48 protein-coding genes, 1 tRNA gene and 1 pseudogene (2 of these 50 cut by a window edge) are annotated in these 57,671 nt (G+C 43.2%); 30 read left to right on the top strand and 20 right to left on the bottom strand.

The window, feature by feature from the left end:
- Positions 1-851: the 5' portion of an amidase family protein gene (locus tag PAENI_RS19185; protein WP_188114618.1), read on the bottom strand. Its footprint begins 772 nt before the window's first position; only the first 851 of its 1,623 coding nucleotides appear in the window; the start codon lies at positions 849-851; its stop codon lies off the left edge, out of view.
- A 188-nt stretch (positions 852-1,039) separates the two neighbouring features.
- Between PAENI_RS19185 and PAENI_RS19180 the strand changes: the two genes are divergently transcribed.
- The 5 genes from PAENI_RS19180 (at position 1,040) to PAENI_RS19160 (ending at position 7,478) form a co-directional block, all read left to right on the top strand.
- Positions 1,040-3,124, top strand: a complete 2,085-nt coding sequence (locus PAENI_RS19180; RefSeq protein ID WP_149646360.1) for a methyl-accepting chemotaxis protein — start codon at positions 1,040-1,042, stop codon at positions 3,122-3,124.
- Between the two features lie 156 nt (positions 3,125-3,280).
- On the top strand, positions 3,281-3,772 hold the full coding sequence (locus tag PAENI_RS19175; protein WP_149646359.1) for an RNA polymerase sigma factor: 492 nt from the start codon (positions 3,281-3,283) through the stop codon (positions 3,770-3,772).
- Complete coding sequence (locus tag PAENI_RS19170) at positions 3,772-4,446, top strand: zf-HC2 domain-containing protein (protein ID WP_223178974.1); 675 nt, start codon at positions 3,772-3,774, stop codon at positions 4,444-4,446. The genes PAENI_RS19175 and PAENI_RS19170 overlap by 1 nt, the downstream gene beginning before the upstream one ends.
- Positions 4,447-4,810: 364 nt before the next feature.
- Positions 4,811-6,130: an aminoacetone oxidase family FAD-binding enzyme gene (locus tag PAENI_RS19165; protein WP_149646357.1), complete on the top strand. Its 1,320-nt coding sequence runs from the start codon at positions 4,811-4,813 to the stop codon at positions 6,128-6,130.
- 31 nt (positions 6,131-6,161) lie between these two features.
- Positions 6,162-7,478 carry a BaiN/RdsA family NAD(P)/FAD-dependent oxidoreductase gene (locus PAENI_RS19160; RefSeq protein WP_149646356.1) on the top strand — a complete coding sequence of 439 codons (1,317 nt, stop codon included), beginning with the start codon at positions 6,162-6,164 and terminating at the stop codon, positions 7,476-7,478.
- A gap of 138 nt (positions 7,479-7,616) precedes the next feature.
- Here the strand turns inward: PAENI_RS19160 and PAENI_RS19155 are convergent, their stop codons facing one another.
- On the bottom strand, positions 7,617-8,606 hold the full coding sequence (locus tag PAENI_RS19155) for a zinc-binding dehydrogenase (RefSeq protein WP_149646355.1): 990 nt from the start codon (positions 8,604-8,606) through the stop codon (positions 7,617-7,619).
- Positions 8,607-8,734: 128 nt separating this feature from the next.
- Between PAENI_RS19155 and PAENI_RS19150 the strand changes: the two genes are divergently transcribed.
- Together PAENI_RS19150 and PAENI_RS19145 are read left to right on the top strand one after the other, a co-directional pair.
- Entirely contained in the window at positions 8,735-9,592 is an 858-nt protein-coding gene (locus PAENI_RS19150; protein WP_149646354.1) for a LysR family transcriptional regulator, read from the top strand.
- A gap of 87 nt (positions 9,593-9,679) precedes the next feature.
- Positions 9,680-10,933 carry a mechanosensitive ion channel family protein gene (locus PAENI_RS19145; protein ID WP_149646383.1) on the top strand — a complete coding sequence of 418 codons (1,254 nt, stop codon included), beginning with the start codon at positions 9,680-9,682 and terminating at the stop codon, positions 10,931-10,933.
- A 142-nt stretch (positions 10,934-11,075) separates the two neighbouring features.
- On the opposite strand, the gene PAENI_RS31900 is transcribed toward PAENI_RS19145, so the two are convergent.
- Positions 11,076-11,252: a hypothetical protein gene (locus PAENI_RS31900; RefSeq protein ID WP_179085866.1), complete on the bottom strand. Its 177-nt coding sequence runs from the start codon at positions 11,250-11,252 to the stop codon at positions 11,076-11,078.
- A 336-nt stretch (positions 11,253-11,588) separates the two neighbouring features.
- On the opposite strand from PAENI_RS31900, the gene PAENI_RS19140 reads away from it, so the two are divergent.
- The 5 genes from PAENI_RS19140 (at position 11,589) to PAENI_RS19120 (ending at position 18,395) form a co-directional block, all read left to right on the top strand.
- The gene (locus PAENI_RS19140) at positions 11,589-13,712 is read left to right on the top strand and encodes a pectate lyase family protein (protein ID WP_149646353.1); all 2,124 of its coding nucleotides are present in this window, start codon (positions 11,589-11,591) and stop codon (positions 13,710-13,712) included.
- Positions 13,713-13,953: 241 nt separating this feature from the next.
- Entirely contained in the window at positions 13,954-14,880 is a 927-nt protein-coding gene (locus PAENI_RS19135) for an alpha/beta hydrolase (RefSeq protein WP_149646352.1), read from the top strand.
- A gap of 230 nt (positions 14,881-15,110) precedes the next feature.
- Entirely contained in the window at positions 15,111-15,794 is a 684-nt protein-coding gene (locus tag PAENI_RS19130) for a Crp/Fnr family transcriptional regulator (protein ID WP_042184055.1), read from the top strand.
- Between the two features lie 144 nt (positions 15,795-15,938).
- Positions 15,939-16,562 (top strand): DUF5312 domain-containing protein, encoded by a 624-nt coding sequence (locus tag PAENI_RS19125; protein WP_262495651.1) that lies wholly within the window; start codon positions 15,939-15,941, stop codon positions 16,560-16,562.
- A 12-nt stretch (positions 16,563-16,574) separates the two neighbouring features.
- Positions 16,575-18,395, top strand: coding sequence for a cyclic nucleotide-binding domain-containing protein (locus tag PAENI_RS19120; protein WP_149646350.1), 1,821 nt, complete (start codon positions 16,575-16,577; stop codon positions 18,393-18,395).
- Here the strand turns inward: PAENI_RS19120 and PAENI_RS19115 are convergent.
- A pseudogene (locus PAENI_RS19115) lies at positions 18,388-18,700 on the bottom strand (hypothetical protein); the annotation flags it as partial. The gene PAENI_RS19120 and the pseudogene PAENI_RS19115 sit on opposite strands and share 8 nt — an antisense overlap.
- A gap of 17 nt (positions 18,701-18,717) precedes the next feature.
- The gene (locus tag PAENI_RS19110) at positions 18,718-19,143 is read right to left on the bottom strand and encodes a MarR family winged helix-turn-helix transcriptional regulator (RefSeq protein ID WP_410477477.1); all 426 of its coding nucleotides are present in this window, start codon (positions 19,141-19,143) and stop codon (positions 18,718-18,720) included.
- 308 nt (positions 19,144-19,451) lie between these two features.
- Between PAENI_RS19110 and PAENI_RS19105 the strand changes: the two genes are divergently transcribed.
- The 3 genes from PAENI_RS19105 to PAENI_RS19095 all read left to right on the top strand — a co-directional run bounded on the left by PAENI_RS19105 (position 19,452) and on the right by PAENI_RS19095 (position 22,702).
- Positions 19,452-20,840, top strand: coding sequence for an MFS transporter (locus tag PAENI_RS19105; RefSeq protein ID WP_149646348.1), 1,389 nt, complete (start codon positions 19,452-19,454; stop codon positions 20,838-20,840).
- A gap of 213 nt (positions 20,841-21,053) precedes the next feature.
- Positions 21,054-21,941 (top strand): DMT family transporter, encoded by an 888-nt coding sequence (locus PAENI_RS19100; RefSeq protein WP_149646347.1) that lies wholly within the window; start codon positions 21,054-21,056, stop codon positions 21,939-21,941.
- A gap of 104 nt (positions 21,942-22,045) precedes the next feature.
- Positions 22,046-22,702 (top strand): 2OG-Fe(II) oxygenase, encoded by a 657-nt coding sequence (locus tag PAENI_RS19095; protein ID WP_371915751.1) that lies wholly within the window; start codon positions 22,046-22,048, stop codon positions 22,700-22,702.
- Between the two features lie 82 nt (positions 22,703-22,784).
- Here PAENI_RS19095 and PAENI_RS19090 read toward each other — a convergent pair whose 3' ends face one another.
- Complete coding sequence (locus tag PAENI_RS19090; protein WP_149646346.1) at positions 22,785-23,393, bottom strand: zf-HC2 domain-containing protein; 609 nt, start codon at positions 23,391-23,393, stop codon at positions 22,785-22,787.
- On the bottom strand, positions 23,390-23,872 hold the full coding sequence (locus PAENI_RS19085) for an RNA polymerase sigma factor (protein WP_042184069.1): 483 nt from the start codon (positions 23,870-23,872) through the stop codon (positions 23,390-23,392). Before PAENI_RS19085 ends, PAENI_RS19090 begins: the two co-directional genes overlap by 4 nt.
- Positions 23,873-24,068: 196 nt before the next feature.
- On the opposite strand from PAENI_RS19085, the gene PAENI_RS19080 reads away from it, so the two are divergent.
- Complete coding sequence (locus tag PAENI_RS19080; protein WP_076299956.1) at positions 24,069-24,410, top strand: nitrous oxide-stimulated promoter family protein; 342 nt, start codon at positions 24,069-24,071, stop codon at positions 24,408-24,410.
- 52 nt (positions 24,411-24,462) lie between these two features.
- Here the strand turns inward: PAENI_RS19080 and PAENI_RS19075 are convergent, their stop codons facing one another.
- Together PAENI_RS19075 and guaD are read right to left on the bottom strand one after the other, a co-directional pair.
- Complete coding sequence (locus PAENI_RS19075) at positions 24,463-25,815, bottom strand: uracil-xanthine permease family protein (protein ID WP_042184073.1); 1,353 nt, start codon at positions 25,813-25,815, stop codon at positions 24,463-24,465.
- A gap of 38 nt (positions 25,816-25,853) precedes the next feature.
- Positions 25,854-27,218 (bottom strand): guanine deaminase, encoded by a 1,365-nt coding sequence (gene guaD / locus PAENI_RS19070; RefSeq protein WP_149646345.1) that lies wholly within the window; start codon positions 27,216-27,218, stop codon positions 25,854-25,856.
- Between the two features lie 234 nt (positions 27,219-27,452).
- On the opposite strand from guaD, the gene PAENI_RS19065 reads away from it, so the two are divergent.
- The 7 genes from PAENI_RS19065 (at position 27,453) to PAENI_RS19035 (ending at position 35,971) form a co-directional block, all read left to right on the top strand.
- On the top strand, positions 27,453-27,641 hold the full coding sequence (locus tag PAENI_RS19065; RefSeq protein ID WP_042184077.1) for a hypothetical protein: 189 nt from the start codon (positions 27,453-27,455) through the stop codon (positions 27,639-27,641).
- A gap of 238 nt (positions 27,642-27,879) precedes the next feature.
- Positions 27,880-30,261 (top strand): phosphoketolase family protein, encoded by a 2,382-nt coding sequence (locus tag PAENI_RS19060; RefSeq protein WP_223178973.1) that lies wholly within the window; start codon positions 27,880-27,882, stop codon positions 30,259-30,261.
- A gap of 494 nt (positions 30,262-30,755) precedes the next feature.
- A complete protein-coding gene (locus PAENI_RS19055; RefSeq protein WP_076286680.1) occupies positions 30,756-31,202 on the top strand; it encodes a GNAT family N-acetyltransferase in 447 nt (148 codons plus the stop codon).
- Position 31,203: 1 nt separating this feature from the next.
- Positions 31,204-32,124, top strand: a complete 921-nt coding sequence (gene rihC / locus PAENI_RS19050; RefSeq protein ID WP_076299953.1) for a ribonucleoside hydrolase RihC — start codon at positions 31,204-31,206, stop codon at positions 32,122-32,124.
- Positions 32,125-32,157: 33 nt separating this feature from the next.
- On the top strand, positions 32,158-33,573 hold the full coding sequence (gene dcuC, locus PAENI_RS19045; RefSeq protein ID WP_076286678.1) for a C4-dicarboxylate transporter DcuC: 1,416 nt from the start codon (positions 32,158-32,160) through the stop codon (positions 33,571-33,573).
- Positions 33,574-33,762: 189 nt separating this feature from the next.
- Positions 33,763-35,085 (top strand): MFS transporter, encoded by a 1,323-nt coding sequence (locus tag PAENI_RS19040; RefSeq protein WP_149646344.1) that lies wholly within the window; start codon positions 33,763-33,765, stop codon positions 35,083-35,085.
- Positions 35,057-35,971, top strand: a complete 915-nt coding sequence (locus tag PAENI_RS19035; RefSeq protein WP_149646343.1) for a polysaccharide deacetylase family protein — start codon at positions 35,057-35,059, stop codon at positions 35,969-35,971. Before PAENI_RS19040 ends, PAENI_RS19035 begins: the two co-directional genes overlap by 29 nt.
- Positions 35,972-36,007: 36 nt before the next feature.
- Here PAENI_RS19035 and PAENI_RS19030 read toward each other — a convergent pair whose 3' ends face one another.
- The gene (locus PAENI_RS19030) at positions 36,008-36,427 is read right to left on the bottom strand and encodes an LSm family protein (RefSeq protein ID WP_076286675.1); all 420 of its coding nucleotides are present in this window, start codon (positions 36,425-36,427) and stop codon (positions 36,008-36,010) included.
- 292 nt (positions 36,428-36,719) lie between these two features.
- On the opposite strand from PAENI_RS19030, the gene PAENI_RS19025 reads away from it, so the two are divergent.
- The 4 genes from PAENI_RS19025 to PAENI_RS19010 all read left to right on the top strand — a co-directional run bounded on the left by PAENI_RS19025 (position 36,720) and on the right by PAENI_RS19010 (position 43,429).
- The gene (locus PAENI_RS19025; RefSeq protein WP_149646342.1) at positions 36,720-37,097 is read left to right on the top strand and encodes a hypothetical protein; all 378 of its coding nucleotides are present in this window, start codon (positions 36,720-36,722) and stop codon (positions 37,095-37,097) included.
- A 263-nt stretch (positions 37,098-37,360) separates the two neighbouring features.
- On the top strand, positions 37,361-41,692 hold the full coding sequence (locus PAENI_RS19020) for a bifunctional 2',3'-cyclic-nucleotide 2'-phosphodiesterase/3'-nucleotidase (protein WP_149646341.1): 4,332 nt from the start codon (positions 37,361-37,363) through the stop codon (positions 41,690-41,692).
- A gap of 138 nt (positions 41,693-41,830) precedes the next feature.
- Positions 41,831-41,914, top strand: a tRNA-Leu gene (locus PAENI_RS19015).
- Positions 41,915-42,034: 120 nt separating this feature from the next.
- Positions 42,035-43,429 (top strand): MATE family efflux transporter, encoded by a 1,395-nt coding sequence (locus tag PAENI_RS19010; RefSeq protein ID WP_149646340.1) that lies wholly within the window; start codon positions 42,035-42,037, stop codon positions 43,427-43,429.
- A 54-nt stretch (positions 43,430-43,483) separates the two neighbouring features.
- Here PAENI_RS19010 and PAENI_RS19005 read toward each other — a convergent pair whose 3' ends face one another.
- The 4 genes from PAENI_RS19005 to PAENI_RS18995 form a co-directional block, all read right to left on the bottom strand.
- Positions 43,484-44,824, bottom strand: coding sequence for an FAD-dependent oxidoreductase (locus PAENI_RS19005; RefSeq protein WP_149646339.1), 1,341 nt, complete (start codon positions 44,822-44,824; stop codon positions 43,484-43,486).
- 41 nt (positions 44,825-44,865) lie between these two features.
- The gene (locus PAENI_RS32275; protein ID WP_223178972.1) at positions 44,866-45,060 is read right to left on the bottom strand and encodes a hypothetical protein; all 195 of its coding nucleotides are present in this window, start codon (positions 45,058-45,060) and stop codon (positions 44,866-44,868) included.
- Between the two features lie 100 nt (positions 45,061-45,160).
- Positions 45,161-46,528, bottom strand: coding sequence for a sensor histidine kinase (locus tag PAENI_RS19000; protein WP_149646338.1), 1,368 nt, complete (start codon positions 46,526-46,528; stop codon positions 45,161-45,163).
- Positions 46,506-47,246, bottom strand: a complete 741-nt coding sequence (locus PAENI_RS18995; RefSeq protein ID WP_149646337.1) for a response regulator transcription factor — start codon at positions 47,244-47,246, stop codon at positions 46,506-46,508. The genes PAENI_RS19000 and PAENI_RS18995 overlap by 23 nt, the downstream gene beginning before the upstream one ends.
- Before the next feature lie 158 nt (positions 47,247-47,404).
- Between PAENI_RS18995 and PAENI_RS18990 the strand changes: the two genes are divergently transcribed.
- Positions 47,405-48,064, top strand: coding sequence for a hypothetical protein (locus PAENI_RS18990; protein WP_149646336.1), 660 nt, complete (start codon positions 47,405-47,407; stop codon positions 48,062-48,064).
- Between the two features lie 94 nt (positions 48,065-48,158).
- On the opposite strand, the gene PAENI_RS18985 is transcribed toward PAENI_RS18990, so the two are convergent.
- Complete coding sequence (locus PAENI_RS18985; protein ID WP_149646335.1) at positions 48,159-49,097, bottom strand: DMT family transporter; 939 nt, start codon at positions 49,095-49,097, stop codon at positions 48,159-48,161.
- Between the two features lie 140 nt (positions 49,098-49,237).
- Between PAENI_RS18985 and PAENI_RS18980 the strand changes: the two genes are divergently transcribed.
- Both PAENI_RS18980 and PAENI_RS18975 read left to right on the top strand, forming a co-directional pair.
- Positions 49,238-50,581, top strand: a complete 1,344-nt coding sequence (locus tag PAENI_RS18980) for an aminotransferase-like domain-containing protein (protein ID WP_149646380.1) — start codon at positions 49,238-49,240, stop codon at positions 50,579-50,581.
- A 230-nt stretch (positions 50,582-50,811) separates the two neighbouring features.
- Complete coding sequence (locus PAENI_RS18975; RefSeq protein WP_149646334.1) at positions 50,812-52,290, top strand: alpha/beta hydrolase family protein; 1,479 nt, start codon at positions 50,812-50,814, stop codon at positions 52,288-52,290.
- Here the strand turns inward: PAENI_RS18975 and PAENI_RS18970 are convergent.
- From PAENI_RS18970 to PAENI_RS18950, 5 genes are all read right to left on the bottom strand, one after another.
- Positions 52,272-53,246, bottom strand: a complete 975-nt coding sequence (locus PAENI_RS18970; RefSeq protein ID WP_262495650.1) for a MerR family transcriptional regulator — start codon at positions 53,244-53,246, stop codon at positions 52,272-52,274. The two genes, PAENI_RS18975 and PAENI_RS18970, sit on opposite strands and share 19 nt — an antisense overlap.
- A 224-nt stretch (positions 53,247-53,470) precedes the next feature.
- Positions 53,471-54,568 (bottom strand): polysaccharide deacetylase family protein, encoded by a 1,098-nt coding sequence (locus PAENI_RS18965; protein ID WP_149646333.1) that lies wholly within the window; start codon positions 54,566-54,568, stop codon positions 53,471-53,473.
- 21 nt (positions 54,569-54,589) lie between these two features.
- Positions 54,590-55,894 (bottom strand): 6-phospho-beta-glucosidase, encoded by a 1,305-nt coding sequence (locus tag PAENI_RS18960; RefSeq protein WP_371915750.1) that lies wholly within the window; start codon positions 55,892-55,894, stop codon positions 54,590-54,592.
- Entirely contained in the window at positions 55,884-56,897 is a 1,014-nt protein-coding gene (locus PAENI_RS18955) for an N-acetylglucosamine kinase (RefSeq protein WP_149646332.1), read from the bottom strand. The genes PAENI_RS18960 and PAENI_RS18955 overlap by 11 nt, the downstream gene beginning before the upstream one ends.
- 30 nt (positions 56,898-56,927) lie before the next feature.
- Positions 56,928-57,671, bottom strand: the 3' portion of a protein-coding gene (locus tag PAENI_RS18950; protein WP_149646331.1) for a LacI family DNA-binding transcriptional regulator. It continues 246 nt past the right edge of the window; the window shows 744 of its 990 coding nt (coding positions 247-990); its start codon lies off the right edge, out of view — the gene reads right to left on this strand; its stop codon occupies positions 56,928-56,930.

Below are 57,671 nucleotides of genomic sequence, written 5' to 3'. Positions count from 1 at the left end.
TAGCGGTTCGCGGATTTAGTCGCATAATCTGCTTTGTCTGTTCCAGCCATCGCAGTAAGCACTAAGCTAGCGTCTTCGACACTACGTGCCAAAGGACCAGTTACGTCCAAAGAAAGGGAAGAAGGGACAACGCCGCTGCGACTAGTCAATCCCATAGTTGGTCTGATACCTACTAGCCCGGTAACATTGGCTGGACCTCTGACAGAACCGGAAGTATCCGTTCCAAGTCCAAATACGGCAAAGTTAGCCGCTACCGCTGCTGCACTACCGCTGCTGGAACCGGAAGCATCACGGTTCAGATTGTAAGGATTAATTGTCAAACCGCCCATGGAGCTATAGCCCAGTCTGCCATAGGAAGCGGCGAGCTCGGACATGTTTGTTTTAGCAATTACAATGGCTCCGGCATCGATAAGTTTCTGTACGGTGAATGAATTCTTAGTAGGGTTTTCATTCTTCAGAGCTACAGCCCCAGCTGTGGTCGGCATGCCAACCACATCATAGTTATCCTTTACGACAAAAGGAATGCCGTGAAGCTTGCTTCTTGGTCCTTTCGATTTTCGCTCGGTATCGAGCGCCTTTGCTGTTTCAAGAGCTTGGTTGTTAACCGTAATAATAGAATTTATAACAGGGCCTTGTTTATCAAAGGCTTCAATACGTTTCAGATAGTATTCCACAAGCTCTTCCGATGTAATTTGCTTTGTGTCCAGTGCTTTTGTGACTTCATCGATGCTTTTCTCAAACGGATCAAACGTACTTTTTGCTATTTCGGCATTTGCATGATTCCATGGCGAAATCGAGAAAACTAGCAAAATAACTAGTAAAGCTTTGAAGTTTATATATTTTTTTCTCAAGTGTCTTGCCTCCTGATGTCTTTTTTTAATTAGTTCTTAATGCTCATTTTCTCTCCCTGTAATAGTTATCGTCATTTCTTCTGAATAACTGAATGGAATTCGACAATATATAACAAAAGCCATTCTTTTACCGATAGTTATGTATAGACAAAATTCATGTTTACATAACAAGATGGAGGAGAAACAACTTGAGAAAGAAACTACAGTGGAATCTAAAGCTTCAACTATTGGTTACGATGGTGGTCCTGGTATTGCTGTCGACATTATCGATGGGACTCGGGATCAACCGGCAAGTTAAGGAGGATATGACCGAGGATTTCTACGATGCAACTCGAAAGGAAATCAAACAAGTTAGCAGTGCTATAGACTTGTACTTTACTACCGTGAATGAATCGGTTGAATACTTTGCAAAGAGCTCACTCGTCAAGAAGATCGACAGTTCCATCACCTCTTATGTGGATGTAGTAGGAGCAGATGGAACTCTTCAGATGACTCCAGCTAAAAATGGAGGTATAGAAGCTAAGATTTATAACTTTTTCTTGGAATATTCTAAGACACATCTGAATGTGCCTTATATCTATTTGGGAACAAAGGATGGCGGATACATACAATGGCCGGATGGTACTTCCACCGATAAATTTGAACCGAGATCAAGAGCCTGGTACACCCAGGCGGTTGAGAATCCCGACAAAATCGTACGCTCGGGTGCTTACGCTGCTTTTACCACAGGTACACCGATCGTCAGCTCTTCGGTTACCATTAAGGATGACGCAGGTAACATCGTTGGTGTCCAAGGTGTAGATGTAAGTTTGGACTTTCTAACCGATACCATCAATAACATGAAGATCGGTAAAGCCGGCTATGTCATCTTGGCAGATCAAACCGGTACGATCCTCGCAAATCCTAAGAACCCGGAAATCAACTTTACAAATCTAAAGGATCTGGGTATAGCTGAATTTGCTGACATTGACAAACTGGCAGGTAAAAATTTGGACATCACCTTGAATAAGGAGAACTACAAGGCTAGTGTCTACGTATCACCGGAGAATGGTTGGAAATATATTGCGGTTATGGACGAGAGTGAAGTAGCGGAATCAGTCAATGCGATCCAAGACATTATTTTTCTCATCATGGTTGTTATCGCTGTTATCGCCATCGGAGTAGCTTTGTATTTAGCTGGCGCGATTACGAAGCCGATAAATGCGGCCGTTCAGTATTTACAGCAAATCGGCAGTGGTGACTTGGCGGTCAATATTCCAAAATCTATGTTGAATAAGCGAAGTGAAGTAGGCACCATGGTACGGGCTATTGATGCGATGAAGCAGGATATTCAGAACATGATCGGCGGCATCTCTACTTCGGGGCAAATTGTCTCTCAATCGGCGGATAAGCTTACAGACAGCATGGATCAGACACAAAATGCGTCCTCACTCATTACCGAGTCCATCATTCAACTTGCTTCCGCTTCTAGTGATGAAGCTACCAATGTTATGGTAGGCTCTGAAAAAGTTGAACAGCTCGGCGGAGCGATCGATCAAGTTACTGCATCCGCTCAGGAAATACTGGATCTTGCTCATCGTACAGCCGAATTGAACCAACGCGGTATCGTAATTGTACAGGAGTTAGTGGGGAAATTTAACAGTACACAACGAGCTTCCGAGGAAACAGCACAAGCTATTAATCATGTGAGTGGTAGCACTGGTGAAATCAGCAGCATACTCAGTACAATTCTTGAAATCTCCGGTCAGACGAATTTGCTGGCACTAAATGCGTCCATTGAGGCTTCAAGAGCAGGTGAACATGGGCGGGGATTCTCCGTGGTAGCTGCCGAGATCCGCAAGCTCGCGGAGCAATCAGCTTCTGCTGCGAATAATATCAGTCACATTATTTCAACTGTGAAAAACCAGGTGGGAGCGGCTGTTCAGGCCATCGGCACATCCCGCGAACTATTTATAGACCAGGAAACGGCGGTTCGAGAAACCGAATCCATCTTTAACGATATTATGGTGTCCGTGAACAGCCAAATGGAAATGACGAACCAGGTTGACGACCAGGTCCAGTTGATGGTTGAAAAACGCCATGAACTCACAGACATCTTCACCAGTATCTCAGCGATTACGGAAGAGAATGCTGCCATTACCCAAGAGGTGTCCGCGGCAGCAGAGGAACAGCTGGCTACGATTGATGATATAGCGGGTTATCTGACTCAGCTGCAGGGACTTTCAAAGGATCTGGAGGACAATATTAAGAAATTCAACATCCATAACCAATGATGTACTCCCCTCGGCTCCATATGGAGTGTTATTGAAGACACCTTTAGGGGTGTCTTTTTTATTTCTTTTTTTCTATTACAAGTACAATAAAATAAACTGAATTCATTGTAACGTTTTTATGTTTAGTTAGTCTTATATATGTAAGGTGGTGAACCCTTGGACAAATCAGATGAGTTAGAAGGAGTCTATGATCAATACTTCCGTGATGTATACATATTTGTGCTGTCGTTAAGCAGGGACGAGCAGATTGCCGAGGAAATTACACAGGAAACCTTTTTTAAAGCGCTGAAGCGAATTGACCAGTTCAGGGGGGACTGCAAAATGAGCGTCTGGTTGTGTCAGATTGCGAAAAATACTTATTTCTCCTATATTGACGGGCAGCGGAGGTTCGCTTCGTTGGCTGTACAGGAAGAAGAGGGTAGCATTAACCTGGAGCAAAAACTCATTGATCAGACTGAAGCTCTGCGTGTTCATAAGGTTCTGCACGTTTTGAACGAGCCGTATAAGGAGGTTTTTATGCTTAGGTTATTTGGAGAACTGTCTTTCGATCATATTAGTCAAATCTTTGGGCGAACGGAAAGCTGGGCAAGAGTGACCTATCACCGGGCTCGGCTAAGGATACAGAATCTACTAATGGAGGATAAATGATGAACCGAATCTCATGTGACGTAGTTCAAGATCTTCTCCCCTTGTATTATGACGACATATGTAGTGAAACTAGCAAGGGACTGGTGGAGGAACACCTTGCTGATTGCGCAGACTGCCGTTATTCTCTGGAACAATTGAAATCCAGCCTGAGCTTGCCCATTCAAGATATGGAAGTAAATAAATTGGAGGGAAAAGGGCTGCAAAGCATTAAAAGAATGTGGAGCCGTACTCGATCGATGGCTTTTATGAAAGGATTGTTTGTGGCTGCTTCCGTATGTGGAATGTTGATTGTTGGCTACTTCGGTCTGTTCCGCTGGAATATCCTACCGGTGTCATCCGAACATATTATTATTTCTGATATAAGAACCATATCAAGCGGTGAAATTGCTTTTCGTGTTCAAATCAGGGACGGGTATAGTTTCGCTCACGTGAAGAATACCGTTAAGGATGATGGGAGTTTCTATATGACCCCCGTTCATCCTCTTATCATATCGAAGAAATATAATGCCTTCAATCCAGTCAATGGCGAGATGTTCGTCAATCCTCTGAATGTAAGGGCCTATCAGAAGAAGTATGGTAAGAACGTGGAGATTACGTCCATCTACTACGGTTCACCGGATCATCCGATTCTGATTTGGAAGAAGGGAATGGAACTGCCGACGGTAAGTCGATAATTAAGGGGCTCAAGTTGAGACAAGGGCTGTTCGACATCCCTCGGCTCCATATGGAGTATTATTGAAGACACCATGAAGGGTGTCTTTTTTCATATTATCAGAGTATGATCTGGACTATGCGTGGCGGTTCAAAAAAATGAGTATCTTGCTAGGTCCAGTAACTTTCATATGTGGAATTAAAGATTGCAGTGAAGAAGGCGTGAAGACCAAAAAATTTAAGGTTCTATATAAGGATAAAAATGGCAAACATAGGACGGAGGAGTTAATAGGGAGATATAAATGAAAACCAGTATACTTATGCTATAATTTAATAAAGTGTTTCTGTGCTTTTAGAAAAATTGGATAAAGGATGCATTGACCAACCATGTATGAGAATCAGACTTCTATGCACCACAAGCTGTTAATTATCGGCGCAGGTGCTGCCGGACTAATGGCCGCTGTTACTGCGCGTGATATGGGTATCGATACTGCCATTCTGGAGAGCAACGACCGGATTGGAAAGAAGATATTAATGACAGGTGATGGCCGCTGCAACATTACGAATGATTCCACTGCGACGGGTACGGATGAAGCGGTCGCTTTGTCGCGTAAGTACCACAGTAATCAGGCTGGATTTCCATTGGCGGTATTACAGCAATTTGGCATTCGTCAAACCATTGATTTTTTCTCCTTGCTCGGGCTTCCGCTTACAAGATTGAAGGAGGGCTTGATGTATCCGATGTCGCTGCAAGCTGCAGCGGTGCAGGATATTTTTCAGCTTGCGCTGGAGGATCGGAATGTTCCTGTATACCTCAAGAACAAAGTGTTGGATGTTACTGTTTCGACGAATCATCCGCGCTTCATGATAAAATGTCAAACGGAAACAGAGGAGGGGGAGGTACAAGAGGTTGTTTATACCAGTGAATATCTATTTCTCTGTGCGGGTGGCCTTACCGGTCCAAATGCGGGAAAAGAACCTCCTGGTTATACGCTTGCCGAACGTCTGGGGCACTCCTTGGTCGAGCCTTTGCCAGCCATTGTGCAATTGAAGCTGAAGTATCCGAATATGAGGGCGCTGACCAGTATCAAATTTCAGGGACAAGCCCATATCTTTGTAAATGGTAAAAACATTCTCAGTGCATCTGGTGAGATTGCTTTCACGGATTATGGCATTTCTGGTCCGGCAGCTCTCCAGCTAAGCAGGGTAGCTTCTTATCATCTCGCAAGAGGAGAGAATGTGACAGTATCGGTTGATCTGATGCCGGACCGCACGGAGGAAGAGCTAGTTAATTTTTTGGAAATGCTCTGGGAGACCTTTGGACACCGGACTGTTGCAGATTCTCTTGTGGGTATCTTCAACAAGAAGTTGGTTTCTGTCCTGCTGAAGGAGGCAGGCATCGACCAGCAGCCACAGCTACTTTGCCAGGATCTATCGATGAAAACCAAGGGGGAATTTTATCGAATCTTGAAGCGTTGGGAATTTAAAGTGACGGATACCAATGGCTTTACGAATGCGCAAGTGACAGCAGGCGGCATTGATACGTCGGAACTCATCGAAGGAACGCTGGAATCCAAGCTGGTGCCTGGGCTGTATTTGGCTGGCGAAGTGATGGATGTGGACGGAGATTTCGGCGGCTATAACCTGCAATGGGCCTGGAGTTCCGGATATGTGGCCGCTATGGCGCTAGCTAAGTCAATTCAATAAATTTATTAGGAAAAGGGATGCATCAATTAACATGTATAAGGATCAGACTTCTAAGCACCACGAGCTGTTCATTATCGGTGGGGGTGCTGCAGGTCTAATGGCTGCAGTTACAGCGAGGGATCAAGGTATTGATACAGCAATTATTGAAAGCAATGACCGGCTTGGGAAGAAAATAATAACGACGGGTAACGGGCGTTGCAACATTACGAACCAATCCACCGCCACCGGTACGGATGAAGCGGCCGCTTTATCACGCAAGTATCACAGTAATCAGGAAGGATTCCCAATACATGTATTGCGGCAATTCGGTGTCCGCCAAACGATCGAATTTTTCTCCTCGCTCGGGCTTCCTTTTGTAAGCTTGGAGAATGGCCGGATGTATCCGATGTCGCTGCAGGCGGCTTCGGTGCCGGGTGTATTTAAGCTGGCGCTGGAGGATCGGAATGTTCCCGTATATTATAAACATAAAGTGTTGGATGTTACCGTTTCGGCGGGACATCCGCGGTTCGCGATAACCTGCCAAACGGAGACAGAGGAGCTAGTCGAGTATACCAGCGAATACCTCTTTCTATGTACGGGGGGTCTTACTGCTCCGAAAACGGGAACAGATGGATCCGGTTATACGCTTGTCGAACGGCTGGGACATACTATGATTCATCCTGTGGCAGGCATTGTGCAATTGAAGTTAGATTATCCGTATTTGAAGGAACTATCTGGCATCAAATTCGAGGGATTAGGTCATATTATCGTAAACAATGAAGTCATCCGCAGTGAATATGGTGAAATTCTTTTCACGGACTATGGCATCTCGGGCCCGCCAATACTTCAGCTAAGCAGGAAGGCTGCGTATAATCTCGGAAGAGGAGAGTCCGTGACATTGTCGGTTGATATGATGCCGGAACGTACGGAAGAAGAGGTAATTGATTTTCTGGAAACACACTGGGCGATCTTCGGGCACCGGACAGTTGCGGACGCCTTTATCGGCATCATCAGCAAGAAGTTGATTCCGGTTCTGCTGAAGGAAGCGGGAATTGATCAACAGGTTCACCTGCTCTGTGAGGATTTATCGTGGAAAACTAAGAAAATATTTTATCGACTCATGAAGCGTTGGGAATTTAAAGTGGCCGATACCAATAGCTTCACGAATGCACAAACAACAGCTGGTGGGATCGATACGATTGACCTAGTTGAAGGAACGTTGGAATCTAAGATTGTACCTGGGCTTTATTTGGCAGGTGAGGTGATGGATGTCGATGGTGATTGCGGCGGCTATAACCTGCAATGGGCCTGGAGCTCAGGCCATGTCGCTGCAATGGCGCTTGCTAAACGACGTGCCGGCACCACATAAGAGGATAGAGGGTTGCTGACCTTGATACGTTGCGGTGAATACTTGCATGCACTTGAACGCACGGCGGCTAGTGAATTTGCCACGCCACGGCTCTGCTCCGTTTGGAGTAAGTAAAGACACCTTGTGAGGTGTCTTTTTTCAATCAATTCTTATTCCAATATTCCCAGACTGCTCCCCCTGTTGCATTCGCTGAAAGGCTTGAAGGGTGTCTTGTAAAGGATACACTCTATCAATGATAGGGTATATCGAGTGGAGTTCCATAAATTGAAGCATCGCAACAAACTCCTCACTGCTTCCCATTGAGGTGCCGATGATACTAATTTGGGGGTAAAATATGGATCGTACTGCTAATTCCATTCGATCTCCTGAGCTTGCCCCAAATGTAACGATCCGGCCATTTGGCTTAATGATATCAAAGTACTGTTGGAACGTCGCTGGCCCGATACTATCCAGGATGAGATCCACTGTTTCTCCTTTCATACTTTCCTTCCAATCACTATGACTGTCAAAGGCATGATCTGCCCCATGTGCAAGAGCAACTTGTCTTTTTGTTTCACTTCGTGATGTGACACTGACTCGTGCACCCGCTGCTGAAGCCATAAGCATGGCATAAGTAGCCACACCGCCACCAATACCTGGAATAAGGATATGTTCACCTTGCTGTAATCGGCCTCTCGTAAACAAAGCCCGATAGGCTGTCAAGGCAGACAAGGGCAACACGCCCGCTTCTTCCCAAGACAAATAAGCTGGCTTGCTGATGGCATTTTGCGCAGGGATGATGATAGACTCGGCAAATGTACCATCTGAAGGGCCGCCCACTATGGCCGGAACGTTCGGGACATCGTGGGTGATTTCCCATCCGATACACGGATTAATGATTACATCGGTACCTACTGTAAGTGATGTTACGCCTTCACCTACCGCTTCAATTATACCCGCCCCATCAGAGCCCATAATCAGGGGAGCATCCTCATTTGTTCGATCCGCCATGAGAAATAAGTCTCGATGATTTAACCCTGCGGTTTTCAGCCTTACTTTTACTTCGCCGAAGCCCGGCTGTTTGTCAACAACGTCTTCATATGTCAGGCTCTTCAAGCCGTTCATCCCAGCATGTACGATTGCTTTCATCCTAATCCTCCAGTAATTCGTATTTCAATGAATCTATATTGAATTGTACAGAGTGGGAATCATACAGTAAAATGAACAAAACCGAATGTGAGTATCATAAATGATCATACCAAGCAGGTGACATAGAAATGGAAAGCGGAGATTTAAGAATATTTCAGGCTGTGGCTCGAGAGGGTAGCATAACCAAGGCTGCGCAAATGTTGAACTATGTACAGTCTAATGTGACGACTCGAATTCAGTATCTTGAGGCTCAGTTGAAAACACCCCTTTTTCGGAGATCCAATCGAGGAATGGCGCTAACTTTGGCTGGCGAGAATTTACTGGGATATGCGGATAAAATACTGACTCTGATGGACGAGGCTGTGAAAACTACACAATACTCGGACCATCCTGCAGGGCCTCTTCGGATAGGCTCCATTGAAGCGACTGCAGTCATTCATCTGACTCCTCTATTGGCCGAGTATCAATCACGATATCCGGATGTTAATTTATCGCTCACTACGGGTGTGACACATGCGCTCTTACAAAAGGTGCTGGATTACGAGCTTGATGGAGCGTTCGTCTATGGTCCTATTGATGATCCAGATATAGAACATATCGCGGCCTTTGAAGAGGAGTTGGTGTTGATCTCTGAGCCGGGACAAAACGAAATGTATGAGCTACTCATGAAACCGATGTTGTTCTTTGACGTTGGATGTACGCATCGGGCAAAAGCAGAGAGTTTTCTGAGAGGCACTGGCCTGACCACTTATCAGATTATGGAATTTGGCACATTAGCAGTTATTCTAGATGGCGTTTCCTCTGGACTTGGTGTGTCTATGCTGCCACAGTCATCGATTGCCAAGGCGGAAGAACAGGGCATAATCACTTCCCACCGTTTGCCTGAAGAGTATCGAGATTTGCAGGTATGGTTTGTGCATAGACATGACACAATTTACTCAAGTGCGTTAACCAGGTTAATACAATTAGTTGAAACTAGGCAATAATAGTTCACCCGCAACGATCAATACGTCGAATGTTAGTGCTAGACCATTTCATCACACAATTTAAGTAGCACGCAGCAGGAGGAAATGATGAATTTTATAAAAGATCAACTAGCAGGATACGGTGTAAGTGAACAAATGACAGGTTATCTTTCGAATATAATCATGGTCTTATTTATAGCACTACTCTCTGTACTGGCCAATTTAATAGCTAAAAAAATCGTGCTGAAGATAATTATTCATTTCATTAGTAAGGATCGGTATGCATGGGATAATATCGTTTTGGAGAAAAAAGTGTTTCACAAGCTGTCGCATCTTGCGCCAGCCTTCATCATCTATTATTCTGCGTCTATCTTTCCGCTATATCAGGCTTTTATTGAAAAATCCGCCTTAACTTATATGATTATCGTAACTATCACGGTGTTTAATGCACTACTTAATGCTATCGATGCTATTTATCGCTCGTTTGAGGTCTCCAAGATTAGACCGATCAAGGGGTACATTCAGGTTGCAAAGATTATTCTATTTATCATTGGTGTTATTGTGGTGATCTCTAACCTCATTGGTCAGAATCCACTGATTATACTTAGTGGGTTAGGTGCATTATCAGCTGTTTTTATGCTGATTTTCAAAGATTCTATATTGGGCTTGGTGGCAGGTGTTCAATTATCATCTAATGATATGGTGCGTGTAGGTGACTGGATCGAAATGCCTAAATATAATGCGGATGGTGATGTAATTGACATTACATTGAATACGGTAAAGGTTATGAATTTCGATAAAACAATCACCATGATTCCTAGCTACGCACTTATTTCAGACTCGTTCAAAAACTGGAGGGGCATGCAAGTATCTGGCGGCAGAAGGATTAAACGAAGCATTCATATCGATACAAGCAGCATATGCTTTTGTACAAAAGAAATGATGGAGGAATTCCAGAAGATTCACTACCTTTCCGATTTTATAAGGGCAAGATTAAATGAAATTAGCATTTATAATATCGAACATCAAATCAATACGGAGAGTAAAGTAAATGGAAGACATCTCACGAATGTTGGTGTATTCAGAGAATATATCCATGAATATCTGAGGAATCATCCTAAAATTCATAAGGATATGACGCTGATCGTCAGACAGCTAGCGCCAGAGGATAATGGACTGCCCTTAGAAATCTACGCGTTTAGCAATGATACTAACTGGGTGGTGTATGAATCGGTTCAAGCTGATATCTTTGATCACATTTTTGCAGTTGTACCGATATTTGGGCTTCGTGTCTTCCAAAACCCGACGGGCCATGATATCGCTCGCATAAAAGAAAGCAAAGAGTATTCATCAGGATACTGAAGATAAAAATGATTTGCAGGAGAAGGCATTTCTTAATATCAGTAAAAAAGCGACCATCGTGGTCGCCTTTTTTACGTTTTTTTCATTTTGGAAAGGATCATAAAACGTGCGATTTATTGGGGTTCGGACATAGCTGAAGACTCTAATGGAAGTTCCCAGATTCATTTTCTGAGAATTTGCCGTCGCTGTCATGCAGAGCTTGTTTGCGGCGATCATTACGGGCTTGCTGCTGCTGTTGGGCTTCCAGGCTGTTTACGGGCGTGGCTTCCAGTTCTTTTACTGTGTTGATTAGATTCTTATCTGGTTGATTTGCACTCAATTGAAAGCTCCTCCCTTGATTATCTAATGGTTGTGAATTTTATTATGTGCTGGCTACTGTGTGGCTATTCATGTTGTATTTTCACAAGAGTCCAGGATACATTGCTGAAAGTACGGGTGTATCAATGCTCTGTCCTATAATCATTAACTCAGAATACTGTTAGATGTGAAAAATATGAGCAAATGATTGTATCGGAACTGATTTCTGTTCTGATATGTTGAGGATGTTTTAGTCCCATAAAATGTAATATTTTCAGGAGGTGAAAAGGAAACTTTATATCTTCTTGCAAGCGGTTACAATTCTATCTGCAACAAATCAGAATCAGGAGGGAATAAAATGAAAAAAAGTATTGCCAAGGTAATCAGTATTGGTGTGTTGTTTTCTCTTGCACTTTCTTTGATAGCAGGTGGATGGACAAATACAGTAGTGCATGCTGCTGGTCTTTCGATAACAGGCAGTGGAGGCTGGAATGAAGCGGCATATGTGGAATGGTCACCTGTAAGTAATGCGACAGGATATAATGTATATGTTAAACAGGCAAGCGCATCAGATTCAGGGTACCAACAGGTTGATAATGAATTGATCCGCAAATATTCTTCCTATTGGAGAGCGGATGCTGTAGGGCTTGCAGCTGGAAGTTATGTAATGAAGGTTGAAGCTACCCTGTCAGGGGGAGGAACGGCAAGTGCGGTATCAAATACGTTATCCGTAACGTCATATGATCGATCTGGGTTTGCTTTTTCGGCAAGCTCGCCATTTGGTACGGGTTCTGGCGCTTATAATGAGAATGGAAGCCTCAAGAATGGTGCTCAAGTGCTGTATATAACATCTCAGAATGCGAATACCGTAACACTTGATGTGAAAATCAACAGCTCGGGCGCTGTACAAACAGGCGTTGGTCTTGGTAGCATCTTGGCTCTGAGACAAAAGGGTTATGATACAACCCCACTTGCCATCCGAATTATCGGTAAAGTTACAGCCGCTGACCTGAGTGGACAGCTTAACAGCAGTGGATATCTTGAAGTCAAAGGTAAAAATAATTATTCGGAAATGAATATTACAATCGAAGGTATCGGAAAAGATGCTTATGCATACGGCTGGGGATTGCTGCTTAGATATGTTGGTAATTTGGAAGTAAGAAATCTGGGTGTGATGTTATTTCCTGACGATGGCATTTCAATGGACACAGGCAATGCGAATGTATGGGTGCATAATAATGATATTTTCTATGGATCCGCAGGGGGCGACGCGGACCAAGCCAAAGGTGACGGATCTACGGACCTCAAAAAAGGATCAACGTACATTACCATCTCGTACAACCACTACTTTGATTCCGGAAAGGCTGCTCTAGTCGGACTTAGTGAGTCTGCAGAATTCTTTGTCACCTTCCACCATAACTGGTTCGATCATTCGGACTCCCGTCATCCGCGGATCAGGGTGGCCTCTGTTCACGTCTATAATAACTTTTATGATGGAGTCTCGAAATATGGTGTCGGCGTTACAACCGGAGCTTCGGCCTTTGTGGAATCCAATGTTTTTAGAAATACTAAAGACCCAATGCTTAGTTCCTTACAGGGTACAGATGCTTTAGGTGAGGGGACGTTCTCGGGTGAAAATGGAGGTATGATTAAAGCTTATAACAATCTAATTGTTGATGCTTCAAGTCTTATCTACGCTAACTCCAATACAGGGACAGCTCCTGCTAATGCAACCTCATTTGATGCCTATTTAGCCTCGTCGAGAAATGAAACCGTCCCAAGCTCATACAAAGCATTAAAAGGCGGAACAGCTTATAATAACTTCGATACGAGCGTCCAAACTGGAGTGAACGTATCGAATATTGACAACGTAAGCAATGTAGAACAGGTTGTTACCGCAAAAGCCGGACGCCTGAATGGCGGAGACTTCACATGGGCATTTAATGATTCCGTGGATGACGCATCGTATGCGCTGAATACTGCACTGATGTCTGCAATCAGAAGCTACACAACGGGGCTTGTCTCTGTAGGGGGCAATTCAAACCCAACAAGTCCGACACCAACGCCAACAGCGACTCCATCTCCAACAATAGCACCAACAGCAACACCTGTACCGACAACGACACCGACGGCAACGCCAGTGCCGACAGCGGGAGCAACCGTTCATAACTTTACCACTGATGGAACAACGAGCAGCTTCTTCAATATCCAAGGAAATCTCTCAACAAGTAAGGGAAATGTGACATATCAGGGTTTAACCCTAACCCAATGTCTAAAAATCGAGAGTGCAACCAGTATTCAGTTCACAGCTGCTAAAGCTTCAACCCTAACCCTAGTGTTCAATACAGAAGGAACTAAAATAAAAGTGGATGGAACAAGTTATCCTATAACGAATGGCATTGCCACTGTCTCCCTTACGGCGGGCGCACATACCATTACGAAGGATAGTACGGCGAATCTGTATTATTTGAAGTTGGAATAGATAGTTTATTTCTACACCGTGCTTCCATAAACTTTTCAAGCAGCGGTTCGACGTGCCTTAGCTTCATAAGGAGTATTAGAAAAGCGACCTTTAAAGGTCGCTTTTCTTGTGATCTTATTACTTGAATCATGCCGACGCAGCCGTGGTCGGATGCGCTAACGCTGATCTTACGATTACTAGACAGTTTAGTACGATTTGCTAATATGTAATTAAGTAAATAACTTAATAGAGGAGGAATCCAATGGATAAATACAATATCCATAGCGACTTTGAACCCTACGCGAAGACGACACTCCCATTAAATCCTTTGTTATTACCAATTTTGAATAAACTCATTGCGAGAAGTGTGAATAAATTCAACTCACCTGAAGGTGTGAATGTAACGAAAGAAGTTATTGCAGGCTATAAAGACGGAACAGTCGAGCTAACGATAATTGAACCTGATGGTATCCCGAAGAATGCCCCCTGCCTTATTTACATCCATGGAGGAGCATTTGTCCTAAAAGCAGCACCTTCCCATATCCATTGGGCCTGTGAGTATGCTTTAAAGGCACCATGCAAAGTAATATTTGTAGATTATAGATTAGCCCCGAAGTACGCTTTTCCATTTGGTGTCGAGGATTGCTATGCAGCTTTTGAATGGGTCTGCAATCATGCGGACGCCTTAGACATTGATAAGAGTAGAATAGCTATAGGTGGGGATAGTGCAGGTGGCGCGCTTGCTGCTGCAGTGACTCTAATGGCTCGTGACAGGGAGGCCCCTCCTATTTGTTTTCAAATGCTACTTTATCCAGTAACAGATGCAAGACAGACAACGGAATCCATTAAAGAGTTTACAGACACGCCGCTGTGGAACTCCAAACTTAATAAGAAAATGTGGGAGTTGTATCTCAAGAATGGAGTAGCAGCTGGCAAGAGAGAATATGCGTCTCCTATGGAAGCAACTTCATTAAAAGGTTTGCCTAATGCCTATGTTGAAATTACAGAGTTTGATTGTTTGCGGGACGAAGGTATTCATTACGCTGAAGCTTTACAAAAAAATGGGGTTGAGGTTGAAGTGTATTATACCAAGGGGACCATTCATGGGTATGATATAGCGGAAAAAAGCGAAATTGTGCAGGAGAGTGTAACAAGAAGAATTGAGGCCTTACGAAGAGCTTTTAAGTAGAAAATAAGAATCAAGCCATGAGCATCCTTTCGATGATCCATGCGTTTGATTCTTTTTTATTTAAATCTCCAGAAAATGTAAAAATGTCACATGATAATTTGATGACTACAGTCACTATTTATCTTAAATTAAAAGTATTACAATAAAGGATGGTCCTAAAGATTTAACTTTTGCTAGAGTTGAAGCCTAATAGAAATTATAAAATGATGCACTGGAGGCTGCTCTTGAAGATGAACCCACAACTGTTACGAGACTTCCCGTTCTTCGAACATCTTGATGATGAATATTTAGCCGAAATTGCCAAGTTATGTAGCGAGCGTACTTATATAAAGGGAGAGTCCATCTTTTTTGAAGGTGAAGAGGGAGAGGAACTCTATCTGGTTATATCTGGAGTTGTTCAAATCTATCAAGATAACCACTCTAGGGATGTAATCCTTTCTATTTTTAGAGAAGGTGATTTCTTTGGAGAGATGGCTTTATTGCAAAATGAAAGAGCACGTTCTGCGTCTGCAAGAACCATTGAGAAATCCACCTTATGTATTCTGAAAAAACGCGATTTCATACCCTTATTAAAAAGTAATCCGGAAATACTAATCGGCATTTTGGAAACAGCGTTAGATCGTCTACGTGATGCCAATAAATTAATAACAGACTTGACCGTTATTGACGTGCGTACGCGCATTGCTCGCGTGTTGTTGCGTCTAACAGAACAGCATGGAGTGCCCTCTGATGAGGGTGTTCTAATCGATTTGAAGCTGACGCATCAACACCTGGCAGATATGACAGGAACGGCGCGCGAGACCGTGACAAAATCATTGCTTGGATTACAGGATGAGCAGTTAATACGTATTGATCAGAGGAAAATACTCGTGTGCAACATAGATAGACTTAGAAATATACTTGATGTAATTTGAGTTCGAGTATTTGGAAATTGTAATTGGGGTTACAGACCATTAATTACCCAAAATGATATAACAATATTAACAAAGAAAGCGCATATTTGGATTTGTTAATCGTAATGACGCAATGATCATCCATAAATGAAAAGAGGAAATGAAATGAGCGTGAAAAAATTAGTTTTATCTATGTCAGGTACTTTTGTACTGGGGATCATTGTAGGAGGGGCTTTGTTGTATAACAATTCGGTGTATAACTCTGTTAAGGATGCCCTGAATGGAAATGCCACGCAAAATTCGGTAGGTAGCGTTGATATGAGTGGTATGACACAGGTTAACATTCAGGGCATGGATCTTGAAGCAGCAATGATGGCTGTACAGTCGAGTCGTGCAAGTATGTTAGAGGATCAGTTGAAAGATCAAATCGCATCCGTACAAGCCAAGAATGAAACAATCTCAAAACTGAATCAATTGCTAGGAGTGATCAATGAAGAGCTAGCGAAGCTTCCTTCAGGTGCCGAGGCCAACACTGCTGTAAAGCTGGCAGATGACAAGGGGGCCATGTTTACTGCTATGAGTATGGCTATACCGCAAACAAAAGGGCAACTTGAGAATCTGTTGGGACAAATCAAATCACAGATTGATAGTGCAAGTAATAGTCAGCAAATGGACATGCTGCGCCTGCAAAGTCTAACGAATAAACGTAACGAAGCTTTTGATACAATGACAAATTTTATTAAAAAAATGCAAGATTCCAGAAGTAGTGTTATTGGAAATATGCGGTGATGAGTTAAACCTATGATACCAAGTGCTGCAGTCGATTTTCTACGTGATCATCCGTTATTACGAGGTATTCCTGATGATGAGCTACGAAATGTAATTAACGCTATAAAACTTATGTCTTTAGAGGATGGACAACGACTTCTTATGGAAGAGTCCACCTCTAAGGACTGTTTCATTATATGGCAAGGGAAAGTGCAAGTCACCTCGGTGAACTTAGTTGGAAAGGCGCTGCTCTTAGCTGAACTTGGACCGGGAGAGTTAGTAGGAGAGATCGGTCTTATTCGGAACGTACAAAGATCAGCTAGTGTTACGGCAATCGGGCCAGTACAAGCTTTGCGTCTAGACCGTTCCTCGTTCGAATATTTGGCGAAGCTGAGTCCGCTATTTTATGAGAGTGTACTTGTGAATACACGGATCCGAATGATCCATAGTATGCTTCGCAAAGCGACAATTTGGTCGGTCATCCCTGATGCTGAACTTCGGGGTCTTGCAGAGATTACAACGATCAAGAAAGTAACGAAGGGCGAAGAGATTATCGTAGAAGGTGCGGTAATGGATCAATTTCTCATGATTAGTAGCGGGAGTATCGAACTTCACGGTCAAAAGCGGCGCAAGACTGTTCTTCGTGAAGGGGATTTTTATGGAGAGACAGAGTTACTAACAGACACGGCTTCCTCACACACGTTGATCGCGATAGAAGATAGTGAATTGCTAATCATGGGCAAGTTAGAATTCTTAACTATACTCGATTATTACGCTCCGGTTCGTCAACAACTCATTGAGTTTCTAAATATGCGAACCCCCCATCTGATGGAGAGAGTTACAATTGCTTTCGGCGAGGAGTCTATTATCGAGGATAATGAATCGCTACCTAAAGCCAAAGACAATTGGATTAACCAGTTGCTATGGCTGGTCGGTGGATTCCTTGTCTTATCCTTCTTGGCACTGTTCCTTCATAGCCAATGGTGGAAGATCGCCGCCTTAATTGTTGGAGGTGTGGTGGGTCCCCTAGCATTCGTAGCTTTTGTGAGAAATCAGCAGTTAATAGGCTTTCGTCAGAGGAGGCTTGGTTTAGTTTTTGTGTCTACCGCAATTGTTGCTATCCCTCTGGCTTGGTATTTAGAGCGGATTTGGCTTTTTGAAGCAAAAGCAAGTTCCTTTGACTTTTCGCAGTTTTACGTACCTTTGTCTGTAGCTCTAATAGAAGAAACTGCAAAATTATTAGTCTGTGTGATGCTCGTTCGAACGCGAAAAATCCATTTTTTGATGGATGCAGTGGTGTTTGGTGCCGCAGCAGGAATGGGATTCGCTGCAGTGGAAAGCATTATTTATGGATGGGTGCATATAGATGAAGCCTCTTCACTTGGGATGCTCGCCGTCCTATGGATGAGAGCATTATTATCGCCATTCGGTCATGGAACATGGACTGCGATCGCAACTGTGGGTATCTGGTATGCAAGCAGCATGCATAAGCACTCGAATTTGGGGGACGGTAAGCCGTGGACGAGAGGGCTACGTGCAATGGAGATGTTTTTGGCAGCAGTCGTGATGCATTCACTATGGAATTATCACTTTGAATCGGGTCTGATGAAGGCGGGAGCTATGGCTGTAGTCGGGTTTATAGGAATCTATTTATTATTTTCACTTATTCGTAGGGGAAGAAAAGAGGAGTTCCATGCATTGAATATGTTGAATCCAACCACGCATGAGGCGATAAGGCATGACGATCAAGTGAAGCCTATGACGCAGGAGCTTTACTGTGAAGGCTGCGGGTCATTGTCTCCTCAGGGTACCCGCTACTGTGCACGCTGTGGCCAAGCATTAAGGGTTAAATGATAATTAACTCTGACGTAGATCCAAAAGCTCCATTCCTAGAGGAACGGAGCTTTTTTACGTGTTTATTTAGAAGCATGTGAAGGATTCCAGTGTAGACCCAAAATCTTCCGCTGAAACCCCACAACCGAGGTGCGTCCTACGAAAACCGGGAAAAACCAGAATTGATTTCTATTCACGAGCTAAACGTACGTATTCCGAAACAAACAACCAGCAATGGCTCCGGGGTCTACAGCAAAGGGCGAGACCGCAGATTGCTGAGGGATGAGTTCCGGGGGAGGTGAGCTGGGTGCCGTGAGTTCCTGTTCCTCGATGTGGCTGCGACTCACTTAGCTTCTTCACATAAATCGGAGATTGCTTTGTTTTTGGTTAGTTGCAATAGAAGGTCATAGAATTGCTTTCTTTGCTCCATTGAAAGATTCTCGAGCATGTTGTCAGCGACTGTATCCTGGAAAGTAAGAACTTCCTCAATCGTGGATTGTGCAAGCTCCGTAAGCTGGATCAGTGTAGCTCGTCGGTCGGTTGGGTCAGGAATTCGAACGAGGAGCTTATCATGCTCAAGTGCATCAACAAAATCGGTAACGGTGCGTGCTTTGATCCCTAACTTAACAGCTAACTCATTCATACGGATATTGCCTGTTTCGGCAACGACTGAAAGCAGGCGTAACCTGGGACCGGAGAGATGATAAGGCGTATTAAGCGCTAATAACTGGGATTGAAATTCTGTTTTAATGTAGTTGGTTGATCTCATTAATATGTGAATGACGTCTATCGCCTTGGGATGATCTGTGTTCACGGATGTAGTGCCTCCTTGACTTTATTGTCAATTTTTCATTCTCAATTTCATGGCAACGATGAATATGTGTGCACTCTTAATGAGTATACTCTTTATATTATACTCTTATAAGGCGTATCCAGCTATAGTTCCATGTAAAGGATATAACTTGACAGGTGAGAAAATAATGAGTATCCTCAGTAATATATAATACTGAGGATACTCATTATTTATCTTTTTACTTATAGTTCATTATGAATTTAATCAGAAAAGAGGTTTAGATTATGGCGGATACATCATCACAAAATGCAGATAAGCTGCTGAAAATACTTGTAGTTACCCTAATATTCTCGGTTATGAACGGTACGATGTTCAATGTAGCTCTTCCTGAGATCGGCAAAGAGTTTAATCTCGTTCCTTCGCAGGTTAGTTGGATTATGACCAGTTATATGGTGGTTTACGCGGTAGGTTCCATCGTCATGGGGAAATTGGCGGATAAATATCGGTTGAAGGATTTGTTAACGTATGGACTGCTTATATTCGCTCTCGGTTCATTAATAGGTCTGCTTGCTAGTGAGTTTTGGATTATTATTCTGGGCCGTGTAATTCAAGCTGCCGGTGCTTCCGTCCTTCCTGCAACAGCAATGATCATTCCAATCCGTTATTTTGCTCCCGAGAAGAGGGGGAGAGCGCTTGGAACTTCTGCGGTTGGGTTAGCGCTTGGTAATGCTTTGGGACCGGTCGCTGCAGGCCTCATCACCAGTTTTGGAAGCTGGAGACTCATGTTCGTCCTTTCTTTGCTTCCGCTACTGACGCTTCCTTTCTTCCGAAAGTATTTAGATAATGCGAGAGGGAAGGCAGGAAGTATTGATGTCCTTGGTGGCGGGTTACTAGCTGCAGCAGTCGCAATCTTCTTGCTTGCCATCACACAGATGCAACTGTGGTTGTTCCTCGGGGGCCTTGTCTTGCTAGCCTTATTTATCATTCGGATTCGGAAAGCTGAGGAACCCTTTATTAAACCCGTTTTGTTCCGTAACAAAACCTATTCGATTGGGTTGTTGCTTGCTTTTACGACGACAGCTATGAGCTTTAGCATGACATTCATGACACCACAATTTCTAGCGACAGTGAATGGTTTGTCCCCTTCGACCATTGGGTTCGTGTTAGTACCAGCTGCTATTGCTTCGGCTATCATGGGACGCAAGGGAGGCAGGTTGGCTGATGATCGTGGTAATTTCGTACTTGTGTTCGTCGCTTCGGTATTGTTATTTCTTGCTTTCTCCCTACTCTCTACTTTTATTGGATTATCGGCATATTTCATTGCCATCATTTTAATATTAGGGAACGTGGGCCAGACTTTCATGCAAATCTCGATGTCCAATACGATTTCGCGGACGCTGCCAAAAGAGGAAACAGGAGTGGGTATGGGACTACTCTCCATGATCAATTTTATCTCTGGCGCGATGGCCATGAGTGTAGTCGGGAAAATGCTCGACAAGGGTACTGCTGTTGTGCAGTTCAATCCTTTGAATACTAATGCTACTGCCCATGTGTATAGTAATATTTTTCTCGTCATGTCCCTAGTGATTATTGCGGTAGTTGTGATTTACCGTTATCAGTTTGGTACGGGTGCTCCCGGGTCGATAAATATTAAGAAAAAAATGGAGGTTTAATATGCCGCATTCAGCGCCTTATGGATATTATTCCTTCTATAAATTAAGCGCATGAAAAACCCATGGAGGTTATAATAGATACAAAGAAGAACCGATGTTTACTAACCAACAGTACAATAGACCCCGTATCTTACGATGGGTGGGGTCTATTTTTTTTGGCGTAAGGCTGTAATGGGAAAATTGTGGAGTCGGTATTATTGAAAGGTGATTTAAATGTTAAAAGCTTATGGTTGGCTCACTTTTTGTGTAGTCGTATGGGGCAGTAATTTTGTGTTTGGAAAGATCTTAGTTGAGGACTTCTCCCCCGGTCTATTAACTTCACTGAGATTTTTATTTATAGTGTTATGTCTAGTAGGAATAACAGCTTACAAAAAGAATTTTAAGCTGGTGAGTAAATCGGATGTATTCCTAATTTTATTGCTAGGTGTTATTGGTGTGTTTATTAATCAATGGTCCTTTTTTAAAGGGCTGCAAACAGCTGATCCAACAACATCTGCAATCATTTTAGCTATGACTCCTATTTTAACTGGTTTATTAGCGGCAGTTTTTTTAAAGGAAAGATTAACGATCCGTATGTTGATGGGGTCTATTCTAGCGATCATAGGCATTTATTTTGTCGTTGTAAAAGGGGGATCCTCCTCTTTGCATTTTGATAAAGGACTACTGTGGATTGTTGTAACGATGATAACCTTCGCCATTATGATTATTATGACTAGGGTACTCTCACAAAGAATAGATCCACTCACGATTACTTTATATTCGAATCTGGTGGGCTTTATTGTATCGATCCCGTTTGCCTTCTCGCTAGATACACCTTTACGAATGAGCTCGAATATTACGGATTGGGCTCTTCTGATCGGAACAGCTGTTGTTGTACATGGTGTAGCTACACTGGTTTGGAATAACAATATTCGACATGTTGATGCTTCAAAAGCGTCTGTATTATCTAATTTAGAGCCTTTTGTAGCTATGATCATGGGATTGATATTACTGCATAAACCGATCACAGGTGTAGAAATATTAGGGTCTTTGTTCATTCTAGCAGGAGTTATGCTATCTACGTATCAACGAAAAATGCGATATAAGCAAACAATGGGCTGATTTTCTAAGCCTTTGGATGTTCTGAAGTTAATCAAGCAAATAAAACCATTTTATGGTATGTTTTTTTGCGATGGATGTTATAACTTGGGAGCTGCATAAGGATGATAGGGAATACGACAGGGAATGCGACAGACAAAGAACGGACGATATTTGATCATGCTGGAAATACGATTAAGACAGAAGATCGAGAGATTCGAATTCTTGCCAAGTATGAGGAACCGCTGGTTGTCTTGCTAGGAAATGTGCTTAGCGATGAGGAGTGTAATGAGTTAATTGAATATTCTAGGCAACGATTGCAACGTTCAAGAATTGGTGAAGACCATGCGGTCAATCCGATTAGAACGAGCAGTGGTGTGTTCTGTGAGGAGAATGAGACGGTTACAAGAATCGAGAAACGATTCTCTCAAATTATGAATATTCCTATCGAGCATGGTGATGGCTTGCAAGTTCTGCTGTATATCCCTGGCCAAGAGTATCTACCCCATCATGATTTCTTCACACAAACGAGTCGAGCAAGTAGCAATAATCGAATTAGTACGCTCGTGATGTATTTGAATGATGTGGAGGAAGGTGGAGAAACAGCTTTCCCTATGCTTAATTTAACAGTGAGTCCTAACAAAGGTATGGCGGTCTACTTCGAATATTTTTACGATAATCATGAATTAAACGAGTCCACCTTGCATGCAGGTACGCCAGTGATCAAAGGCGAAAAGTGGGTTGCAACGATGTGGATGAGAAGACAAGTCCTTCGCTCATCATAGAGGTATGAACAGATACTAAGTTCCACATGGAGTATCAGTAAAGACACCTTAAAAGGTGTCTTTTTTCGTTTAACGGCAATGTCTACTCCACCAAAACGCCATTAATGAACGTCATAGTTTTATCTTTGAACTCAAGGATAAATTTGTTTGGAAAATCCAGATCGGTTTGAATCTCCGTCCCCAACATTACTTTTTTCCCTACATCATCAAAGGGATTGTGAATCAAGCCTCTAGGGGTATACCTAGTTTCGGAACCGATCACATTATTATTTTCATCGCGGATAAATTTAGTTTTTCCTGAGAACACCAAGTCCTTGCCGTTTTCCAAAGTCAGATGAACCTCCAAATGAGTCTTTGTCTTCTGATAATCGATGGTCAAATCTTTAGAGGACACAGGGAAGCCAATCACAAAAAGTCCAATAAGAGCTGCAGCCAGTATGATTACCGATAAAATGGAAAGGACGATTACCTTTATGTTTTTTGATTTCACCTTTTTAAAATAATTAAGATTGTTAACCTCTTCTTTATCAACAATAGGCACGTTTAGATTTGCTGTTGCGGTCATTTCATGATATGACTGAAGGCAGCTTTCGCAGGTTTGCAGATGTTTTTCAATCTCTTCGTTGCTATGTAAAGAGGTTAGCTTTTCGATATAGGAGGGCAATAAATCCTGAATGATCTCGCATTTCATGAAGATCTTCCTTTCATTAATTTTTGTTTTCCACGGTAAAAGGTAACTCTTGCCCAGGTTTCATCCCTTCCGAGAATTTCGCCAATTTCCCGAAAGCTGAATTCTCCGGTCAAACGCAGATACAATACTTCCTTGGTATTTGGATCAAGTAAATGAAGCTGTTTAAATAACTCCATTTTGTCTTGAGCTAAAATGAACTCAGTTTCTGTTGAATTTGCGTTAGAAAAAGGAGGGTCTTCTAATTCACAAGTCTTCCTTTTGTTCTGCTTGTCCAGTTCCTGATACCACACATGCTTAGCAATCTGACAAAGCCATACATATACTTTGCAGGTTCCATCGTATTTGTGTATGGACTTTATAGCTCTATAAAAGGTTTCTTGGGTGATTTCTTCTGCCAGTAAGTGATTATGACAAAAGCTAAATACGAATTTATATACTTGGGTTGAATATTCCCTGTATAATTCCTCGTTGTCCTGCATCCGTTCACCTCCTCACTTTATATATCCGTAAAAAGCTATAAACGTTACAGCCTTTCTAAAATAATTATGAGTATAACGAAATAACGCCTTGGGTGTGTAGTATGATAAAAATCCTTAAAAATGTAAAAAAAGAAGGACTGCTTTTCCTCTATAATTAGATGAGATCTTATTGTATAAGTTACAAGGGGGCTCATAAATGACAATAAAGGTGAACCGACAGTTAAATGAAGGTCCTAAAATTCAAAAAGAACAAGATATTGTCACGAAAATGATTCGTATATATTGTAAGAAAAAACATCACCATAAGGGGCTTTGCAACGAATGTCAGGATTTAAACGATTATGCTCTGAAGAGGTTAGCTTATTGTAAGTTCGGGGAAGTGAAAACGGCTTGTGCTAAATGCCCTATTCATTGTTATAAACCGGAGTATCGTCAAAGAATAAAAGGGGTTATGCGTTTTTCAGGTCCATGGATGTTACTATATCATCCCATTGAGTCAATTAGGCATATTCCATTACCCAATAAGCTGAGGAAATAAGTAAAAAACGGACATCATTTGATGCCCGTTTTAAGATCTAGCATTTTACGTTCTATTTTCCACTTGGCAATAATTTATTCAATAAGATCGCTGCTAATGAAGCCGCTAGGATAGGTGAGCCCAATAAATATTGCACGAATGAAGGTAAGGAATGCAAGTAGTCGCCAGGAATGAGTACCAAAGCTAACGTGATAATCATCGGTATTGCGATAATATACATTTCTTTCTCGCCAATCGTTACGTTCTTCATCACCTGCACACCATTAATTGCAATGATCCCGCAGACGATAGCGAAGACGCCGCCGATTACAGCGGATGGAATGGAAGAGATCAGAGCAGCTAATTTACCAGAACAACCGAAGAGGACAAACCATCCTCCTACAGCGAGGAAAACCCGGCGGGAGGCAACACCTGTGATGGAGATAATGCCCGCATTGGTAGAATAGCCTGTTACAGGTGTTGAACCGAGTGCAGAAGCAATAAGACAGCCAATCCCCTCACCGATAACCCCTTTATTAATATGTTCGTCTGTTAAAGGTTTATTGATTACGTTGCTGACAGCAAACCAGGTACCTGTTGTTTCAGCTAGCAGTACGAGATAAATAATAACCATGGTGATAATAGCCGAAAAGTTGAACGAGAATCCGAAATCTACAAAAGCGATACGCGGCATGCTAAACCAGTTCGCTTTGCTGATCGCTGAGAAATCTAACACACCCATCAAGTTAGCAGAGATACATCCAACTACTAATGCCATCATGACGGAAATAATTCGGAAGATCGATCCTTTATTACGGAACATAGAACCGAGAATCACGAATAAAAGGAGTGTACCTGCTGAAATAAGGGCTAACAAAACGTTCTGATTGATTGAAGCGCCTGAAGCTCCATAGATATTGTCTCTTATAGCAACAGGTAATAAAGAAAGACCAACTATGAATATGATCGTACCACCTACAATGGGTGGGATAAAGTTCTTAACGATTTTATTAAAGATCCCGACATAGCCCAAAATAATAACTAGAACCGCACCGATTAAGCTGGCACCTAACACGGAACTCCAACCCAGCTCCCCGCCGCCACTAGCGGCATAAATACTGACAATCGCACCAAGCGGAACATAAGATGGACCTTGCGCGATAGGAAGCTTCATACAGAAATAGGTCTGCACAATCGTTGCAAGTCCAGCAGCAATAAAGGTAGATTGAATCAACGCGCTTGACTGATTCGGTTGTAAGCCGATTAACATTGCAATCAGGAAAGGAACTACATAAACGTCCATTGCCAATACATGTTGAAAGCCTAGGATGATGGATTTACCGAAGGAAACTTTTTCATCGGGTAGAACGGTTAATAGTTGTGACTTCAATGGCGCTTGATCTTGTACGTTTGCTTGTGTTTCCACTCAGATGCCCACCTTATATTTTCTAGTTTTATCGATCCTTAACGTGAATGAACCTTTTCACCCTGTACCCAGACTTCACGGATATTCTCAGGTCGAGCTAAATACATCATCTTTTGAAACACGTCCTCTAAATCTTCATTCCCATCAAAAATAGGCAATCTAGCCGAAGGTAATTTCGTATCAATAATTTGAACATCCCATGTATAGCCTTCTAGTATCCGACCGATAGGTAAGCTTAAACTTTTACCACCGCCAGCAGTAGCAAGATAGAAAGCTTCATCAATCTTAATCCGTGATCCTAGTAATCCACGCTCTTGTGCAGGAAGGGAAGGATTAACGCCATCCTCTAGCATTCTTGAAGACATTACAGCTTGTCTTATGTTATCGAAGAGACTAGGTGAAAAACCTCCAGAAATATCAGACCCTAAACCAATCTCTACACCTTTGGAGTGGAAATGAGCGATAGGGATGACACTATTGGCAAAATAAGCGTTTGATATCGGACAATGCGCAATAGCCGTTCCTGTCTCCGCAAATAACTCTACATCGTCTTCTTCTAAAAAATTACAATGTGCCATTACAGATTTATCACGGAGTAGACCGAAATCATGCAAGGCAAAAGCATCGTTCTTCTGGAATCGTTCTTGTACATAACCATGTGCCCAATCACTTTCACTACAGTGCGATTGAATATGAGTATCATATTTAGCGGCTAAGTCTCCTAAACCTTGCAAAGCCTCATTTGTACAGCTTGGAATGAACCTAGGTGTCACTACTGGATAAACGCCTTGCTTAGTAGATTTGGCTAGTTCTTTTACCGCTAGTATAAATTCTTCTGTATCTTTAAGTGCGTTGTCGGTGTCAGTGTCGCGATAGTATTCTGGATTTCCTTGAGGGTCGTCCATGACCACTTTTCCAACGAGTCCGCGTTGCCCTTTATCCGCACATATTTGAGCTAATAGTAAACTGGCTTCTTTATGCACCGTTGCAAAATAAAGGGCTGTAGTAGTTCCGTTCGCGAGTAAAGTATCAACCACATCATCGTAGACCTTTTTAGCAAAATCCAAGTCCGAAAACTTAGACTCCAGTGGGAAGGTGTACGTATTTAACCAATCATAAAGTGGAATATCTAATGCAGTTCCAGATTGAGCCCACTGCGGGGCGTGAACATGCAAGTCGATAAAGCCAGGCAAAAAATACTGACCTTCAGCTAATCGATGGAAGTTGTCTTGGCCTTGATAAGTAGCTAGTAAAGTTTGATAGTCGGGTTCTTCTGGTGAAACGATCTTTTCTATCATTCCATCTGTATTAATGCAGTAGAGATGGTCTTTTAAAATTTGAATTTCCTTTGGTGATTTGCTTGAAAATGAAGTACCTAGGAATATTTGCATATATTCAGTCATGATTTCCGCCTTAATGTTCGTCTTTTGGTGTTCGTTTGTTATTATAATCCGTAAAAAATGATAAGTCTATACCTAAAGTCGAACGAATAAAGGGGTTGGGTGCTGAATTATGCTCTGATTAGATCATAATTGTTAGCTTTACGTAAAATGTATGCGGTTACTTACTTATGCTATAATACATATAGATAAATTAGGTTAAGCGCTTAAGAAAAATGGATTAGGAGTGTTACTGAAATGAGAAGATATAACTTTTGGCGTCCGATCATGCTAATTATTGTCGCGTTGCTTACGAGAAGCCTGGTGACTAACGTATGTATTTTGTTTGGTATGCAGACTGAAGTAGCGAGTAGTATAGGTACGCTGGGCATGGTCATAGCCGGTTTAGTGATGTATAATCGCATGAACATTCGCCGTCGAAAATAACGAACAGATTTCTAGAATCCTATTTATCCGGTTGAAATTATGCCCTAATTCCATTATAGATATCGGTGACTAAGAGTAAGACTGGGGAATTTTTCTCGGTCTTATTTTTTTTGTTTTGTACAAAATAGAGTTAAGCGATCAAGCATAACCTTATCGAAAAAAGTGTCTCTATATTTTTTTATGATATTTAAAATACGACAAAGTAAAAGCAAAAAAATAAAATTTTGGGAGTGGAAAAATGGTATTATCCATGGAATGTGATTATTCATCAAAAGTTTATTTAGAAAAACTCAATGCCTATTGGCGTGCTACGAACTATGTTTCCGTAGGTCAACTGTATTTAAAAGATAACCCGTTGTTAAAGGAGCCAATGAAGGATGCAGATTTAAAGATTAAGCCCATCGGACACTGGGGCACTATTCCTGGCCAAAACTTTATTTATGCCCATTTGAATCGTGTAATTACTAAATATGATTTGAACATGTTCTACATTGAAGGTCCTGGTCACGGTGGTCAGGTTATGGTTTCAAATTCCTATCTGGATGGTAGTTACACGGAAATTTATCCTGAAATTACGCAAGATATCACAGGTATGAAGAAATTGTTCAAACAATTCTCATTCCCAGGTGGGATTGCTTCACATGCCGCTCCTGAAACACCTGGTTCTATTCATGAGGGCGGTGAATTAGGTTATTCTCTTTCTCATGGTGTCGGTGCCATACTGGATAATCCCGATTTGATATCGGCTGTTGTGATTGGCGATGGCGAGGCTGAAACTGGACCACTAGCTACTTCATGGTTCTCCAACAGATTCATCAACCCAGTTACCGATGGTGCGGTCCTGCCGATCTTGCACTTGAATGGATTCAAAATCAGTAACCCAACAATCTTATCTCGTCAATCGAAAGAAGAAATTACCGCCTACTTTAAAGGTATGGGGTGGCAACCATTCTTTATTGAAGGTGAAGATCCTGATCTAATGCATCCAGAAATGGCCAAGGTGCTCGATACTATCGTCGAAAGAATTGAAGAGATTCAAAAAAATGCGCGTGAGAACAATAATCTTACTCGTCCGGTCTGGCCAATGCTGGTCTTCCGCTCTCCTAAGGGTTGGACAGGTCCAGAGCAATGGGAAGGTGTGCCCATTAAAAATTCGTTCCGTGCCCATCAGGTGCCAATTCCGGTTGACCAAAAAAATATGAAATACGCGCCAGCGTTGCTGGAGTGGCTGAACAGCTATAGACCGGAAGAGTTATTCGACGACAATGGCCGTTTGAAAGCTGAAATTGCAGAGATCCTGCCTTCAGGAGACAGCCGTATGGCTATGAATCCTGTAACTAACGCCGGCAACCTGATTAAAGACCTGCATTTGCCAGATTACCGCAACTTTACGCTTGACAATTCCGTACCAGGTCAAGTTATTGCACAAGATATGTCCGTTCTGGGTAAATACCTGAAGGAAGTTATTTCTCTTAACGAAGGAAATCGCAATTTCAGAATTTTCGGACCGGATGAAACGATGTCTAATCGTCTGGGACCTATCTTTGAAGTAACCAAACGGCAATGGCTGGATCAAATTAAGGAACCAAATGATGAATTTCTCTCATCTTATGGACGTGTTATCGATTCTCAATTGTCCGAGCATCAGGCAGAGGGTTTTCTTGAAGGGTATGTGTTGACTGGCCGTCATGGTTTCTTTGCAAGTTATGAAGCTTTCTTGCGAGTAGTCGATTCTATGATTACTCAACATTTCAAATGGCTGCGTAAGGCAAAGGATCAAAGCTGGCGTGCAGATATCCCATCCTTAAATGTGGTGGCAACTTCAACCGTATTCCAACAAGACCACAATGGTTACACTCACCAAGATCCAGGGATATTAGGTCACTTAGCTGACAAGAAGTCTGAATTTATCCGTGAGTATTTACCTGCGGATGCGAACTCCTTGCTGGCTGTCTTTGATACTGTCTTAAACGACCGTCAAAAAATAAACCTAATCGTTACGTCCAAACAACCGCGACTACAGTGGTTTAGTGCTGACGAAGCACAAGAATTGGTTGGAAAAGGCCTGAAGATTATTGATTGGGCAAGCACCGATCAAGGTGGAGAGCCGGATGTTGTCATTGCTTCTGCAGGTACAGAACCAACAATTGAAAGCTTGGCAGCAATCTCCATACTGCACGAGAAACTGCCTAAACTTAAGATTCGATATATCAACGTGGTGGACTTATTAAAACTGAGAAGTCGAAAACAGGATCCTCGTGGCTTATCTGACGAAGAGTTTGATCAGTTTTTTACAAAAGACAAACCTGTTATCTTCGCTTTCCACGGTTATGAAGGTCTGATTAGAGACTTTTTCTTTGAGCGTCATAACCATAACCTGCATGTACATGGATACCGTGAGAATGGGGACATTACAACTCCATTCGATATGCGTGTATTGAATCAGATGGATCGCTTTGACCTGACGAAGGAGACTATTCTCAGCTTGCCTGATGCGGATGAACATAAGACCATCTTGGATGAAATGGATGCGATCCTTAAGAAACATCATCAATACATTCGTGAAGAGGGAAATGATTTACCAGAAATAGAGAACTGGGTGTGGAAGCCACTGAAATAAAAACATGGTGTAACGGGTGTAGTGAAGTAAAAGACATCTTAGGGTGTCTTTTACTTTTTATGATAATTTTTACCTTTGACAGAATGAATGCGATTTCATATGATATATGTAACCGGTTACCTAGATTTCGACAATCATAAAATCACATATACTTGTCGCATCTTAAAGAGGAATCATATTTTTTTTAAGAATGTGGAACCGGTTCCACATACCTCAACAGGAGTCTCATCCGTCATTATTTCTCCAAACGAGCAAGAAGCAGAAATGCTTATGAAGTCCCCTGGTTTTCGCGAAGAGTACAAAGAAAAGCTAATTGTCACAAACGGAAAAAATGGAATTATTATTACAAAAATGGAGAAAATATTTTCATCAAAGCGCCAGAGGTTCAAACAGTAGATACCATGGGTGCAGGGTCGGTGTTCAAGGAGGGATGCCTTTATTAAAAGAGCTGAAACAATTCATGGGCTGAGGGTATACTAGGAGGCGATTCTTGAATGCTAAGAAAAGAACCAAACGCATTAACACCACAGATGTATGCTGAGCTTCGCCGAAAAGTAGATTTTCAAGAATATTCATTAGAAGATGTCGCACAGGCCTTAGAAAAGACGCTATTTTCAGTTGTTATATTCGATGATCATAAACCAATTGGTATTGGTCGAATTGTCGGTGACGATAGAATTGTGTTCTTCATTAAGGATGTAGTAGTTGATCCTGAATACCAGAAGCAATCAATTGGTTATACTATCATGCATTCCTTAATGAATTACATTCAGGAAAAAGCGTGCGAGAACGCATATATAGGTTTAATGGCTACGCCGAATACAGAGAAATTCTACGAGAAATTCGGATTTATTCAACGTCCTAATCAGGATTTTGGCCACGGAATGGTTAAATTTGTAGATAAATCATATAAAATTGATAACCCGATGGAGGATAAATAATATGTTAAAAAGACCGATTATTATTGATACAGATCCTGGGATTGATGACGCAGTAGCTATAGCTATTGCTTTGTATAGTGAAGAACTTGATGTCAAGCTAATCACAACTGTAGCAGGGAATGTGGGTGTAGACAAAGTAACAAACAATGCATTAAAGCTGCTGAAATATTTTAAAAAGGAAGTTCCCGTTGCCATGGGTGCGGCTGCCCCGCTGATTAGAACACCTCAAGATGCGAGTAATGTGCATGGTGTTAGCGGAATGGAAGGTTTTGATTTTGAAGAACCTACAAATGATCTTTTGCTTGAAGAGAATGCAGTTAATGCCATGTATAAGGTGATTAAAGAAAGTACTACCCCGATTACGCTTGTTCCGATTGGACCGCTTACGAATATTGCATTATTGTTGAAAATTTATCCCGAGGTAAAAAATAACATTCAAGATATCGTTCTAATGGGGGGATCAGCCTCCAGAGGAAATATGGGGGTAATGTCTGAATTTAATATTCATGTGGATCCGGAAGCTGCAAAAATTGTGTTTGATAGTGGACTTCCGATTGTTATGGCTGGTTTAGACGTTGGATGGAAAGCGCTTGTATTACCAGAAGACTCTGCCCAATTAGAAAACATGAACGATGTTGGGAAAATGATTCACAGCCTCTTTCAGCGGTACCGTGGCGGCAGCATGAAGACCGGATTAAAAATGTATGATAGCTGTGCCATTGCCTATTTGTTAAAACCAGAAATGTTTGAAACGGTTGAGACTCACGTGGATATCGAACTGAACGGCAGTATGACAGCAGGAACTACAATCGTTGATTTGAAAGGATATTTAGGTAGACCTAATAATGCCAAAGTGTGTCTTGATATCGATCAGCAATTATTTCGAGAATGGCTATTAGATAGCTTGAGAAAGTGCAACTAACGAACTAACACCAACTAAATGGGGGACAGCGCGATGGACATAATCATGTACGGCTCTGCGATTCTGGCGATTGTTATTATTGTATATATGTTAATAAAGCAGATGGATATTAAGATTACACTATTCTTCATTGGTATTGTTCTAATGTTCATTGGAATACTAATGGGTAATGGAATAAGTGCTAAAGGGTTTGAATCTTCGGGTGCTGTATGGTTAGATCCATTGGTAGCCATAGCGGACCAGTTTAAATCGTCACTCACATCTGCTGGTTTTATCATTCTTATTCTTGGTGGATATACAGCATACATGTCCTATATTAATGCGAATGATGTGACCGTCAATGTATTAACGAAACCACTAGGTAAAATTAAATCGGTATATATTCTTGTGCCAGTAGTCTTTTTGCTAGGAAATTTGTTGTCTCTTGTAATACCTAGTGCCTCAAACCTGGCTATAATCTTACTTGCAACATTATTCCCTGTGTTGAAAAAAGCTGGAATGTCAACGTTATCCGCAGCTGCGATTATTGCTACATCTGCGACCATCGTACCAACGCCAATGGGCGGGGATAACGTGGCAATTGCAACTGAATTAGCACAATATGCTGAGTATGCAGGTTTGACCGTAACAGATTATGTATTCCGTTACCACGCGTTAGTCTCCATCCCTACATTATTAGTAATGGCTGTTGTACATTATTTCTGGCAAAAACGTATGGATAAAAAGATGGGCGTCGACACAGAACACGCAGAAGTTGAACTAAAGGATGTTAAGCTAGTGGAAGGTGGAAAGCTGTTTACAACGGTTTACGCTTTGTTGCCAGTGCTTCCTATCCTGTTCTTGATCGTAGTATTTATACTTCAATCTGCATCTAGTATGACTATTAATATAAGCGTTGAGGTAGTTGCCTTATTATCTTTCGCTATTGCGATTGTTTGTGAATTAATCCGTAAAAGGAATGCAAAGCAAGTGTTAGATGGTACAGAGCATTTCTTTAAAGGCATGGGCAGCGCGGTTCCAATTGTTGTTCTGCTGGTTGCGGCTTCTGTATTCGTTACTGGATTGAAATCAATTGGACTTATTGAATCCTTGGAAACAGCGATGACTGGTATTCACGGTTCCAGCCTTGGATTTATTCTTCCACTCATTCTCGTTGCCTTGACTGCTCTAATCGTTATTTTGAGCGGTAGCGGTACGGCGCTCTTCTATTCGATGATTCCTTTATTGGTTCCTCTTGCTAACGCTGCGGGTATTAACCCGATTGCAGTTACAGTGCCAATGGGTCTTGCAGGTAACCTGTTTAGAGCAGTTTCTCCAGTCGCGGCCGTTGTTCTTATTGTTGCTGGCTCCGTTAAGAAGAATCCGATTGAGATTGTAAAACGCACATCTGTGCCAATGCTTGTGGGTGTAGTCTTTATGTTCATCCTGTCCATGATCGTATTTTTATAACTAGGATATCCAGCGTAGCATAGCTGCTGTTCTGGCTCCATTAAGTATTCAGAAGGGGATGTACCATAGCCAATGTTCATGGCTATTAGGACATCCCCTTTCGCTATTTCTTAGACCTTTTATCCCTATACTTCCAGAAATTGTGGTAATATATTACAATTAGATCATTACCATATGGGAGGTATGTGAGTGAAGCATAAATGGATGAACTCGCCGTACACCTTTGCTTTAGGGATGTTTGCGATGATGGTTCCCAGTCAGGCTTTTAGTTCTTTTTACTTTTATTTTTATGTGGAGAAATTGGGCTTGGGCATTGGACTTGCTACACTGGCCAGAACAATCTTTCTGATCTGGGATGCGGTGAATAATCCGCTGTTTGGATACTGGTCAGACCGCACAAATACCCGCTATGGTCGGCGTAGACCCTGGGTGTTCGGCTCGATTCCGTTATTTATGCTGGCGTTTGTGCTGGTGTTCTCTCCACCCGGCGGATTATCTGAGAATGGACTCTTCACTTGGTTTCTAGTGACGCTTATTTTTTATGAGGCTGTGGCTACGGTCTTGTGGGTGAACTATGGCGCACTGCTTCCGGAGCTCTTCCGTGGAGATCGTATTCGGGCGAAAGCCTCTGCGATTCAGCAAGGGTATCAAGTGGTTGCTCTGTTAATTGGTACGGCTTTAACGCCCATCCTATTTGCAGCGATTAACTTCTCTAATATGGCTATTGTGTATGCCTGTGTCTTCGGCGTGTTTATGTTTTTATGTATGATGAATGTCCAAGAGAAGAAAGAGACTACTAAGACCGAACCTTTAAAGCTCATTCCGGCTTTTCGGGAGACGATTCGGAATAAGAAGTTCTGGGTGTTTAATATTTCGAACTCTTTTGCCCAAACGGTTAACGGACTTGTAAGCTCGATGATTCCTTTTTATGCAAAATATGTACTACATATCTCAGAAGCACAGGTGTCTATCATGCTCGCAGCTGTCTTTGTCTCGGTCATTCCGCTAGTGTTTGTGTGGTACTGGATCATTCGTAAGATGGATGGGGTCAAGGCATGGCGGCTATCGCTTATCCTATATGCTTTATCTGTCATTCCGCTATGGTTCGGTTATGATCTCGTAAGTGGTGTGGCCGCTGGCATTGTTGTCGGTTTCGGATTAGCAGGATTTCTAGTAACCCCAGCGATCGTAGGTGGCAAAATTATCGATGAGGATGCAGAGAAGACCGGTCTGAGAAGAGAAGGTATCTATACTGCGGTAAGCGGATTCATCACTCGTTCAAGCGGATTAATCTCGGCGTTGGCCTTTTTTATAGTAGGAATGATCTTTGGTTATAAGGGTGGCGATGACCCAGGGTCTGATCCAGAAGCAACGTTCCGGTATTTAATAAGTGTAGTGCCGTTATGTCTACTAGCCATATCTGTTATCATATCTTTTACTATTAAATTTACATTTACGGGGCAATTGAGAGGTGATGCTGACTATGAGCAAAAGATTAATCATCAATTGTGATGATTTTGGGCAAAGCCCTGCCATGAATCAGGCAATTATGCATCTATTAGAAGAGGGAAAAGTATCTTCAGCGACGATAATGGCGGTGGCCCCTGGATTCGAGGAGGCAGCTAGATGGTGTAGCCGTAGGCAACAACGAAATGTGGGCCTTCATTTGACGATGACTAGTGAGTTTGAGGCTTTACGCTGGAGCAGTCTGACGGGGGACTCTTCACTACATGACGATGGCCGGCATCAATATAAGACGGTAAAAGAGTTTGAGCAGGGGGCACAGACAAAAGCTGTGCTGAAGGAGATTGTTGCGCAGTATGAGAGAGTGAAACAATCCGGAATAGTGATTAGTCATGTAGACAACCATATGGGAAGTTTATATGGCATGGAAACGGGACGCAGCTTGCTCCCGCAGACGTTGTGGAGAATTTCGCGCTGGGGATTGCCATCACGATTCTTTCGATACATCCATCCAGAGGATCCTCTTCTGGGATCGCTGAAAAATATTGAACGTCCTGTTGCACTTGGATCCGGGCTGGCCGATACACTTGGAGTCCCGATTCCTGATTACTTGTTGTCGCATCCTTTTGGTGTGGAAGAGGGTGAGACGTACGATCGTTTCAAACAATCCATTATCGCCAAGATGTATTCGCTACCTGATGGTGTTAGTGAAACCTATATTCATCCCGGAATCGACGATCCGTGGATGCTTGCAAATATACCACATTGGGAGAAGCGAGTCTGGGAATACCGTCTACCCTTTGATGATGATTTTACCTATGCGATTCGTGATGCTAGTGTTGAATTAACGGACTATCGCTATGTACAGGAGCATTTAAAGCGCCCACGGGTAAAATCTGCGGGGAGACTTTTGAAGAAACTGATAAGTTCATGAGAGAAAATAAAAGACACCTTGAGGGGTGTCTTTTGACTATCCCATTAAACCCTTTAGTCCATTCAAGAATGGGGAAATAGACTTAATCATATTGTAGCCCATTTTCACAACCGGCATTGTTCTTTGGATCATCCCTACGAAGCCCATAATTCTACCGAATCCTGAAGCGCCTGAACTTGCAGCCTCGGTAGCGCCAGCAGCCCCTCCTCCCATTCCGAAAAGTGAGCCGAATAATGGCATGAGTCCTGATACGTTCGCTTTCCGGGAGCGGGAAGAAGAGTGTTTTTTTGATTTTTTGTTTTTATTTTTATTTTTACGTGGTTTGGAGAGGGTCAATCCATCCTTATCGAGGCCAGTTATCCATCCTACATACGTACGTCCATCATGAAGCGTAACGCATACAGGTCTACCCTTGAGCTGTTCAGCTCGCTTGCGAATTTTTGCTCTGTTTGACATTTGTGGATCACCTCATTGGTCTATTTAATTCTATATTACTCAGATATTCCGGTGTTGCTTGTGCGGGTTCATCATTAATATGAAAAGAAAGTCCAAAAAATGGATGATAAAGCGGTATACATAAATATCCATCTCAAAGGTCTTTTCTTATAGTCAAAGCACCAGATGCTGATAGATCGAATGAATGAACTGAGCTACAGCCCCAAGTATCTCTCGTGAAAGTCCATTGCATTTATAAAGGTGTTCTTCCGCTTATAAGATTCGAATACCCATTAGTGAAGGAGGTGGAAGGATGTTATCTGCATGGATTGGGAGTATTACTTTTGCGGGAGCGGCGATTCTTTACATATTACTGTCTTTAGGATTACCTTATGGTGAATTTGCAATGGGGGGCAATCATAGAATCATGCCCTCACAGATGAGGATTGCGTGTGCGATCTCAGTTGTTATACAACTGATTGCAATCTTTTACTTGTTGCAGGCAGGCAACGTGATTTCTATTGGATTACCTTTTGATAGAGGCGTATGTTACTTTTTTACAGTCTATCTAATTCTCAATACCGTAATGAATATATTATCGAAGAGTAAAAAAGAAAGACTTGTGATGACACCTTTGTCTTTAATCACGGCAATTTGCTTTGGGTTTACTGCCATCATGAGTGGGTCTTGAGAGATTTATTATCAGATAAAGATTCGACGTGTTTTGATCTTATGTATGCGCTTTCTTAGGACGCATCTGTATAAGGTGTGTTTTTTTGTATGTCTAGAGACTCTTGATCTAATAAAATAACAATGTGACCTAGGTCTTTCTTCACACGTTAATATATTTGACACGAATTTATATTAATTTTACAATCCTATACTTTTTCGTCATGTTTGTGTGATATAATATCACCGAAATTATGTAAAAAATACTAGGGGGAATAAATCTTTATGGGATGGAAGACACGATGGAACAAGCCTCTCGCTTCTGTACTAGCAACTGCAGTGCTTTCAGCACAGGTACTAGGTGGAGTCGTTTTGGGTACGGTTTGGAGTCCGGACAAAGTAGCTGCTGCTCCTGCTACACCTGCTTCTGGAGCCAAGGTTGAGCTCCGTTTGATGAGCACAACGGATGTGCACACTAATGTGTATGGTTGGGATTATTTTAAGGGTGCACCATCTGTAACCGTCGGTCTTGACCGCACAGCAAGTCTGGTGAAACAAGCGAGAGCCGAAAAACCCAACAACCTCCTGCTTGACAATGGGGACTTGATTCAAGGAACCCCGCTGGGTACGTACGTGGCGAAGAAATCAGAACTGAAAGATCCGAATGAGATTCATCCGATGATTGCGGCTATGAATGTTATGAAATATGATGCTGCGACTTTTGGCAATCATGAATTCAATTATGGTTTGCAATTTTTAGATCGTACTATAAATGGTAGCGATGGCAAGAAGAAGTCAACTACCGGTGCAAATTTTGATTATGTGAATGCGAACATATATAAAATGGATGGCACGAATGCCTTTGATCCTTTTGTTATCATACCTAAAACAATAAAAGACAGTAATGGTACAGAACAAACGATTCAAGTTGGACTGATCGGCCTGGTTACTCCACAGATCATGGAATGGGATAAGGTTAATCTGGAGAACGAAGTCACCGTTAAAGATATTGCCGCAACGGCTGCGGAGTTTATTCCAGAAATGAAAGCTGAAGGAGCAGATGTCATTGTCGCTATGGCTCATACTGGCTTTGATATTAATGCTGTTATAGGTGATGGTTCTGAGAATGACATTAACGCCTTGAGTAAGGTTCCGGGTATCGATGCGATCACATTCTCACATACCCATAAGGTATTCCCAACGGGAAATGACAGCACACTGGATGCTTTGTTCAAAGATCCGGACACTAAAAAGCCTTACGATAACGATAAGGCTGTGATCGATAATGTGAATGGTCACATTAATGGTACGCCTGCTGTACAAGCTGGCTACGGCGGTGCTTATTTAGGTCTAATTGATCTGGATATTGTATACGGTGATAAAGGCTGGGAAGTAGATAAGAAAAGCTCAAAAGCTTCAACTCGTTCTATCTATAAGACAGAGAATAAAGTGAATTATCCAACGGTCGAACCTGATCCAGCTGTAGATGATGCTGCTGCGGCAGCGCATAACGCTACTATTGTTTATACTGAACAGAAGCTGGGTGTGACAACGGCTCCAATGAACAGTTATTTTGCAATGGTTCAGGATGATCCTACGGTTCAGCTCGTAACGTATGCACAGAAGTGGTATGTTCAGAAGTATATTGATGTCAATGTTCCTCAATATAAGGACCTACCGATTCTGAGTGTCGGCGCTCCATTTAAAGCAGGACGTAACGGCCCAGAAGAATACACTAGTATTGATGAAGGCAACTTGACTATCCGTAGCGCAAGCGACCTCTATCTATACGATAACACGCTCAAAGCGATCAAGGTTAAGGGTTCTGTTGTTAAAGAGTGGTTGGAAATGAGCGCGGGTGCATTTAACCGCATCAAACTTGGAATCTCGACTCCGCAGTCTCTGTTGAATCCGGAATTCCAAGTCTTTAATTTTGATGTGATTGATGGGGTCCAATATAAAATTGATGTAACGAAAAACGCGAAGTACAATCCGGATGGCTCCATTAATGATGCTTCATCGAGTCGTGTGACGGAAGTGACTTACAATGATCAGCCTTTAGATCTTGATCAGGATTTCATTGTTGTCACTAACAATTACCGTGCAAGCGGTGGTGGTAACTTCCCGGGCGTTAAAGGCTCAGAGTTGGTAGTGGACTCTCAAGATGAGAATCGTCAGGTCTTGATGGACTATATCAGTGAAGCTGGAACGATTGATCCTACTGCTGATGGCAACTGGTCATTGGCACCTATTAAGGGTAGTGTGAAAGTAACGTTCACTACAACGCCTAAAGCAGCAAGTGTACTTCCGGCGAACATATACGATATGGGTCAGCAAAATGATAAAGGCTTCGGAATTTTCGAACTGGATCTAAGTGTGAAAACTCCTGCGCCAACTGCAGATGTTGAAGTTCACCTTATTGGAATCAATGACTTCCATGGTCAACTAGACACAGTTTCTACAGTGAGCAATAAGTCTGTAGGCACAGCAGCTTACCTCGCGACTTACTTGAAACAGGCTCGTGCAAAGTACGAGAACTCCTTGCTCTTCCATAACGGTGACTCCGTAGGAGCATCGGCACCTGTATCCTCGCTTGAGCGCGATGAGCCGACTCATGCTTGGATGAATATGATGAAATTTGATGTAGGTTCCTTGGGTAACCATGAGTTCGACCAAGGTGTTGATGCGCTAATGACACAGCTTTATGGTGGTGCTGATCCAAAGAACAAAAAAATTATCCATGCTGGATCTGATTTTGATTATGTGAATGCCAATGCAGTGTATGCCAAAAACGGCGAACCCATTATCAATCCTTATGTAATCAAAGAAGTCGGTGGTGTGAAGATCGGGTTTATAGGTCTTGTAACCAAATCTACACCAAGTAAAGTTGCACCTTCCGGTACAGTTGGGGTACAGTTCCTCTCGGCTGATAAAGAAGTAGCGGCTGTTGAGAGATATGCCAAAGAGCTGCAAGAGAAGGGCGTAGAAACAATCATCGTGCTTGCACATGATCCAGCCTCTACTAAAGATGGAGTAACTACAGGCGAAGCGGCTGATCTGGCCAATGCGCTCCCTGCGAACTCCCCTGTTGACGTTATCGTTGCTGGTGATAACCATGCACTGGCAAACGGAACGGTAAACGGCAAGTTGATTGTACAGGCGTACTCTTACGGTACAGCATTTGAAGATATCAAATTGGTCATTGACCATAAAACAGGAGATGTGAAGAGTAAGTCTGCTGTGGTAACTTCCACCTTCCATGACGGTGTAACACCAGATCCGGAAAGTGTGGCACTGGTAAATGCTTACCTTGAGAAGCATCCTGAGCTTACCCAACCAGTGGGTACAACTGATGGAACCGTAACTCGTACGGATGCTTATACCAAAGAAGCTGCCCTCGGTAACCTAATTGCTGATTCTATGCGTACTGCTGATTTTGGTGATGGCGCAAAGGCTGCTGATTTTGCCTTTATGAATCCGGGTGGTATCCGTGCGGATCTTCCGAAGGGTGATGTAACCTTTGGCGATTTGGCTAAAGTTCAGCCGTTCGGCAACACACTTGTGAAGCTGACACTAACTGGAGATCAGATCAAAACGTTGCTTCAGCAGCAATGGGGCGTGAAAGCTGACAAATCACCAGATATCAAAACATTGCAAATTTCTGGACTGAAATATACAGCGAATATGTATCTTCCAGTAGAGGATCGCGTAGCCAATCTTACGCTGACTAACGGAACACCAATTAATCCTAAGCAGGAATATACGGCAGTCGTGAATAACTTTATGGCTGCTGGTGGGGATAACTACAAGGTTCTGACTGAAGGTAAGAATTCATTGGCTGGTCCGATTGATTTGGATGTATTCTACGATTACATTGTGAAGACGTTTGATCGCAAAGAGATCAAGGCAGCCATTGAAGGTCGTATTACGAACAAAGAGAAGGCTGATACGGGATCGGGCAGTGGCGATGGTGGTTCTAATGTTGTAACTCCAACACCTACTCCAACCGTGAAACCAACAGCAACACCAGCACCAACAGCAACACCAGCACCAACTACTGCCCCAGCAGCAAGCTTCAAAGATCTGGGTAAGGTAGTCTGGGCGCAAGAAGCTATTCAAGCATTGGCTGCTAAGGGCATTATAAAAGGATTGGATGCAAATACTTTTGCACCAACCAAAACAGTGACTAGAGCAGAATTTATTACAATGCTGGTACGCGCACTGAATCTGACGGGTTCGGCAACAACCAGTTCATTCAGCGATGTTAAGCAAGGAGTTTGGTACACGGATTCTATCGCCCTTGCGGTGAAGGCCGGACTTGTACAAGGCTCTGGAAATGGTAAATTTGAACCGGGTCGTGAAGTGACTCGTGAAGAAATGGCTATTATGATTGCTAATGCATTGAAAGATAAGCTACAGCCGATTGATAAGAATGCAGCGCTGGGCAAGTTTGCAGACAAGTCCAGTATTGCTCCTTACGCACAGGACGCTATAGCACAACTGACCCAATTGGGAATTGTTAATGGTGTTGAGGGTGGCAAATTTGCACCTAAGGGCATAGCTAATCGCGCTCAAGCGGCAGTCATTATCTACCGTATGCTTGAACAAGCTTCATAATCCGATAGTTCTTCTAAAAAGTGTATCGATGATCCCTAATAGGGACTCGGTACACTTTTTCTTTTTGCATTAGGTATTGCCCTTTGCGCTAATATATGATAATTTAGTTCTGCACTGCATGATTCTTTTATATTTTGTGCGGTCGTGGCGGAATTGGCAGACGCGCACGGTTCAGGTCCGTGTGGGTTAATCCCCGTGGAGGTTCGAGTCCTCTCGACCGCATACCTAAGTGCTTATAAATTAGCTGTACTTTTGAATTGCTCTTCAACCTGAAGAGCCTTTTTCTATTTATAAGGATATTTCAGATCTGGATAACTCTAATGTAAAAGAAGTGAAGCGAAGATGGAACCTAATGTAAATGTCAATACGAAGCGAAGTGTGCGGTTTCTTGAAAAATATTTTTCAGGAGAATCGTTAGATTATCGCCATATGATTGCTTTATTTATCCCTATTCTGGTAGATCAAGCCTTTATAGTGGGGCTAAATCTAGTGAATACGGCTATGATCAGTTCGTCTGGTGTGGCGGCTATCAGTGCGGTGAACATGATTGATTCTCTTAATCTTTTTCTCATTAGTGTGTTTATCGCGGTATCAACAGGTGGTACGGTTGTCGTAGCGCAGTATAAAGGAAGCGGTAATAGTCTTATGGTATCAAAAGCTACCGCAGGCGCCACTTCATCGGTTTCCCTTATGGCTTTTGTTATTGGTATGTTTGGTATTCTTTTTCATAATCCGCTGTTGAACTTACTATTTGGAGCAGCTTCACCCGAGGTAATGCACAACGCCCGAATCTATTTGATTGGGAGCTGTATCTCCTATCTTGGAATAGCTGTGGTAGAGGCAGTGTGTGGTGCTCTTCGGGGAATCGGAAGGACGAGAGCCTCGCTTGCGCTATCGCTCATTATGAATTTAGTTTACGTCCTCTTGAATCTCGTATTTATTAACCTTTTGCATATGGGTGTTCTAGGAATGACCATTTCTATAAATATAGCTCGATATTTGGGCGCGATATGCGCTCTGTATTATCTGTTCCGGATGGACAATGAACTGCATATTCGAATTCGTGACTTACTGGTGGTTCAATTCTCCATGCTCAAAAAAATAATGTTCATCGGTATGCCGTTTGCGGCGGAGCAGATGTTCTTTAATGGTGGTAAGATTCTGACGCAAGTCTTTATCGTCAGTCTCGGTACTTACGCGCTTGCTACAAATGCTATCGCCTCTTCCTTTGCGGGGATTATGCAAATTCCGGGCAATGCGCTGTCTTTAACGATTATTACAGTGGTCGGACAATGTATGGGAAGCAATAATGTTAAGGATGCTCGGAAATTTATTAAATCGTTTCTCGTAGCATCTTCCCTTTCCTTTGTGGTGATGGGATTGTTAGTTATGCCTTTCTTCCATCCGCTAGTGTCGATGTTTCATCCACCTGCGGAGATTGTGAGGGATATTTTCATAATTGTACTTATCAATACAATCGTACAAATACCGTTGTGGTCTGTTAGTTTCATAACACCGTCAGCGCTTAGAGCGGCGGGTGATTCCAAGTTCACATCCATGGTGTCTATGTTAAGTATGTGGTTGTTCCGTGTAGTACTCGGATACATCTTAGGTATTGTTTTCGATTTCGGTCTACTTGGGGTTTGGTTAGCTATGAACTGTGAGTGGGGAATTAGAGGATTCATATTTCTACGGCGCTTCATGGGTAAGAAGTGGGTTCAGCATCGTGTTATATAGTAAAAGTAAAAGACACCCCATGTGGGTGTCTTTTTGTTTGCCATGCATGTAGTATTATTCTTTGATCTGTGAGAACAAATCATTCAAAGCTTCACTCATTGTAGGGTGAGTAAAGATATGATCTCTCAAAAAGGTAAAATCTTGCCCTGTTTGTATTGCCATGCTCACGATATTAATCACTTCGCTAGATTCCGCACAGAACAATGTAGCTCCTAGGATTTTATTGGTTTTTGCATCCACAATTGCTTTTAGGAAGCCCTCGGTTTCGTTAATTAAGCGAGCACGTGGAATAGCTGCTGCAGGCAACTTAGCGACTTTAATTTCAAGTCCTTGTTCGACGGCTGCTTCTTCACTTATTCCTACTCTGGATAGTGGGGGATCAATAAATACACTGTATGGAACAACGTCACGGTCATTTGTGGTATGGGAATGATCGCCGAAGAGATCATTTCGTACAATTCTATAATCATCTAATGAGATGTAGGTAAACTGTAATCCGCCTTTGACATCTCCGAGGGCCCATATATGGGAAACGGTGGTTTTTAAGGAAGGGTCTACCTTAATAGCACCCCGATCTGTAACTTCTACACCGGCTGCTTCTAAATTTAATCCCTCAATGTTTGGTTTTCTACCTGTCGCAACCAGAACAGCATCGACTTTCAATTCTTGAATAGCACCATCTATCGAAAAGGAGATAACTGCTCCATCTTTAACATCCTTCAGTCCTATAACCTTTGCATTCAGTTTGACCTCAATGTTCTTCTTGGTAAAGGTTTGGAGGACGGCGTCCGCGACATCGCGGTCTTCTTTAGGAATGAATTTCGAGGAACCCTCCAGCACCGTAACCTGTGAGCCGAATTGACTGTAGATCGAAGCGAATTCCAATCCAATATAACCACCACCAATGATGGCTAGTTTAGTTGGGAGCTCCTTAAGATCCATAATGGATGTGCTGGTATATACGAACTTACTATCTTGTATCCCATCAATAGTAGGAATGATGGTTTCAGCGCCCGTATTAATGAAGATTTTATCGGCGGTTAAGATTTTCGTCTCACCGGCATCCTTTACTTGGACTTCGTGATCCGATAAGAAGGAAGCTTCACCATTGATAACTTCTATATTCTCGTTCTGATTTAGATTATCGTAATTTTTTTGGCGTAGACTTGAAATAAGTTGATCCTTATTATGGACCGCTTCTATATAATCTTCCCCTTGATGGGCTTGATAAGCTAAGGATTTCGTAGGGATACAGGCGATGTTAATGCAAGTTCCACCGTACATTTGCTTAGAGCGTTCAATCACGGCTACTTTCCATTTTCGATTAGCTAGTTCTGTGGCAAGGGTCTTTCCGCCTTTACCGAAACCAATAATAATAGCGTCGAACTTGTTCATTTTAATACCTCCGGGTCACACAGGATGTTTTAAATTATGCATTAAATAGCATGTTTCTTTATTATTACCCTAAATCCGAAGGCCATTAAACGAACGATAAAGAGATTTGAAGACGAAAAAGAGATCTCCTCTAAAGGGAATCTCTTGATGGTCAACATCGATCTGCCATCGACCATGATTATTTGACCCGTAATATAGTCGGAGTCTTCCTGTGTCATTTCTTCGATCGAACTCATTCTAGATGCATGTGCATTGCCGCCTTCTTTAACAATGAAAGAACTGAGTTCGAGGTGCTTAGGAGGATCGCTTTTTGGTGTTCGCTCGACATAAAACTGTCTAGGTAGGGGAGAGTGTAGGGAATCCCATGGTGATCACTGCACCGCCATCCTTACGGTTCCCTGCCGAAATCAGACCTCCGGAGCGCTCAACGATCGCACGGGATATGGCTAGTCCTAGCCCTGATTCACCATCTTTTCCTTTTACAAATCGGTGGAACAGGTATGGAAGCAGATCTTCTGATATGCCAGGGCCATCATCACTAACGGAGAGCAGAACCTGACCATCTTTAACCGAAGCATGAATGTAGATATGCTGGTTGGCATAACGAGTTGCATTGGAAACTACATTAAGCAGCGCCTGCAATAGCTTATCTCTATCGGCCCGGATCGTAAGTGGCTCGCAGTCATCGTAGGATACATGTAGGGTCAGTCCCTTTTTCATCAAAAGGGGGTTCATGCGTTCAATTGTTTCTACGACTAAATCGTCCAGAGAAAGCTCGCTAGTTCTAAATATATCCTCCTCACTATCCAGCTTCGCAAGCAGGGTCATTTCAGTAACGAGCTTCTTCAGACGACTACTCTCACTCATAATAATATCCAGACCTTTATCGATCCCTTCCCCCTCGAAGATACCATCCTTAATCCCTTCAGCATACCCAGAGATAGACATTAGTGGGGTCTTTAATTCGTGTGAGGCATTCTGGAAAAATTGCTTCTGTACGTGGTTAAAACGATTCAATTCGCCAGCCATGTCATATACCGACTTAGCGACAGCGCCAATCTCTCCGCCAGCTTTGATTAGCTTAACATCTGAAAAGTGGCGTTCCTTTACCTTTTTCAGCTCTTGCTGCAGCTTCATTAGAGGTTGGATTAGCTTTTTCGTGATAAACAGGCCAAATAGGAGCATGAATGCCCCTGCTGCACCGAAAACGATTAGAAGTCTTTTGAGCAGAGCCTGTTCAATCGTTGTAACTGCGCTCATAGGTGTAAGCAGAGTTAGCGTGCCTATCGGGGTGGACTTCACTTCCGTTATATATCTTGCATCTGTTCCATTCCATATGTTCTGGAGATCCGAGGTTTGACCTGCGACAAACTGCGTATTGGAGTTTACCGCGATTGAACTCATATTCGATGAGGTGGACAATACTTTTCCTGTCTCATCGCTAAGAATGGCCTCGACGCCTGCAGTACCAACAGTAGAAGGCATGATCACGGGTAACGCATGGAGTTCAGTCCCCATGTCGCCCATGTACGTGCTCCCCTCAATCATAGTGGCTGACATGGCAGAGCTAATGGTTCGCAATTCTGCCTTTTGTGTACCGACAAAATGATTGAGCAGTACAAAGTGGATCACTACAGCGGTAATAGACAGGAGCAGTACCAATACGATGCTAAAGGCTATATTAATCTGATGTGCTAGCTTCATTGATCTCCATTCCCTCCTCAATACGCATACGATAACCATGTCCCCAAACGGCTTCAATCGGCAGCAGGTCTAGTTTTTTCCGCATCCGTTTAATTAAATGGTCCACGGCGCGGTCGCTCCCGAAATAGTCATCTCCCCAAACATAGGTTAACAACTCATCTCTTGTAAATGCGCGGTTTGGAGAAGCTGCAAAAACTTTTAGAAGGGTGAATTCTTTGCTGGTGAGTTCAATCTCATTTCCGTGCCAGAACACACGTCTTTCCTCCAATAATAACTGTAGGTGGCTAACTTCAATTTGCGTCGATGGGTGTGGGCTACTACTTGCGGGTTCCACGGGATTACTCATTTTATACCAGCGTTGTAACTGGCGTTTAATGCGAGCAACTAGCTCCCGGGGGCTAAATGGCTTGACCAGATAATCATCACTGCCAAGCTCTAAGCCTAATATTTTATCCACTTCATTATCTCTTGCGGAGATCATAATAATCGGTACCTCGGCTTCATTGCGAATCCGCCGACAAAACTCGTACCCGTCCATGCCAGGCAACATTACGTCGAGCACCCACATATCGGGTGGACTTGTCTGCCATAAGGTCCATGCTTCCTCAGCGCTGCCAAGGCCGATCGTGCGGTAATTTTCTTTTTGTAAATAGGCTTCTACAAGATTACGTATATGCTGATCATCGTCTACTACGGCAATGAGATAGTTGGTATTCATTTCGTTACCTCCAGAGTATTCTTCTGCAATTATATCAATCCATAGGTGGGTATAGGGGTCTGCCATCGTTTTTCCACAAATTAACCAATGTTATGCCACACCCATTTTGTAAGCTTGGACTTGTAAGATCATTCAAATCGACGAGGAGTGTTGTATTTATGAATCAACAGATGATATTTAAAAAGTTAGCGTTGTCCGCCCTACTAGTGTCCGCAGTTGCCGCACCGACTGCAGTGAACGCAGCTAGTGGAGCTAACGATCAAAGTGCGAAGACAACAGCAGCAGCCGTGGTTACTCCAGCAAATAGTGGATCACTTTCTGCAAGCTTAATAAGCTTTGATTGGGTAGATCCCCTGGAACTGGCTAAAACATACGCACCTAATACCCTGGAAGACTGGAAGAAGACCTTGGATCAATATTATAAGGCTGCTGGATTTAGCATTACCGCAGTTTCTGAGCTTGTACCTTCTGAGCAGGCGGAGGGAGTTCAATTATCGAAAGAGATTGGATCAGCTGAAGCTCTTCCCGTGAGTTACATTGAAGCGGGTCGCAATGTTGAGGTATTACCTAATGATAAGAAGATGGAGAGTTTTGCCTCTACTTCAATTAAAGGTGTAGCTGCAATTGCGGCAGTAGAATCGACTGAAGCTACGATTTCAATTCAAGAACTTAGTGAGGCTGATAAAGCCTTCTTCAAAGCCCAAGAGGATCTGAATAGCGCGGCTAAAACCAAAGATTCCACTGTGATTAATGAAGCTTTAACTAAACTATTGGATCAATATAAAGAGAAAATCAAGGCGTTAGAAACGTCGAAGTAATAGTGATAACCGCAGCTTGATACAGAATAGAGAGAATGAAAAGGTAAAAGCAAAAAGACACCTCGAGGGGTGTCTTTTTGTTACGTAAATGTATCTAGTCCAACCCAATCTCGCTTTTTGCTTGAACCCTTGCCCTTTTCCGCCAATTCACTCCGATCACCCCGGCAATGATCATCACCGTGCCGGTCCAATGATACCATTCCAGCTGTTCATTCAGTAGGAGTACACCACCAAGAATAGAGACAACTGTCGAAAGACTACCGAAGATACTCACGCGTGAAGCCTCCATTCGGGATAAAGCATAGTTGGAGAGGAAGGAGGTCACGAGGGAAGATAGCACACCGAGATAAATCATGGAGAATATGAATTTTGGATCCTGAAAAGGTGTGAAATATTGATTCAAGGTTCCTGCCGAACCATGTTTAATGATCGATAATCCATTAAAAAATATAAATCCAAATAAAGTAATCATATAAGTGAGCTCTTTAGGACTCCAAGTTCGTGTCAGCTTTCGGGCCGCAACATTATAGCCGGCAAGGGATAGCGCTGAGATTAGGATGAGTAAGACGCCCCACAGACTGGAGGAAGAAATACTCACGCCTGGAATGGCAAAGATAAGAATTATGCCTGCAACCGAGATTAGGGTGGAGATCTTCTGGAAACCGCTCGTAGTTTCTTTCAAGAACATCGCTGCTAAAATGATGGTGAAGATGGGCATGGTCGCCTGAATAATGCCCGCTACAGCAGATGTTGTATGCAGAAGTCCAAAGGCTTGAAGTGTAAAGTACAACGATGGGTATAGTAGAGCAAGTGGGATTACCACTGCTGCCTTGGAAATACCAAACTTCACCCGCCCCCATCCTGGAAAAGTAAATAATGAAGCGGCAAGGAAAGATAACGTGAAGCGGTGAGCTAACGTATCGAATGGGTCCGAGACGGTTAAAGCCATTTTTACAAATATAAAAGAAAACCCGACAATAATAGCATTCAAGACAGCAGCTACTATCGCTTTTTGAGTAGAAGATGTATTCATCTATAAGACCTCCAAAGTGTTGCGCGCATTTAGGACCGGTCCTGTTATGCTCTTTATTCTAAGGCTAGAACAGCTATGCTACAATGTAATTATTGTTCATCTGTACCGGTACAAAATAGACTCGGAGGTAGGTGAAGGGCATATATAAGTATTCGGAGTTAATCAACGATCTGGAATTACAAATCGCTGAAGATACATATCGTGAGGGAGACAAGTTACCTTCTATTCGAGAGCTAGCGCTACGTTATGATTGCAATAAGAGCACGGTTATTCGAGCACTCCAAGACCTTCAGGACAAACATCTAATCTATGCCGCGTCAAAGAGTGGATATTATGTCATGAAACGCAGTGGGGAGCGAAAAGAAGAGGGGGCGCACTGGATTGATTTTACAGCATCTGCACCGGACCCGGATATTTTTCCGTATCTAGATTTTCAACATTGTATTAATAAGGCGATCGATATGTACCGTAAGGATTTGTTTATCTATGGAACGCCGCAAGGGCTGCCGTCTCTGATCCGTGAAATGCAGCGGCAACTGGCCTCATATCAGGTATTTGCTGATTCCAAACAGATTTTTATCACCTCAGGTGTGCAGCAAGCACTTGGACTCTTAACCCGTATTCCTTTTCCAAATGGCAGGGAGCGTGTGTTGATTGAACAGCCGAGTTACCCACTGTTTATGGAGTATTTGAAGACGTACGACATCGAGACAGAGGGGATACAGCGTTCGGATAACGGGGTGGACTTGAATGAATTAGAGCAGTTATTTAAGACGGGCCAGTTCAAGTTCTTCTATACCGTACCACGGTTTCATAATCCGCTTGGCGTTTCCTATACCCGCAACCAGAAGAAGGGGATTGCCCAGCTTGCAGCTAAATACGATGTGTATATCGTTGAGGATGACTACATGGCAGATCTGGAGCAGGATACGAAGCAAGATCCGATTTATGCCTATGACAATACATCACACGTTATCTATTTAAAAAGCTTCTCCAAGATTATATTCCCAGGTCTGCGCGTTGGTGTGGCTGTACTTCCTGAGGTGCTCTGTGAGTCCTTTAACCGATTCAAAAGACTGATGGATATAGATAGTTCTATGCTGTCACAAGCTGCCTTGGAGTTGTATTTGAAAAGTGGAATGTTCGAGCGCCACCGAAAAAAGATGCGTTCCTGCTACGGAAAAAGATCCATGCTCCTCCATGATTCGATTATGAGGGAGGCAAATGCAGCGTCTGAACAGCATTATTCCTATGTTCCTGCCAGTCAGCTAGGTGTGCATACGTATCTGAAATTGGAGGATAACTTTAGAGCAGAGCAGATGATCAAACGGCTGCAAAAAAAGTTCATTCGAGTGGAGATGGCGAATAGCGGTTACCTTCCCTATTTTGCGAAAAAAGAGAGAATTCTAAAGCTCAACGTATCTAGTGTAAAAGAGCCTGATATTTCTTCTGGCATTGCACAGGTGATTCGAGAAATACGCTGAAGTTGCATCTTATGAATGTTCTATCTTAATAAGATCCATCAGTTGAGAGGCGACCTCCAAGCTGTTATCTTCCCCTCAATTATGCCCCAATCCTCATTTCTCGTAACCCATAGTTTTTCTCTATCCTCCATTCAGTGAATTAAATAGGTGTTTGATTCTCCTGTAACAGGAGGTTTTATACTTGGTTCAGGTCGGCGGCCAGAAGAGAAATCCAAGGAGGATTATAGATTATGAGATGGATTGAGATCATGCTTGTCTTATTTAATGTATTGATGTTGGGTGGGTTAATGCTAGGACGCCCTAAATCACAATGCGGGTGGCTGATAGGCGGCGGAATTTCTGCTGTTTTACTGCTTGTCCACGCTTTCGTGGAAGGATTGCGGTGGCCGATGATCCCAATGTATCTGGTTACACTATGGGCGATTGTAGGAGGGGGAAGACCTTTCTTCCGATTCACAGCAAGGATAGAAAGAAAGTCGCGACAGCGCTGGAAGACACTAATTATTGGAGGAGTTGGAGTGGTTTATGCTGCTGTGTCCATTGCGCTGCCGCTCCTATTCCCTGTATTTTCTTTTGCGGAGCCCACAGGTCCTTACAAGATAGGAACCATTACCTACCATTGGACCGATTCTGCAAGAGAAGAAAAATTTACGAAAGCATCCGGTGATTCCCGCGAATTAGCGGTGCAAATCTGGTATCCGGCAAGTTCGGAGGCTACTGGAAAAAAGGCGCCCTATTTATCTGATCCTGCTCCCTATATAGAAGGATTGCATGAATTTTTGCACCTGCCGGAGTTTTTATTCTCAGGGTTTAAGCTGGTCAACACCCATGCTATTGCGAATGCCGGATTAGCGGATACAGAATCTAAATATCCTGTGCTTCTATTTTCGCATGGATTTATGGGCTACAAGAATCAGAACATGTTTCAAGTCGAGCAATTGGCAAGTCACGGCTATATTGTCGTAGGGATTGAACATGCTTATAGCAGCGTGGCTTCGGTATTTCCAGATAAGCCTGTGGTGAAGTTTGATTCAGAAGGAAAAATGGGCTATGAGCAAATGAAGTATTCTTTTATGGATCGGCGTAATGAAGTTTGGGTAGAAGATGCGAAGTTTGTGCTTGATCGAATGGAGGTCTTGTCTGCGAACGACCCTAGTGGTCTGTTTACTGACAGGATCGATCTTGAACATATGGGCATGTTCGGGCATTCCTTTGGGGGAGCCACGACGGTGCAAATGCTGCTGGATGATCAGAGAATACAAGCAGGCATCGATATGGATGGGGTACTTTACGGTGAAAAGCGGATTCCTACAGACGGCCTAAAGAAGCCTTTTCTGCTCATGAGTGCCGATGACACATTAAAAGGAGTAGACCAAACCACTGATGCAGAAATCACCGCGCTTGGGACGAACAGAGAAGAAATTACAGCCTACTATAATGAGCTGTTTGCCCGTTATGAGCCGGTAACCGCAGGTGGAAACTATTGGATGACATTCAAAAAAAGCACTCATATGAGCTTCTCCGATCTATATCTGCTCACCCCGTTGTTTAAATGGATGGAGGGTGTAGATGTGAGCGGAACACATGAGCTGATTAATGAGTACACGCTTGATTTTTTTGACCATTATTTAAAAGGGCAGCCCTTGCAATATTTGAACATCAACCTGGGAGACCATCCGAAGTTCACACTTCAACAAGGCGCAGAGTGAGAGTTCTCCTGCCCGAGTTTCCATTGTAATCCTTGCATCAGCAAGGTGTTTCCTTCTACAATAACATCCCATTTGGGATTGAGAAGCAAGCACAGTTTATTAAAGCGTTCTATCCGTTCGGTAGGAGCAGTGTGCATGCATTGAGCATATTGACGGAAAAAGGCAGCTTTATCGCGGAACTGCTCTGGATCTGCATACAGCATCACAAAATCTTCAACAATAGCCTGTACAACAGCGCTGTCTGCTGATAATTTGTGTTGCAGGGCTGCTTCCACCCGGACTCGGATACTCTCCAGCGTTCTGATCCAGGACGCAGCGGGAACACGAGGGTGTCTGACCATATTGAGGAAGGGCAGTTCGAATCGGACAAGCTCCTCCATGTACTGCGCATCATTCATTAGCGCTTGCAGCTCATTCCAAGCTACGGTTTGCCCAGCTGTCACTTTGACTTCATTGATAATATATTTATTGAACAAATATAAAAAAGTATTCTGCCATTCAGATGGCAATTGACTGAACGGTTGCATTTCTTCTATTTTGCTGGAGATGAACTCGTTTCGTTTAGCGGTATTCATGGACAAGGAGTCAGCCAGCTCATTCATGTAATCCATGGAATTGCCTGATGAATCATGCGCTTGGGCTTGGCGCAGAATCGAAATCATATTAGTCAGCGTATTAACCTGCGTCTCCAGTGCTTCGATTTGCCAGTTGAGTGCTGTATTGAGCTGAATCTCTCCAGCGATGACTTGGCGGATCTCGTCAATGCCAAAGTCCAAATAACGCAGTGTTGTGATCAGCCGCAGGCGGGAAATATCTTCGGGAGTATATAACCGGTGTCCACCTTCGCTGTGACTCGATGGTTTCAAAAGATCAATGTCGTCATAATAACGGATGGTTTTAATGGTTGTGCCCAGCAGCTTAGCCACCTCGCCGATGGTTTTGGTATCTTTACGCAAGAAATCACCCCATCTGATGGAATAATACGATGTTGCAATTGATTGTACCGAAAGGAACAACAACTTTCAATTAGAGCTTACATTTGGATGATAGTATAGCAAACTGGGATTACGGCGTTTACTGCTGGGATGTTTACCATTCCCATAACGCAAAACAGCGATCCACCAATAACGGGGGAGCGCTGTTTTTTACCGCAACTATTTATCAGTATAGATGATGTCTCTTATTGATCTTCTACTATCTCTGACTGCCAGCCTAACTGTCTGCACATCTCGCTCATTTTGCGAATATTCAGCCTAGCCTCGATCCGGGTTAAGCCCAGTCTGATTGAAGTATCCGCAGCCCAGCGAAGCAAGTATACCAAGGTATCAGCCTGCGCTTCTTTAGCCGCATAATCTAATAATACAAGGGTATTGTCTACGACACCGGCGCGTACATATCCCCAATAGCTCCCATCAAATTGCCGTATGGTAAACAACTCGCGATCCTCTGTCACTCCAACCTCTTCTAGTGGACTCTCCAGATGCTCCAGCCACTCCTTTTCAGAAGTGAAATGTAGTGTATATTGCGGAATGTTCCACTCAGTTGTCTGGGTCGCGAGGTCGGCAAGCTGCTTACTATTTTCTAAAAGGATCCACTTTTCCACGGGATGATCTAACTCTGCGGGAACGTCTACAACTATTTTCCAGGGTCTGTGGTTTACTTCTACACCAATGGACCCAAGGATCTCAGGTACGCCGACACTTTCCAAGCCTCTTTGCTTGGCGATCCGAATAAGTGCTCTCAGTGCATCCGGTGAACCTTTTGCAACATCATTACTATGCATGACTACAATGGTTCCATTCTCAAGCGTAGGTTCAACTCTGGCAACGATCTCTTCAGCAGTAATACCAGACCAATCTCCGCAGTCAACGCCTTCAATATCTAGATAATCGCCCCATTCTGTCAGCCACTCGAGATTTTCTTCCCGGAATGAGCAATATGGAAAACGCATGAAATTGGGAGAAGGGAGACCCGTTGCGTCCTGATAGGCCAGCTCAGTCAGCTTCAACTGCTCTAAGAATACCGCCTTTGGCACTTGGGCCATTCGCCGATGATGGTACGTATGCGGAGCAAGCACATGACCACGGGACAGGATCAATCTCGCCTTCTCTGGATAGCGATCCATCCATTCCCCAGTGAAGAAAAAGGTGCCGACAGCACCTTCCTCCTCCAAAACATCAAGCCATAATTCAACGGGAAGCTGGGAAGGCCCATCATCAAATGTAAACGCGCAGATGGCTTGGTTCACATCGCCTTTCCAAACCGCTTTAGCTGACATATTGATGCCTCATCTCTATGGTTATTTAGTAAAAAAGTTCGGCAAGAACTCTTTATTGGCTTCCAGCATTTCATCCAGCATACGAACCGCCACATCTACAGATGGAACGAGTGGATGATGCACCATTGCCTGAAGGGCAAGCGCACGATCACCAGTCACAGCGGCATCAATGGCTAGCTGCTCGTAGGTTTTGACAGCATGAATAAGCCCTTTGGCCATCGGTGGAATCTTAGTCAGTGGTAGAGGTAGTGGTCCGTTCTTGGTGACAACACAGTTCACTTCAATGCTTGCATCATCTGGCAAGAAGTCCAGTATGCCACGGTTAGCAACATTCAAGGTCTGGATGTCGTTTGAACCGTTATAGAGCGATCTCATGAGATTAACTGCTGCTTCTGAATAGAAAGCACCACCGCGTTGTTCTAGCTGTTTCGGTTTCTCGCTCAGCTCTAAGTTAGCGTATAGCTCAAATAGCTCTTCTTCTACGCGTTTGACGACTTCAGCACGGTTGATACCTTGCTTAAACGATTCCATCTGCTCTTCGAGCATGGCATCCGTCATATAGAAATATTTCAAATAGTAGGAAGGCACGGCGCGAAGAGATTTTAGGAATTCTGGATTCCACTCTCGGGCTGGCACGTTCTTGGCACTGTAGCCCTCTGTGAGCATATCATCCAGCTTATCTTCACCTTCAACGTCGATTCGAGTAATCCAGTGTAAGTGATTCAGACCAACGAATTCGGCATAAACACGGTCGGCAGCTACGTTATATTTGGCGGATACTTGTTTAATCAGACCGATAGGTGCATTACAGAGACCGATACTCTTTACTTTGGAGTATTTCAGAACAGCCTCAGTGACCATTCCTGCAGGATTGGTGAAATTGAGCAGCCATGCGTTAGGAGCCAGCTCTTCGATATCCCGGCATACATCCAGAATGACAGGGATCGTACGCAGTGCTTTCATCATTCCGCCAGGACCTGTCGTTTCTTGACCAATGACACCATATTTAAGAGGAATCGATTCATCACGTGCGCGGGCGTCAAGCATACCGACACGCATCTGAGTGCTGACGAAGTCTGCACCTTCGATAGCCTTCCGGCGGTCTGTTGTAAGATGAACTTCAATCGGAAGCCCGGATTTCTCAACCATGCGTTTAGCGAGATTTCCAACGATATTCAGCTTGCGAAGTCCAGGTTCGATGTCTACGAGCCATAGTTCACGAACAGGAAGCTCCTTGTAATGAAGAATAAATCCCTCTACCAATTCGGGTGTATACGAAGAACCCCCACCGATAACTGCGATCTTTAATCCTTGATTAGTTGCCAAGATCAACCACTCCTGTCTTTTTTGTTTGTTGGATCGATTCATAATCTTGAAATTGCCGCATGGTCTCATACGCTTCATTACTAAGGGTCAAACCATCTTGATCCATCGCGGACCATACGGCACCTACTACAGGCTCTGTGGCAAGAGTCACCACAGTTGCTTGTGGAGCTGCGGCTTGTACAGCTTTCTCAATAGGTCCGCGAATCCAGCCGCGATCCCCACGGGTTAGCAGACTTCCCGCCAGAACCACATCGAAGGTGTCCTGCTCCATCCCAAGCTTGTGGATGACTGCAGTAGCGGACTTCCCTAACTCAACGCCTTGCCGATTTAGAATCTCTAAGGCTACAGTATCTCCTTCAGCTGCTGCTTCGAAAAGCAAACGAGCAGCATGAACAGGGACCCTTTTCCAATGGTTGAGGAAATCATTAAACATATCTGCAACTTCCTCATAACCTAGCAAGTTGAGTAGAAGTCCGGTCAAGAGGGTAGGTTGCTCCCGTCCATCCCAAGCTCTTATAACAGAACGAAAGACTTCAATGTTGAGTGCACCGCCACCGCCGAAGTCACCGTACATGTAGTCAAAGCCACCACACTGATAATGCTCTCCTTGCGTGTTTCTGCCTGCCGAATTGGTGCCTGTGCCGCAGATTAGGGCAACTCCATAAGGGCGATTCGTCCCTGCACGTAATCCGATCATGGTGTCACAGTTAATGGTGTAATTAATAAATCCGATCTCGCGAATCATTGGATGGAGAATGAGATAATCGGCCTCTCGGTCAGCACCGGCAAGCCCAAGATAGGTATGTTGGATGTCCTCCAAACGGAGTCCAGCCTCATCTAGTGCCCCGAATGTGGCCTCTCGAATGCTGTTGGCTGCCTCAAGTGCGCCTGTCTGGTGGTTGCCGTTACCGCTCCTGCCCTTACCGAGAACATTGCCATGTTCATCGCAGAGCAGAGCATAGGTTTTGGTGCCTCCACCATCGATCCCCAAGTAGTAAGTCAATGGTTGTCACTCCTTGTTTATATGATTTAATTACTTGGAAGTAGTAGATTCCCGTACAACTAACTCTGGGTCAATCTTTACTCCAGCTCCGCGCTTCATCTTTCCAGAGATACGCTTTAAGAGCATTTCGGCAGCTGCTAATCCAATTTTGTCCGATGGCTGACGGATCGTTGTTAAATATGGATGAAGCTGTGAAGCAATATAATGATCATCATAGCCAATCACAGCTACTTGTTCGGGTACCCGAATGCCTGCTTCCATTAACGCGTTGATGACTCCAAGGGCAATATTGTCATCGCCAGCGAATACCGCAGTAGGTAACTGTCCTTCGTTCAGCCAACGTTTGCAGGTTTCGTATCCCATTCCAATATCGAAATCACCATGTATAATCTCAAATGGAGTAAGACCTTTTTCCTCAAGTGCATGTAGGAATCCGGCACGCCGCTCCCGCGTACTACGGAACATCTCCTGTCCACATAGATGAGCAATTGACGTATGACCGAGCGCTAACAGATGACTGGTAGCCATGTAGCCACCTTTGAAGTTGTCGATCGTGATAGAGTAGGTGTCATTCTCGGGCTTTTGGTTATCAATCAGCACATAGGGGATACCGCGACGCTTTAATTCCACAATATAATTATCCTCTTCCATCGGAGAGAGTAGAAACAAACCGTCTACACGATCCTCTTGGATTAAATAATGGTTGTCATCCGATTCGATGCCTGCTGAGATGGAGATGGCCAAAAAATAACCATGCATCGCTAAGACTTCATT

This window comes from Paenibacillus sp. B2(2019) (genome assembly GCF_008370385.1).
Taxonomy (GTDB): Bacteria; Bacillota; Bacilli; order Paenibacillales; family Paenibacillaceae; genus Paenibacillus_AQ.
The sequence above is the reverse complement of the archived record's forward strand: the minus strand, read 5'-3'. Positions and strand labels throughout refer to the sequence as shown.

Coding starts and splice junctions, on each gene's coding strand:
- PAENI_RS19170 (WP_223178974.1), top strand. CDS start 3,772: ATGAACCGAATCTCATGTGACGTAGTTCAAGATCTTCTCCCCTTGTAT.
- PAENI_RS19165 (WP_149646357.1), top strand. CDS start 4,811: ATGTATGAGAATCAGACTTCTATGCACCACAAGCTGTTAATTATCGGC.
- PAENI_RS19160 (WP_149646356.1), top strand. CDS start 6,162: ATGTATAAGGATCAGACTTCTAAGCACCACGAGCTGTTCATTATCGGT.
- PAENI_RS19155 (WP_149646355.1), bottom strand. CDS start 8,606: ATGAAAGCAATCGTACATGCTGGGATGAACGGCTTGAAGAGCCTGACA.
- PAENI_RS19150 (WP_149646354.1), top strand. CDS start 8,735: ATGGAAAGCGGAGATTTAAGAATATTTCAGGCTGTGGCTCGAGAGGGT.
- PAENI_RS19145 (WP_149646383.1), top strand. CDS start 9,680: ATGAATTTTATAAAAGATCAACTAGCAGGATACGGTGTAAGTGAACAA.
- PAENI_RS19140 (WP_149646353.1), top strand. CDS start 11,589: ATGAAAAAAAGTATTGCCAAGGTAATCAGTATTGGTGTGTTGTTTTCT.
- PAENI_RS19135 (WP_149646352.1), top strand. CDS start 13,954: ATGGATAAATACAATATCCATAGCGACTTTGAACCCTACGCGAAGACG.
- PAENI_RS19130 (WP_042184055.1), top strand. CDS start 15,111: ATGAACCCACAACTGTTACGAGACTTCCCGTTCTTCGAACATCTTGAT.
- PAENI_RS19125 (WP_262495651.1), top strand. CDS start 15,939: ATGAGCGTGAAAAAATTAGTTTTATCTATGTCAGGTACTTTTGTACTG.
- PAENI_RS19120 (WP_149646350.1), top strand. CDS start 16,575: ATGATACCAAGTGCTGCAGTCGATTTTCTACGTGATCATCCGTTATTA.
- PAENI_RS19110 (WP_410477477.1), bottom strand. CDS start 19,143: ATGAGATCAACCAACTACATTAAAACAGAATTTCAATCCCAGTTATTA.
- PAENI_RS19105 (WP_149646348.1), top strand. CDS start 19,452: ATGGCGGATACATCATCACAAAATGCAGATAAGCTGCTGAAAATACTT.
- PAENI_RS19100 (WP_149646347.1), top strand. CDS start 21,054: ATGTTAAAAGCTTATGGTTGGCTCACTTTTTGTGTAGTCGTATGGGGC.
- PAENI_RS19090 (WP_149646346.1), bottom strand. CDS start 23,393: ATGAAATGCGAGATCATTCAGGATTTATTGCCCTCCTATATCGAAAAG.
- PAENI_RS19085 (WP_042184069.1), bottom strand. CDS start 23,872: ATGCAGGACAACGAGGAATTATACAGGGAATATTCAACCCAAGTATAT.
- PAENI_RS19080 (WP_076299956.1), top strand. CDS start 24,069: ATGACAATAAAGGTGAACCGACAGTTAAATGAAGGTCCTAAAATTCAA.
- guaD (WP_149646345.1), bottom strand. CDS start 27,218: ATGACTGAATATATGCAAATATTCCTAGGTACTTCATTTTCAAGCAAA.
- PAENI_RS19065 (WP_042184077.1), top strand. CDS start 27,453: ATGAGAAGATATAACTTTTGGCGTCCGATCATGCTAATTATTGTCGCG.
- PAENI_RS19060 (WP_223178973.1), top strand. CDS start 27,880: ATGGTATTATCCATGGAATGTGATTATTCATCAAAAGTTTATTTAGAA.
- PAENI_RS19055 (WP_076286680.1), top strand. CDS start 30,756: ATGCTAAGAAAAGAACCAAACGCATTAACACCACAGATGTATGCTGAG.
- rihC (WP_076299953.1), top strand. CDS start 31,204: ATGTTAAAAAGACCGATTATTATTGATACAGATCCTGGGATTGATGAC.
- dcuC (WP_076286678.1), top strand. CDS start 32,158: ATGGACATAATCATGTACGGCTCTGCGATTCTGGCGATTGTTATTATT.
- PAENI_RS19035 (WP_149646343.1), top strand. CDS start 35,057: ATGAGCAAAAGATTAATCATCAATTGTGATGATTTTGGGCAAAGCCCT.
- PAENI_RS19030 (WP_076286675.1), bottom strand. CDS start 36,427: ATGTCAAACAGAGCAAAAATTCGCAAGCGAGCTGAACAGCTCAAGGGT.
- PAENI_RS19025 (WP_149646342.1), top strand. CDS start 36,720: ATGTTATCTGCATGGATTGGGAGTATTACTTTTGCGGGAGCGGCGATT.
- PAENI_RS19020 (WP_149646341.1), top strand. CDS start 37,361: ATGGGATGGAAGACACGATGGAACAAGCCTCTCGCTTCTGTACTAGCA.
- PAENI_RS19010 (WP_149646340.1), top strand. CDS start 42,035: ATGGAACCTAATGTAAATGTCAATACGAAGCGAAGTGTGCGGTTTCTT.
- PAENI_RS19005 (WP_149646339.1), bottom strand. CDS start 44,824: ATGAACAAGTTCGACGCTATTATTATTGGTTTCGGTAAAGGCGGAAAG.
- PAENI_RS32275 (WP_223178972.1), bottom strand. CDS start 45,060: ATGAGTTCGATCGAAGAAATGACACAGGAAGACTCCGACTATATTACG.
- PAENI_RS19000 (WP_149646338.1), bottom strand. CDS start 46,528: ATGAAGCTAGCACATCAGATTAATATAGCCTTTAGCATCGTATTGGTA.
- PAENI_RS18995 (WP_149646337.1), bottom strand. CDS start 47,246: ATGAATACCAACTATCTCATTGCCGTAGTAGACGATGATCAGCATATA.
- PAENI_RS18990 (WP_149646336.1), top strand. CDS start 47,405: ATGAATCAACAGATGATATTTAAAAAGTTAGCGTTGTCCGCCCTACTA.
- PAENI_RS18985 (WP_149646335.1), bottom strand. CDS start 49,097: ATGAATACATCTTCTACTCAAAAAGCGATAGTAGCTGCTGTCTTGAAT.
- PAENI_RS18975 (WP_149646334.1), top strand. CDS start 50,812: ATGAGATGGATTGAGATCATGCTTGTCTTATTTAATGTATTGATGTTG.
- PAENI_RS18965 (WP_149646333.1), bottom strand. CDS start 54,568: ATGTCAGCTAAAGCGGTTTGGAAAGGCGATGTGAACCAAGCCATCTGC.